General features: G+C 57.3%; 32 protein-coding genes. 29 read left to right on the forward strand and 3 right to left on the reverse strand.

Going from position 1 to position 51,374, the window contains the following annotated elements:
- Together VGM48_RS09135 and VGM48_RS09140 are read left to right on the forward strand one after the other, a co-directional pair.
- Positions 1–252: sigma-70 family RNA polymerase sigma factor (locus tag VGM48_RS09135; RefSeq protein WP_331578249.1), on the forward strand; the 252-nt coding region annotated here is incomplete at its 5' end.
- Positions 236–1,381: a FecR family protein gene (locus VGM48_RS09140; protein WP_331578251.1), complete on the forward strand. Its 1,146-nt coding sequence runs from the start codon at positions 236–238 to the stop codon at positions 1,379–1,381. The genes VGM48_RS09135 and VGM48_RS09140, both read left to right, overlap by 17 nt.
- A gap of 323 nt (positions 1,382–1,704) precedes the next feature.
- On the opposite strand, the gene VGM48_RS09145 is transcribed toward VGM48_RS09140, so the two are convergent.
- Both VGM48_RS09145 and VGM48_RS09150 read right to left on the reverse strand, forming a co-directional pair.
- Positions 1,705–2,376 (reverse strand): zeta toxin family protein, encoded by a 672-nt coding sequence (locus VGM48_RS09145; RefSeq protein WP_331578253.1) that lies wholly within the window; start codon positions 2,374–2,376, stop codon positions 1,705–1,707.
- A 6-nt stretch (positions 2,377–2,382) separates the two neighbouring features.
- Positions 2,383–2,598, reverse strand: a complete 216-nt coding sequence (locus VGM48_RS09150) for a hypothetical protein (RefSeq protein ID WP_331578255.1) — start codon at positions 2,596–2,598, stop codon at positions 2,383–2,385.
- 113 nt (positions 2,599–2,711) lie between these two features.
- Between VGM48_RS09150 and VGM48_RS09155 the strand changes: the two genes are divergently transcribed.
- The 16 genes from VGM48_RS09155 to VGM48_RS09230 all read left to right on the forward strand — a co-directional run bounded on the left by VGM48_RS09155 (position 2,712) and on the right by VGM48_RS09230 (position 31,591).
- Positions 2,712–3,950, forward strand: coding sequence for an MBL fold metallo-hydrolase (locus VGM48_RS09155; RefSeq protein WP_331578257.1), 1,239 nt, complete (start codon positions 2,712–2,714; stop codon positions 3,948–3,950).
- 11 nt (positions 3,951–3,961) lie between these two features.
- Positions 3,962–4,633, forward strand: a complete 672-nt coding sequence (locus VGM48_RS09160; protein WP_331578259.1) for an FAD-binding oxidoreductase — start codon at positions 3,962–3,964, stop codon at positions 4,631–4,633.
- Positions 4,634–4,741: 108 nt separating this feature from the next.
- Positions 4,742–5,176, forward strand: coding sequence for a MaoC family dehydratase (locus tag VGM48_RS09165; protein ID WP_331578261.1), 435 nt, complete (start codon positions 4,742–4,744; stop codon positions 5,174–5,176).
- A gap of 33 nt (positions 5,177–5,209) precedes the next feature.
- Positions 5,210–6,499, forward strand: coding sequence for an ABC transporter substrate-binding protein (locus tag VGM48_RS09170; RefSeq protein WP_331578263.1), 1,290 nt, complete (start codon positions 5,210–5,212; stop codon positions 6,497–6,499).
- Positions 6,496–7,665, forward strand: a complete 1,170-nt coding sequence (locus VGM48_RS09175) for a CaiB/BaiF CoA-transferase family protein (RefSeq protein ID WP_331578265.1) — start codon at positions 6,496–6,498, stop codon at positions 7,663–7,665. Before VGM48_RS09170 ends, VGM48_RS09175 begins: the two co-directional genes overlap by 4 nt.
- A 9-nt stretch (positions 7,666–7,674) precedes the next feature.
- The gene (locus VGM48_RS09180; protein ID WP_331578267.1) at positions 7,675–8,823 is read left to right on the forward strand and encodes a CoA transferase; all 1,149 of its coding nucleotides are present in this window, start codon (positions 7,675–7,677) and stop codon (positions 8,821–8,823) included.
- Positions 8,824–8,879: 56 nt separating this feature from the next.
- The gene (locus tag VGM48_RS09185) at positions 8,880–9,734 is read left to right on the forward strand and encodes an amidohydrolase family protein (RefSeq protein WP_331578269.1); all 855 of its coding nucleotides are present in this window, start codon (positions 8,880–8,882) and stop codon (positions 9,732–9,734) included.
- Positions 9,731–10,753: an L-rhamnose/proton symporter RhaT gene (locus VGM48_RS09190; protein WP_331578271.1), complete on the forward strand. Its 1,023-nt coding sequence runs from the start codon at positions 9,731–9,733 to the stop codon at positions 10,751–10,753. The genes VGM48_RS09185 and VGM48_RS09190 overlap by 4 nt, the downstream gene beginning before the upstream one ends.
- 12 nt (positions 10,754–10,765) lie before the next feature.
- Entirely contained in the window at positions 10,766–11,833 is a 1,068-nt protein-coding gene (locus VGM48_RS09195) for a Gfo/Idh/MocA family oxidoreductase (RefSeq protein WP_331578273.1), read from the forward strand.
- A gap of 18 nt (positions 11,834–11,851) precedes the next feature.
- Positions 11,852–14,884, forward strand: coding sequence for a TonB-dependent receptor (locus tag VGM48_RS09200; RefSeq protein ID WP_331578275.1), 3,033 nt, complete (start codon positions 11,852–11,854; stop codon positions 14,882–14,884).
- A gap of 26 nt (positions 14,885–14,910) precedes the next feature.
- On the forward strand, positions 14,911–16,701 hold the full coding sequence (locus VGM48_RS09205) for a RagB/SusD family nutrient uptake outer membrane protein (protein ID WP_331578277.1): 1,791 nt from the start codon (positions 14,911–14,913) through the stop codon (positions 16,699–16,701).
- Positions 16,701–19,433 carry a hypothetical protein gene (locus VGM48_RS09210; RefSeq protein ID WP_331578279.1) on the forward strand — a complete coding sequence of 911 codons (2,733 nt, stop codon included), beginning with the start codon at positions 16,701–16,703 and terminating at the stop codon, positions 19,431–19,433. Before VGM48_RS09205 ends, VGM48_RS09210 begins: the two co-directional genes overlap by 1 nt.
- The gene (locus tag VGM48_RS09215; protein WP_331578281.1) at positions 19,430–22,276 is read left to right on the forward strand and encodes a glycoside hydrolase family 95 protein; all 2,847 of its coding nucleotides are present in this window, start codon (positions 19,430–19,432) and stop codon (positions 22,274–22,276) included. Before VGM48_RS09210 ends, VGM48_RS09215 begins: the two co-directional genes overlap by 4 nt.
- Positions 22,276–25,404, forward strand: coding sequence for a malectin domain-containing carbohydrate-binding protein (locus VGM48_RS09220; protein ID WP_331578283.1), 3,129 nt, complete (start codon positions 22,276–22,278; stop codon positions 25,402–25,404). The genes VGM48_RS09215 and VGM48_RS09220 overlap by 1 nt, the downstream gene beginning before the upstream one ends.
- A gap of 7 nt (positions 25,405–25,411) precedes the next feature.
- Positions 25,412–29,149, forward strand: coding sequence for a family 78 glycoside hydrolase catalytic domain (locus VGM48_RS09225; protein ID WP_331578285.1), 3,738 nt, complete (start codon positions 25,412–25,414; stop codon positions 29,147–29,149).
- Positions 29,150–29,161: 12 nt separating this feature from the next.
- On the forward strand, positions 29,162–31,591 hold the full coding sequence (locus VGM48_RS09230; protein ID WP_331578287.1) for a glycoside hydrolase family 2 TIM barrel-domain containing protein: 2,430 nt from the start codon (positions 29,162–29,164) through the stop codon (positions 31,589–31,591).
- Positions 31,592–31,610: 19 nt separating this feature from the next.
- Here VGM48_RS09230 and VGM48_RS09235 read toward each other — a convergent pair whose 3' ends face one another.
- Positions 31,611–32,180 carry a DUF1579 domain-containing protein gene (locus tag VGM48_RS09235; protein WP_331578289.1) on the reverse strand — a complete coding sequence of 190 codons (570 nt, stop codon included), beginning with the start codon at positions 32,178–32,180 and terminating at the stop codon, positions 31,611–31,613.
- 153 nt (positions 32,181–32,333) lie between these two features.
- Here VGM48_RS09235 and VGM48_RS09240 point away from each other — a divergent pair, with 153 nt between their 5' ends.
- From VGM48_RS09240 to VGM48_RS09290, 11 genes are all read left to right on the forward strand, one after another.
- Positions 32,334–32,963 carry a DUF3826 domain-containing protein gene (locus VGM48_RS09240; RefSeq protein WP_331578291.1) on the forward strand — a complete coding sequence of 210 codons (630 nt, stop codon included), beginning with the start codon at positions 32,334–32,336 and terminating at the stop codon, positions 32,961–32,963.
- 57 nt (positions 32,964–33,020) lie between these two features.
- Positions 33,021–36,248, forward strand: a complete 3,228-nt coding sequence (locus VGM48_RS09245) for a SusC/RagA family TonB-linked outer membrane protein (RefSeq protein ID WP_331578293.1) — start codon at positions 33,021–33,023, stop codon at positions 36,246–36,248.
- A gap of 18 nt (positions 36,249–36,266) precedes the next feature.
- A complete protein-coding gene (locus VGM48_RS09250; RefSeq protein ID WP_331578295.1) occupies positions 36,267–38,087 on the forward strand; it encodes a RagB/SusD family nutrient uptake outer membrane protein in 1,821 nt (606 codons plus the stop codon).
- A gap of 20 nt (positions 38,088–38,107) precedes the next feature.
- Positions 38,108–39,751: a polysaccharide lyase gene (locus VGM48_RS09255; RefSeq protein ID WP_331578297.1), complete on the forward strand. Its 1,644-nt coding sequence runs from the start codon at positions 38,108–38,110 to the stop codon at positions 39,749–39,751.
- Positions 39,748–42,837: a DUF6298 domain-containing protein gene (locus VGM48_RS09260; protein WP_331578299.1), complete on the forward strand. Its 3,090-nt coding sequence runs from the start codon at positions 39,748–39,750 to the stop codon at positions 42,835–42,837. The genes VGM48_RS09255 and VGM48_RS09260 overlap by 4 nt, the downstream gene beginning before the upstream one ends.
- 3 nt (positions 42,838–42,840) lie before the next feature.
- Positions 42,841–44,163, forward strand: coding sequence for a glycoside hydrolase family 140 protein (locus tag VGM48_RS09265; protein ID WP_331578301.1), 1,323 nt, complete (start codon positions 42,841–42,843; stop codon positions 44,161–44,163).
- The gene (locus tag VGM48_RS09270; protein ID WP_331578303.1) at positions 44,160–45,092 is read left to right on the forward strand and encodes a glycoside hydrolase family 43 protein; all 933 of its coding nucleotides are present in this window, start codon (positions 44,160–44,162) and stop codon (positions 45,090–45,092) included. The genes VGM48_RS09265 and VGM48_RS09270 overlap by 4 nt, the downstream gene beginning before the upstream one ends.
- Positions 45,064–45,804 carry an SGNH/GDSL hydrolase family protein gene (locus VGM48_RS09275; protein WP_331578305.1) on the forward strand — a complete coding sequence of 247 codons (741 nt, stop codon included), beginning with the start codon at positions 45,064–45,066 and terminating at the stop codon, positions 45,802–45,804. The genes VGM48_RS09270 and VGM48_RS09275 overlap by 29 nt, the downstream gene beginning before the upstream one ends.
- Position 45,805: 1 nt before the next feature.
- On the forward strand, positions 45,806–47,620 hold the full coding sequence (locus VGM48_RS09280) for a six-hairpin glycosidase (protein WP_331578307.1): 1,815 nt from the start codon (positions 45,806–45,808) through the stop codon (positions 47,618–47,620).
- Positions 47,617–50,796, forward strand: a complete 3,180-nt coding sequence (locus VGM48_RS09285; RefSeq protein WP_331578309.1) for a beta-L-arabinofuranosidase domain-containing protein — start codon at positions 47,617–47,619, stop codon at positions 50,794–50,796. Before VGM48_RS09280 ends, VGM48_RS09285 begins: the two co-directional genes overlap by 4 nt.
- A partial coding sequence (locus VGM48_RS09290) for a sugar-binding domain-containing protein (RefSeq protein ID WP_331578311.1) occupies positions 50,793–51,374 on the forward strand: 582 nt, incomplete at its 3' end. The genes VGM48_RS09285 and VGM48_RS09290, both read left to right, overlap by 4 nt.

A 51,374-nucleotide genomic window follows, 5' to 3' on the forward strand; every position in this document is an offset into this window, starting at 1 on the left:
GCCGCCGATCGCGCCGAACTGAGCGACTTTCAACGACACCTGCAGCAGTCGCTGGAAAAGCTCCCCGACCAATGCCGCCTCATCTTCCATCTCAGCCGGGTGGAACAACTGCCTTACAAGGAAATCGCGGCCCGGCTCGGCTTATCGGTAAAAACGGTGGAAGTGCAGATCGGCCGCGCCTTGAAACGCCTGCGTATTTCGCTGGCGGATTTCTTAACCCTCTTATTCATCATCCATGGCATCCTCCAATAAAAATTTATCCGACCCCGAATTGACCGCTCAATTCGACGCCCGCATCGCCGCAGAAGCAAAAGCCCTCGCCGCCACCGGCCGGCCCGATGTAGATGACGCCCTCCGGGCGTTCCGCGAAAAACGCCCGGGCCACGTTCTGAATATGCGGCAACGCCGCTGGTGGCCCGCCACCGCCGCCGCCGCGATCATCCTCATCGGTGTCGCAACCTTCATTATCACCCATCCTTCAACGAAAACCGGCCAGGCCAAATGGCTCATAACCGACGCCGGCGCCACCGGCCGAATCCAAACCCTCCCGGACGGCTCGTCTGTGCGGCTCTCTCCCCAAGCCTCGATGTCGTATCCCGCAAAATTCCTCACCGACCGCCAGGTCCGCCTTTCCGGCGATGCCTTTTTCACCGTTGCCCATGATGCCGCCAATCCCTTCCGCGTGCAGGCAAAGGACATAACCATCACCGTTTTAGGCACCTCTTTTAGTATCGTCGCTCGTGCAGGCCAAACAGAAGTGGCCGTGGCCGAAGGTCTCGTCGAGGTCGCCCGCAAACAGCAGCGCATCCGCCTCGCCCGCCGCGAAAAGCTCCTCGTCCCTTCCGACACCGGCGCCTGGCAAAAACTCACCGATACCGTCATCACTCCCGCATCGGTTCAGCCCAAATCTATTCTTCGGCCGGTAGTGCCCAAGCCCTCCCTGTCGGCGCTGCCGCTCAAAAAAAGCATCGACACTCTCAAGGACGACAATACCGTGCGGCTCAATATCATGCGTTCCATCCTCGACGATCTTGTAAAAGAACACTGTGCGCCGGACCTCGAAAGCATCGGCTCGGCCACGCTCGATCAGTCTGGCCTCTTCGTCAATGGGGTCAGACAACCCGAATACCTGCTCGAAAAGTTTAAGGAAAAATATCTCAACGCATCCGGCAACGGCTATTACTACGGCCACGTGCAGATTACCGGCCGCGGCTACTTCTTCGACAAAAACGACCTCGACGCCCCGCCTCAGCGACCCCGCCCCGCAAAGTTCCGCGCCGATTCGATCATAAAACCGCACCCCCGCGCCGCTAAATTCCGTAGCGATTCATTCCCTCCATCCAAACCCGTGGCCCGCGCCGTGATCTCAACCTGGAATTGATCCGGCAACGGCCTCATTTTGCCTCTCAGGAAAGTGATCACCCGCGCAAATTCCACCGTTCCGATTTCGGTCTCACTAAGAATATAGCACTGATCGACCGAGTCGGTCAAAACCAGGAACAAATTGCCTTTTCGCAACCAGTAGCCATTAAAAGCTTCACATTTTAAAGTTATGTCAAAGTAAACATCTTTGTACCTCAAACAATCATCCCGAAACTCCCAAATGGTCACATCGCTGTGTCTCTCGCGCAGGTCGGCTGTCTCGCGGTGGATCCGGCGATATTTTCTGCCAACCACGCAGAATAGACACGAAACTTATCGATCTTAATCGCCCTTATCGGGCTTACTTTTTAGAGCCTGATAAGCCTTTCTTACCGCATCGATGTCAGTCAAATCTTTTGGTGTGATGCCGGATTCTTCCTCCCGTTCGATATGATTTCCCAAATAGGACAGAACCCATTTCGGAAGGCTGTCTGCAAGCATCACGCATTCGCCGCATCTGAATTCCCCAATCTGTGTCATTACTGTACTATTGTCAAAAAGCTGTAGGATATCCGCAAACTCAAAAAAATGATTCAGCAAATTAAGTCCGCAGATGTATCGTTGCTCAACAATATCTGGTCTCACGTAATGTTCACCCAATAAGACCCTTTCCTTGATGCGATCATTTAATATCACTATCTGGTCGGTGGAAATGTACATCAGATGTACCTCGTATCCTATTTCGTGCAGTTTGATCAGGAACTTCCATGTTTCAACATCTGAAAGATTAGTTTCTATCGCAAACGAACTGAGTTTATTGATTTGTTCGTCAATTAGTTGAGACGCTACTCTGTTACTGTACTCCTGTGAATTGGAAGATATTAATTTATCTGCCTTCGCTTCTTTGGCAATTTCATCGGAGTTGATTACAGGAATATTCTTGGGGAGAAGATTGTAGAAGGAGGTCGTTTTTCCGATCCCATTTGGCCCTGCAATAACATAGATAGTAGGCATTTGCTACTATTTATGACGTTCAACGATCCTACCATCGGGCCATTCCTCATATACCTTTCCATCCTTTCCAAAAATGATCGGTCGTCCTTTTGAAAAGGCCTTTTCCTTGGCTCTGCGAAGAATAGACGCCGCGGCCAGTTCGATCTCGTCTTTGGACATTTCGAACACACTCTTTTCCGCACCACCGTACCGGAGAAATATGGATATATCTTGTGCTGGCATCACCACAAATATACAAATTCGGCACGGGCCTTTCAAACCCTTCTATCCTGTCGTCCCCCCTTCGAAATATCATTATTTTACAACCAAAACCCAGCTTCCTTGTTAACCATCGCATGTCCCTCATAAAAGCCCTCGGCAAAGCCCCCGCCGGCCCGCGCCTCCAGCGCATCCTCCACTCCTCGCACTACCGCGACGGCAGTTTCCAAAACCTCGTCCCTACCGACGCCAGCCTCCAGGATACGACCATGTGGAAAATGCTAAAGGAATTCCGCAACAAGCCGGCCGATAATGTACCCCAAAAACCCATTCCCGCGGTTCGCACCGACCTCAGATCCCTTCCTGTCAACCAGGCCACCCTCGTTTGGTTCGGTCACTCCTCCTATCTGCTGAAACTCGGTTCCACCCATATCCTCGTCGACCCCGTGTTCAGCGGCAACGCATCCCCCGTCTCCTTCTTCGCAAAAGCCTACCCCGGTGCCGATCTTTACAAACCGGCGGATATGCCCGATACCCTCGAAGCCATCCTGCTCACACACGACCATTACGACCATCTCGATTATAAGACAGTCCGGCAACTCGACGCCCGCACCAATCATTTCTACACCTCCCTCGGTGTCGGCGCCCATCTCGAATTCTGGGGCATCCCCGCCGGGAAGATCACCGAACTCGACTGGGGAGAAACCGTCGCCATCGATCCCTCCGGCCAGCCGGCCAACCCATTCGGCCAGTCGTCAATGTCCACCGGCCGGCCTTCCAACCCAGTCGGTCAGCCGTCAACCGTCGCCACCCAGGCAACCGCGGAAGGCCTCATCCACCTCACCGCCACCCCGGCCCGTCACTTCTCCGGCCGCACCCTCAAACGCGGCGGCGCCGCCTGGTCTTCCTTCGTCCTAAACTGCCCCGACCCGGGTCCAGCCGCCCCCAACTCCCCCGCAGCAACCTCCGCCGCCAACTCCCCCGCGGCAACGTCAGCCACCAACTCCCCCGCCAAAAACCTAAACCTTTTCCTCGGGGGCGACTCCGGCTACGCCCCCCATTTCAAATCCATCGGCGACCAATTCGGCCCCTTCGACCTCGCCATCCTCGAATGCGGCCAATACGGGGTCCATTGGCCCCAGATCCATATGTTCCCCGAAGAGACCGTCCAGGCCGCCCTCGACCTGAAAGCCCGCATCCTCCTGCCCGTTCACTGGGCTAAGTTCTCCCTGGCCCTCCACCCCTGGAACGAACCCATCCGCCGCGTAAAAGCCGCGGCCCAATCCGCCAACCTCCCCATCACCACCCCACGCATCGGGGAACCCGTCATCATAAACCATGACTACCCCATGGAGCCCTGGTATGATATTTTGTAACTTTGCGCTATATGGAAAACGAATACATCGTCAAACTGCTCGAGACAAGACAAGTCACCCATGACGTAAAACAATTCCACTTCGAAAAGCCAAGAGGCTACTCCTTTGTCCCCGGTCAGGCCACCGACATGACCATCAACAAACCCGGCTGGAAGGACAAGAAGAACCCGTTCACCTTCACCGGCTACAACGACGACCCGTTTCTCCAGTTCACCATCAAAAGATACCCCGACCATCACGGCGTCACCGACCAGCTCCACCAGCTAAAACCCGGCGAGACCGTCATCGTCCACGACGTCTGGGGCGCCATCGAATACCGCGGAACCGGCGTCTTCCTCGCCGGCGGTGCGGGGATCACCCCGTTCCTGGCCATCTTCCGCCAGCTCTACCGAGAAAACAAGGCCCGGGGCAACACCCTCTACTTCTCCAACAAGACAGCCGGCGACGTCATCGAGCACCAGGAACTGCTCGACATCCTCGGCGTCGGCGCAAACTTTATCCTCAGCAACGACAACACCGCAGGATACCTCCATACCCGCATCGACAAAGCCTTTCTGCAAAGCCAGATCACCGACTTCAAACAACCGTTCTACATCTGCGGACCCGACCAGATGGTCAAAGATCTCGCCGACACCCTCCAGCAACTGGGCGCCAGCCCCGAAGCCGTCGTATTTGAAAAATAGGAAAATAGTCCATCAAAAAAGTCAAACCTGACATTGCGCGCGGCTCGCAGTGACACTACCTTCATTTCTCACAATCTTATTCGGCGAAAGCCCCCACGATTGCTTAAAATGAAGAAGTACTACGAAGAGTTCGAGGCCGGCCAAACCCGCAGCACTACAGGCCGCACCATCACCGAAGCGGATATTATCCTCCATGCCGGCCAAACCGGTGATTTCTTCCCCCATCATATGGACGAAGAGTGGTGTAAGACCCAACCGTTCAAACGCCGCATCGCCCACGGCACCCTGATCTTCAGCGTGGCCATCGGCCAGACGGCAAACGAGATCAACGAGGTGTCGATGACCTACGGATATGACCGCCTCCGCTTTATCCGCCCCGTCTTCATCGGCGACACCCTCCGCACCGAAGTGACCATAAAAAGTAAGAACGAACATAAACGACCCGAATACGGCCTCGTCGTCGAACAGGTGCAAACCTTCAACCAGCACCTCGAACTCGTCATGGTCTGCGAACACCTCCTGCTGGTGGAAAAAGCGAAGTAGTGGAAAAAGCAAAATAGCAGAAAAAGTAAAATAGTGGAAATAGAAAAGAACCATACCGAAAAACTCATAAAAGGCATCACCTGGGGGCATAGCCGCGGCTTCACCCCGCTCATGGCCGCCGCCCAACGATTCAGCGAACTCCATCCCGGCACGATCATCACCTGGGATAAACGAACCCTCCAGCACTTCGCCGACTACCCGATAGAACAACTGGCAAAGGTCTATGATCTGCTCATCATCGATCATCCCTGGGTAGGCACCGCCGCCGCGACCGGCGCCGTTCTCCCCCTCGACCAGCATCTTCCCGCCGGGTACCTGCGGGATCAGGCCGAGAACTCCACCGGCTATTCTCATCAAAGCTATCACTATGGCGGTCACCAGTGGGCGCTCGCGATCGATGCCGCCACCCCCGTCGCCAGCTATCGCCCCGACCTCCTGGCAAAGGCGAACGTCCGCCCGCCGGAAACCTGGGAAGAAGTCCTCGCCATCGCCCGCCAGGGCCGCCTCGCAGTACCCGCGATCCCCATTGACCTGCTGATGAACTTCTATATGTTCTGCATCGCCCACGGCTCCCGGCCCTTCCAGTCCGAAGCCCGCGTCATCGACCCCGCCACCGGCGAAGCCGCGCTGCACACCATGCATCAACTCTATAGCAACATCGACAAAAAATTCTTCCACGCCAATCCCATCGCCGTCGCCGAATATATGACCACCACCGACGACTATTGGTATTGCCCCTTCGCCTATGGCTATTCCAACTACTCCCGCGAAGGCTATACTCCCAACCCCATAACCTACACCGACCTCGTCTACTTCAGCCCAACCTCACCCGCAGCAGCCTCACCCGCCGCAAACTCCTCCGCAGCAGACTCCCCCGCAGCAGACTCCCCCGCAGCAGCCTCACCCGCCGCAAACTCCATTCACCCCCGCATCGCCCGCCTCCGCAGCACCCTCGGCGGCACCGGCCTCGCCATCTCCGCCTCCAGCAAAAACCAAAACGAAGCAATCGACTTCGCACAATGGCTCTGCTCCCCCGCAATCCAGTCCACCTTCTACACCGAACACGGCGGCCAGCCCGGCCACCGCGAAGCCTGGCTCAGCGAAAAAACAAACCGGCTCACTGGTAACTATTTCTATACCGCCCTCCCGACTATGGATCGCAGCTATACCCGTCCCCGCTACCATGGCTACCTCTTCTTCCAGGACCACGGCGGCGACCCGATCCGCGACTTCCTCCTCGGCAGAAAAGACGCCCTCAGCGCTCTCAATACCCTCGAAAACCTCTACGCGCAAAGCCTCAATAAACACACCGTCAACACATGAATCAACTTCCACTACACGGGCTCACGGTATTGGAATTCAGCCAATATCTCTCCGGACCCTCGGCAGGTCTTCGCCTCGCCGACCTCGGCGCCCGTGTCATAAAGATCGAACGCCCCGGCACCGGCGACGCCTGCCGCCACCTCTCGATAAAAAATCTCTGGGTCGACGGCGACTCGCTTCTCTTTCATACCATCAACAGGAACAAAGAAAGTTTCACCGCCGATCTCAAATCCGCCGAAGGCCAGAAACATATCAAAAAACTCATCGCCACCGCCGACGTCCTCACTCATAATTTCCGCCCCGGCGTCATGGAATCCGCAGGCCTCGGCTACGAAGCCATTCAAAAGCTCAATCCATGTCTCATCTATGGCGCCATCAGCGGCTATGGCAAAGAAGGCCCCTGGAAGGACCGCCCCGGCCAGGACCTGCTCCTGCAATCGATGAGCGGGCTGGCCTACACCACAGGTAACGAACAGGATAACCCCATGCCCTTTGGCCTCTCTATTGCAGACAGTCTCTGCGGGGCGCAATTGGTGCAGGGGATATTGGCGGCCCTCGTCCGCCGCGGCAAGACCGGCAAGGGCGCCCTCGTCGAGATCAGCATGATGGAGACCTTGCTCGACTTCCAGTTCGAATTCCTGACGACCTATCACAGCAGTGGACAGCTGCCGCGACGCAGCCGGAACAACAACGGCAACCCACTGCTCAGCGCACCCTATGGCATCTATGCCACGGCCGACGGGCATATCGCCATCGCCATGGTCAACATCCCGCAACTGGCGCAGGCCATCGAATCGCAGCAACTCGCAACATATACCCAGGAGCAGGCCTTTAGCCACCGCGATGAGATAAAGGCGATCCTCGCCGGCCACCTCGCCGAAAACCCGACCCGCCACTGGCTCGAAAGGCTTCACGCCGAAGACATGTGGGCCATGGAGGTACTCGATTGGCAAACGCTCACAGCTCACGACGGCTATAAGGTATTGGCGATGGAGCAACCGGTCACAACAACAAAAGGGAAACGGATCATCACCACCCGCTGCCCCATCCGCATCGACGGCGAAATGCTGTTCTCCGAGAAACCCGCACCCACGTTGGGCCAGGACAATATAAAAATCGAATTAGAATTAAGGGGAATGGACAACATCCCTTCCGGCAATTATTAAAGCATCGAAATGGATCTCTTAACGGATATTATCGTCGTCGATTTCAGCCAGTTTCTCAGCGGACCTTCCGCCGGCCTCCGCCTGGCAGACATGGGCGCCCGCGTCATCAAGATCGAACGCCCCGGCACCGGTGACATCTGCCGCCAGCTCTACGTCTCGGACACCCGCATCGAAGGGGAATCCACCATCTTCCATGCGATAAACCGCAACAAACAAAGCTATGCCGCCGATCTCAAAGACCCGAATGACCTCGGAAAAATAAAGTCCCTCATCGAAAGCGCCGACGTCGTCCTGCACAACTTCCGGCCCGGCGTGATGGAACGCATCGGCCTCGACTACAAGACAGTAAAGGCGATAAAACCCGATATCATCTACGGCGAGGTCAGCGGCTATGGCGCCGAAGGTCCCTGGAAAGACCTGCCGGGTCAGGACCTGCTCGTACAGGCGCTCTCGGGGCTCACCTGGCTCAGCAACAACCGCGACGCCCGGCCGACCCCGATGGGGGTGTCCGTGGTGGATATCCTGGCCGGTACCTATCTGGCACAGGGCATCCTCGCCGCCCTCTATCGCCGCGGCGTCACCGGCCAAAGCGCCCTCGTCCAGGTAAGCATGATGGAGGCCATCCTCGACTTCCAGTTCGAAGTGCTCACCTGTCACTACAACGACGGCCGCCAGCTGCCCGTAAGAAGCCAGGTCAGCAACGGCAACGCCTATATCCCCGCACCCTATGGCATCTATAAGACCCGCGAAGGCTATCTGTCCCTGGCCATGGGCGATATCCAGAAGCTGGCCGGACTGCTCGAATGCAACGCCCTCGAACCCTTCGCCGACAGCGCGGAATGGTTCGACCGCCGCGACGAGATAAAAGCCATCCTCGCCCAGCATCTCCTCCTCCGTACCGCCGACGAATGGCTCGCCGTCCTCCAGCCCGCCGATATCTGGTGCGCCAAAGTGATGGACTACCACGATCTCATGCAGCAGGTCGGCTACAAGGTGCTGAACATGGAGCTCAACGTCAAAACGAGCAATGGCCTCTCCATCCGTACCACCCGTTGCCCCATCCGCGTAGACGGAAAAATAGCTTCATCGGATAAAGGCGCACCCCTGCTGGGTGAACACAACGCCCTTATCGATGTGCAATTCGGTTTGGTAAAGTAACTTGGGCCCGGACCGGATGGAATCCGGTCCAGGGTCATTAGCTAAAAGGTGCCATTATGATTGAACGTCTGGTAGATACACATATTCACGTCTGGAATTTCGATCAGGCAGAATATCCCTGGCTGAAAGGGGACACCAGCATCCTCAACCGTACCTATGACCTGGCCGAACTGGAGCCGCAACGCATCAAGGCAGGCGTGACCACCGGCATCCTCGTCCAGGCAGCAAACAATCCGGAAGACACCAACTGGATGCTCGAAACCGCGAAGACCCAAGACTGGATAAAAGGCATCGTCGGCTGGCTGCCGCTAAAAGACCCCCAAGCCACCGCCCGTACCCTCGAACAACAATACCGTCCCGCCGGCCTCCTGAAAGGCGTCCGCCACCTGATCCATGACGAACGCGATCCGCGCTGGCTGCTGCAGGACACCGTGCTGGAAAGCCTCGGACTCCTGGCCGCAATGGACATCCCCTATGATCTCGTCGGCATCCTGCCCGCCCATATCGAAACGGCCCTCCGGGTCGCCGAAAAATGGCCGGCGCTGAGAATGGTCTTTGATCACCTCAACCAACCGCCGATCGGTCGCCTCGACAAGGATTGGCAACACCTGATGATCACCGCGGCCGCACACCCTAATTTCTATGTAAAGATCTCCGGTCTGGGCACGGCCGCCCGAAAGGGCCACGACTGGACGGCCGGCGATCTCGAACCCTGCATCGAATTCGCCCTGCACTACTTCGGCGAAGACCGGTGCTTTTGCGGCGGCGACTGGCCCGTAGCCGATCTCGCCGGCTCCTATGAAAGCACCTGGACCACCTACCGCACCCTGATCGGAAAATACCTCGACCAAAACGGTCAGGCAAAGCTGTATCACACAAACGCGACACGATTTTATAACCTGCCAATATGAATCTTTTTATCGGTCTCACCATGCTCATCTTAGGCGGTCTTTCCGCCGGAAGCAGCTATGTACCACTTAAAGGAGTAAAAGGCTGGGCCTGGGAAAGCGGCTGGGCCGTCCAGGGCATCGTCGCCTGGCTGCTGCTGCCGCTGTTGCTCGCATTACTCGCGACTCCGCATCTCTTCGCGGTGCTCCATGCGACACCCATGGGCACCCTCACCGCCACCTATGCCTTCGGCTTCCTGTGGGGCCTCGGCGGTCTCGCCTGGGGAATGGCCGTACGCTATATCGGTCTCGCCCTCGGCTTCTCCATCGCCACCGGTTTTCTGTCCTCCCTCGGCACCCTGGTCCCGATCATCGCGGAAGGTCAGCTCAATACCACGCTCTCCACGGCCTCCGGGCGCGTCACCATCGCCGGCATCGCCCTCTCCCTCATCGGGATCGTCATCTGCGGCCGCGCCGGCTGGCTCCGCGACAAGGATCAAAAGTCAAACACCGTCTTCAATTTTAAGAAAGGCATCGCTATCGCCCTCGCCGCAGGTATCCTCGGCGCCTGCTTCGCCTTCGGCATCGCCGCCGGCGACCCCATCAAACAGAACGCCATCGCCGCGGGCGCCGCGCCGCAATACGCCTCGTTCCCTATCTTTTTTGTCGAACTCCTCGGAGGTATCACGGTTAACCTCGCGTATTGCATCTTCATGAACCGCCGCAACAGGACCTTCAACGACTACCGCCAGGCCGCCGACATCAAAACCCTAAAAGCCAATTATGCTTTCAGCGCCCTCGTCGGCGCCCTCTGGTATCTGCAGTTCGTCTTCTACGGCATGGCCGGGTTTTACATGGGTCCCTACAGCTTCGCCAACTGGTCCATCCACATGTCTTTTATGGTGGTGGCCAGCAATCTCTGGGGCTATCATTATAAGGAATGGGCCAACACATCCCGCGCACCCATTCGCTGGAATAATATCGGTATCGCAGTCCTGGTCATCTCCGGGATCGTCATGGGCATCGCTCAGGCCGTCGCCTAAAACACAAAAACTATGACCATCGAAACAAATAGTCCCTTGCCTCTTCGCCCCCGGCCGATCGTCCTCATCGGCGCCGGCGGCATCGTCAACGACGCCCACCTGCCCGCCTATAAACTGGCGGGGTTCTGGGTTACCGGCATCTTTGACCTCGACCGCGAAAAGGCATTGCAGACCGCCGGCAAGTTCGACATCCCCCTCGTCTACTACAGCATGGAGGATATGCTCGCCCGCTGCCCCCGCACCGCGGTCTTCGACATCGCCGTCCCGGGCTCCCAGATGCTGGAGGTGTTAAAGCAACTCCCCGACGAAGCCTGCGTACTGATGCAAAAGCCCATGGGCGAAGACCTCGCCATGGCCCGCGGGATCCTGGCCCTCACCCGCGAAAAGCGCATGACCTGCGGCGTAAACTTCCAGCTTCGCTACGCACCCTATATCAATGCCGCCCGGTCCATCATCGACCAGGGACTGATCGGCGCACTCTGCGACATCGAGATAAACGTCAACGTCTATACGCCCTGGCATCTCTGGAAATTCCTCTACGAGCTTCCCCGGGTGGAGATTCTCTATCACAGCATCCATTATATCGATCTGATCCGCAGTTTCTACGGCAACCCCGTTTCCGTCTATGCCAAGACGGTGCAACATCCCGGCATGCCGGAACTGGCCTCCGTCCGCAGCAGCATCATCATGGACTATGGCCCCATGGTCCGCGCCAATATCCTCACCAACCACAGCCATGACTTCGGCCTCCTCCAGCAGCACTCCTATATCAAATTCGAAGGGACAAAAGGCGCCATCAAGATAAAGATGGGCCTGCTGATGAACTACCCCGAAGGTGTACCCGACAGTTTTGAATATTGTATCGTCGGCAACGACCGCTCCCGCGTCTGGAAATCCCTGGACGTGGCCGGCGGCTGGTTTCCCCACGCCTTTATCGGCAGCATGGCCCAGGTGATGCGCGCCGCTGAAGGCACCATCGCCCAACCCGACAACTCCGTCGAAGACGCCATCGACACCATGGCCTGCGTGGAAGCGGCCTACGAGTCCAGCGCCAAAGGCGGCATTCACCCCGATTTCTAAAATAACAACCACTGCCATATGCACCGCAAACAACTAAAACGATTGGTAGGGAGCCTGATCCTCCCACTGCTGCTTACCTTGACAGCCTTCGCCCAGGAGCGGACCATCACGGGTACCATCATCGACCAATCCACCGGCCTTCCGCTGGCCGGAGTGACGGTCATGATCAAAGGCGAGCCCAAAAGCGCCGTCGCCACCGACGTCGCCGGAAAATTCACGATCCGCACCGTCAACCCCAGGGCCCTGCTCCGATTCTCGTATATCGGCTACGAAGCCTCGGAACTCCGGCCGGGTAGCGATCCCGTCCGCATCGCCTTGAAGAAGACAGACAAAAGCCTCGACGAAGTAGTCGTCACGGGTTATGGTGGTCTGGTGAAAAAACGGGATCTCACCGGCGCCATCTCCGTGGTCAAATCGGGGGATATCGTTCGCGCCCCGACAAACGATCCGCTGGAAGCCATCGAAGGAATGGTGCCCGGCGCCGATATCACCAGGGTATCCGGTAAAGCAGGCTCGGGCGATAGTATCCACATCCGCGGCACCCACACCATCAGCGGGAGCACCAGCCCCCTGTACATCATCGACGGTATCCAGGGCGGCAACATCAGTAATTTGAATCCAAACGATATCGAAACGATTGAACTTCTCAAGGACGCGTCCTCCACCGCGATCTACGGCAGCCAGGGTGCCAACGGGGTCATCATCGTCACCACAAAACGCGGTACCAGCGGCAAGGTAAAAGTTGCCTACAATGGGTATGCGGGCACCAACGGTTTCGTCCAGTATCCCCATCCCCGCGAAGGCCAGTCCTATCTCTGGCTGCGCCGTCAGGCATATGCCGCGACCGGCGTCTGGAACAGCACCGCCGACGACGCCAGGATCTTCACCGCCGGCGAGCAGGCAGCGATAGCAAAAAATCAATGGGTGGACTGGCCAAGCCTCATCACTCAGAACGGCCTTCGCCAGGGCCATTCGATCTCCGTCAGCGGCGGCAGCGACAAAAGCAAGGCCTATCTTTCGCTGGGGTATTATGGAGACAACGGCATGCTCAAGTTCAATAACATCAAACAATACAACGCCCTGCTCAACCTTGACCAGGACGTCAACTCCTGGATAAAGGCCGGCTTGCAGGTGGCGTTCGTCTATTCCAATATCAACACCCGGAGCAGCGATCCCTATTCGCTTTCCACCACCGCGACTCCGCTGGGCACGCCCTTCGATTCCGCCGGCCATATCGTCGTCTATCCCATCGCCGGCAACTCCGGCCTAATGAGCCCGCTCTCGGATAACCGCGGTCCCCTCATCGCCACCAACAACAGCCAGTCGACGCAATCGACCGTCAACGCCCACGTCGACCTCACACCGGTCAAAGGACTCAAGCTCACCAGCCGCTTCGGCGCCAATTTCTTCAGCAGCCGCGGCGGACAATATTTCGACTCCTCCTCACTGGAAGAGATCAATAACAAATACACCTACGCCAGCGCCACCAACAACAGCACCCGGTTCTACGAATGGGACAACGTCCTCACCTATAGCCGGCAGGTGGGTGACCATTCGTTTTCGATCACCGGCATCACGGCCTATACCCAGAACGTCAAGGAAACCTACACCGAAGGCGGCACCGGACTGCTCTATCCCTCCCAACTCTTCTATAACCTCAACGGCGCACCCAACAACCGGTTCATCGGTTCCGGGTATATACAGACTAACAATATGTCTTATGCCGGTCGCCTGAACTATAGCTACAAAGGGAAATATCTGCTCGAGGTCTCGGACCGGTACGACGGCGCTTCGATCCTCTCCGCCGGTCACAAGAACTACAACTTCCCCTCGGCCTCCGTCGGCTGGCGCATCAGTGACGAGAAGTTCATGGAGCCGGTAAACGCCGTTTCCAACCTGAAGCTCCGCCTCAGCTATGGCATCGCCGGTAACTCCGGTATCCCTGCCTATGGTACGCAATCCTATCTCCTGGTGCAGAACATGGGCTTCGAGAACACCAACGCTCCCGCCTATATCTTCAATTCCACGATCGGCAATCAAAATCTCGGCTGGGAATTGTCGAAACAGGCCAACCTCGGCGTCGACCTCGGTCTTTTCAAGAACAGGATCGACATGTCTGTGGATGTCTATAATATCAATACGGACAATATTCTGCTCCTGAGGACCCTTCCTTCCAGCCTCGGGGTGGGCTCGACCTTCCAGAATGTCGGCGCCTCGCGCAACCGCGGTGTCGAAGTCCAGGTCAACACCCGCAATATCGACGGTCCCGCCTTCAGATGGCTTTCGTCGATCAATTTTACCACCAATCAGGAGAAGATCACAAAGCTCATCAACGGAACAAGCATCATCGACGGCTCACAACCGGAAACGGCCTCGCTGCTGCTCGGACACCCGATCCATTCCTTCTACAACTATAAAAAGCAGGGCATCTGGCAGCTGGCTGACGCTTCAAAGGCAAGCGGCCTCGCCTTCGGGACCACACCCTTCAAACCGGGAGACATAAAACTCGCCGATCTCAATGGCGATCACAAGATATCCCCCGATAGCGACCGCACCTATATCGGCTCCCAGGTACCGAAATGGACCCTCGGCTTCCAGAATACCTTCATGTATAAAAATTTCGACCTCACGGTGCAAATTGTCATGCGCTGGGGCCAGATGATCAACGACCAGGTGCTGGGCCGCTATAACCCCGCCGGTCAGGGCAACAACGGTCCCCAGTATTTCAATTACTGGACCGCCAACAATCCAACCAACGACTACCCGGCGCCAAAGGCAAACGAAAGCCTCAGCAGCGTGCCCGGTTATACGACCCTCCAGTATGTCGACGGGTCGTATTGGAAACTGAAGACAGCCACCCTCGGTTACAATCTCCCCGCGGGACTGCTGAAAAAGACGGTCATGACCAACCTTCGCGCCTATGTCACCGTTCACGATATTTTCGTACAGGCAAAGAGCCATCTGATCAAAGACTATGATCCCGAACGCGGCGGCGCCGAAGATTCGCCACTGTCCCGCCAGATCGTCTTCGGACTGAACGTCGGTTTCTAACATCACAAACGATCAAAAAAGCCATCATGCAAACGAAAAAACAACAGCTTCTCATAATTACCTTATTCCTCGGTCTCACAGGCCTGCTGTCCTGTAACAAAAAACTCCAGGAATACAACCCGACCAACCCCGCCGCCGGCACCGTCTGGTCGACCCCCGCGGGTTTCAATACCAACGTCAACGGCGCCTATTCTTATATTCCATATCTCTACGGCAACGACGAGAACGGACTCTTTCTCTCGGAACCCGGGACCGATTGCTGGTACAACTACAACAAGGTCTCCTACGATATCGATGTCACCCAGTACCAGAATTTCACCTCGGCCTCCAACCCCGTCAAGGGCGTCTGGACTACCCTCTACAAGGGGATCAACCAATGCAATGCCGGTATCGGCCGGATCAACGGCGCAGGTTTCACCAATCCCGTCGAAAAGAACATCCGGCTGGCAGAGTTGAAATTCCTGCGGGGCTTTTATTATTGGTGGGTGGTGGAAAGTTTCGGCAATGTGATCCTCGACACGGTGGAAACCACCTCGGCCAACCTGACGGCTCAGCGCAGCCCGGTGACCGATTTTTACAATCTCATCATCAGCGATCTCCAGTTCGCCATGAACAATCTCCCCGCCCTCGCCGGCTCGAACCCCAATATCAGCGGCGGAACCTATGAATATGGCCGGGCCACCCAGCCCGCGGCCATGGCGCTCCTGGCCAGAGTCTATCTCTCCCGCGCCTATTACAATACCGGCGACGCGAATGCCTGGTTCCAAAAAGCACACGATATGGCGATGCAGGTGGTCAACAACGCCTCGCAGTATAATATCAGCCTCTATACCAGCTACGCCGATATGTGGAACCCCGCCAACCGCGTGGGCAGCAGCAGCGGCAAGAGCAATAAGGAAGCCATCTTCTGGGCCACCTATTCGCCGAACACGGCCATCGACATCAACGGCAATGGCAACCGCACCAACCTGTGGTTCCTCACAAACTACAGCGGATATACCGGTACGTCCATCCCCGGCCTGCAGATCAGCATCCAGTATGGCAATGACCAGAAGAACCGCCGCTTCATGCCCACCCGCGCCCTGCTCAATTTTTACAACGATACCATCGACTCCCGCTATTCGGGCTCCTTTCAGGAGATCTGGCTTTGCAACAAGGCATATACCTGGACCGCCTCGGACGTGAAAACATTCGGGAAAGACCCCAGTCTCGTCGGCCACGTCATGAAAGTCGGCGATACTGCGATGTACGTCAGCAAACACCCGATCCCCAACAAGTCCCTCCGGCCCTATGCCTGCTTTGGAGTGGACACGACTTATAATCCCAACGGCTCTATTAGCAGCACGGGTGGCGATCGCTATGTCGTACTGACGAAATACCTCGACCCGCTGACAAAGGCAGGAACGACAACCTATCCCGGCTATCTCGATCTGCCCATCCTCCGCCTCGCCGAGCAATACCTCATCGCCGCCGAAGCCGATGTAGAAATGAACAATCCCACCGAGGCCGCGACCCTCGTCAACGTGCTGCGCACCCGCGCCGCGATCAAGACACCCGTGAATCACACGGCCGATATGCAGGTCACCTCCAGTCAGATGACGCTCGACTTCATCCTCGATGAACGGGCCCGTGAACTCTGCGGCGAATACCAGCGCTGGTTCGATCTCAAACGCACCCAGAAGCTGCAAAGCCGCATCGCCGCCTATAACCCGGACATCACCAACTTTAATCCCAACTATTACCTTCGTCCCGTACCTCTTTCCGAACTGCAGGCGCTCACAAACGCCGGCGCATTCGGCCAAAATCCAGGATTCTAATGAGAATAACCATCGTCTTACTTCTGTCCTCCCTGTCCTGCCTTGCCCAGTCAGGGGTCACTCCCCCCGCGTCCCCCCGGGTAGCCTATGGCAAACAACGCTTAGCCGCGGTCGCCGGTGGTGGCCGCAGCTTCGTCGTTAAGATCGACAGCACTGCCGGCCCAAAAGAGTACTTCAACATCGACGTCAAAGGCAACACCGCCCATATCACCGGCGCCGACGCCTCGGGCGCCCTCTATGGCTGCCTCGCCCTGGCCGATGAGGTCAAGGCCCATGGCTGGCCCCGGTCCTTTCACCTCGCCGATTCTCCCCGGATGGTCCTGCGCGGCGCCTGTATCGGCCTGCAGAAGCCGACGCTTCTCCCGGGCCGGGGACCCTACGAGTATCCCTATACGCCGCAGAACTTTCCCTGGTTTTATGACAAAGGGCTCTGGCGGAAGTACCTCGACTCGATGGTCGACAATCGCCTCAATACGCTGTATCTGTGGAATGGTCACCCCTTCGCCTCCCTCGTCCGGCTCCCGGAGTATCCCTATGCCGTCGAGGTGGACGACAGCACTTTCAAAAAGAATGAAGAGGTCTATCGCTGGCTGACCGCCGAAGCCGACAAACGCGGTATTTGGGTGATCCAGTTGTTTTATAATATCATCGTCTCAAAACCCTTCGCGGAGCATAACCACCTCAAGACACAGGATCGCAACCGCCATATCATTCCGCTGATCGCCGACTATACCCGCAAGTCGATCGCCGCCTTTGTCAAAAAATATCCCAACGTAGGCCTCATGTTCACGTTGGGCGAAGCCATGGAAGGGGTAGGGCAGGACGATATCGACTGGCTGACAAAGACGATCATCCCCGGCATCCGCGATGGCCTCCGCGCCGCCGGCCGTACCGACGAACCACCCATCGTCCTTCGCGCCCACGATACCGATGGCCCCGCCGATCTCCGGGCCGCAATGCCGCTCTATAAGAACCTCTACGTCGAAGCCAAATACAACGGAGAAGCCCTTACCACGTATACCCCCCATGGCGCCTGGGCCGATCTCCACCGGCAACTGAGCCAGCTCAGCAAAGGGCTCATCGAGAATGTCCATATCATGGCCAACCTCGAGCCGTTTCGCTATGGCTCCCCCGATTTTATTCAAAAATGCGTGCAGGCCATGCACAAGGTCTATGGCGCCAACAGCCTCCACCTCTATCCGCAGGCCTCCTACTGGGACTGGCCCTATGCCGCCGATAGCGTTACCCCCGCCACCCCCACTGCGGCCCCCGCCACCTCTACCGCCACCGCCGCCTCCCGCGAATCCTCCCGCCGCCTATTAGAAATGGATCGCGACTGGATCTGGTACAAGGCCTGGGCCCGCTATGCCTGGAACAGCGACCGCCCCCGCGACGCGGAAACAAGCTACTGGACTGCCCAACTCAGCGCAAAATATGGTTGCGACAGCCTCCACGCCCGCGCCATCCTCGACGCCTACGAACAGTCCGGCGAGATCTCGCCAAAACTCCTGCGCCGCTTCGGCATCACCGACGGCAATCGTCAAACGATGACGCTCGGCGAATTCATGACCCAGCTGATCGACCCCGAACGCTACGGTCTCTTCACCCTGCTCTATGAATCCGAAGGCCCTCCCGGTGAATCCCTCGCCGAATACGCCGAAAAGGAATGGAAGCATCTTCCCCACACCGGTGAAACCCCCGTCGACGTCATCAACAGCGTCCGCGCAGAAGCCGCCGCCGCCGTAACCGCCATCGACCGTGCCGCCGGTCTCGACCACGCTGCCGGCCCGGGCCCTAAGCATGCCTCCCGCGCCAACCGTACCGCCGGTCCCTCCGACGCGATCACCTCCAACCGCGCCGAATTTGCCCGCCTCCGCAACGATATCTACTGTTACCGCGCCCTCGCGGAATTCTATGCCGCCAAAGCCGAAGCCGCCCTTTTCGTCCTGCGCTACAACTACTCCAACGACCTCGCCGATCTCGACAAAGCGCTTAGCCGTCTCCAAACCAGCGTCGGCGCCTTCCGGATGCTAAAAAATCTCGCCGCCCCCGCCTATCGCTATGCCAACAGCATGCAAACCCAACAACGCAAGATCCCCATCCGCGGCGCCAACGGCAAATTCATCACCTGGCAGGAAATGCTGCCACTATACGAAGAAGAAGCAAATCACTTCAAAACCCATCTCGACTCACTAAAGACCGCCACCGGAAGACCCGCAGCGGCTCCCAAAATGCTCGAACCCGCCATCGTCCAATGCCAAAATCCCACCTATAGTATGGACAGCGGCGCCCGCCCCTTCACCGACACGGCGCTCACGATCAACGCCTTCACCCCCTTGCTAAAAAAACTAAAAGGCCTCCAAACAATCTCGGCCGACGTGAGAAAACAAGGCACAAAAATTGTTTTCACCTGCACCGAACCCGTAGATTTGCTCATCGGTTTCTTCAACAGGAAAAGTTCGGCCTTCACGCCGCCGCCTCAGTTGGAGACCGACGCCAGCGCCAACGACTACGGTCAGGCCGAACCGCGCATCACCAATGCCGTTATCGTCAAAGGAATGCCCCCGGTCAACGTCCATACCTGGTCGTTTCAACCCGGCACCCATACCCTCGAACTGGGGAAAGGCCTCTGCCTGATCCTCGGCTTCGCCAAACAACAACCCGGATCCAAACCCTTCGACGCCGGCATGAACGAACCCGGCAAAAAAAATCTCGATTGGTTATTCGAATGAAACGACACTATATATATTTCTTGCTATTGACCCTCGCCACCACGGCAACCAGCGCCCAGCAAGCCGCAAAGTCTCCGCAAGCCGCAAAGTCTCCGCAAACCACAAAACTCTGGTACCGCCAACCCGCTACGATCTGGACCGAAGCCCTCCCCATCGGCAACGGCGACCTCGGCGCCATGATCTTCGGCGGGGTAGGGGAGGATCACCTCCAACTCAACTTCAGCACCTTCTGGACCGGCCGCCCCCGCTCTTACCAACGCGAAGACGCCCACCTCTACCTCGACACCATCAGAAAACTCCTCTTCGAAAACAAACAAGCCGACGCCGAAGCCCTCGCCCAACAACACTTCATGGGCAAAAAAGATCCCGACGAAGACAAATACCCCCGCCTCAAAGCCGCCTGGCTGAAAAAAGTCCGCACCGACACCAGCCTCGCCGCCGCCGATCCCGCGGCAGTGTCTACCCACTCCTCCGCCGATCCCGCCAACTGGTCCTCCATGACCCTCCCAACACTCAACGGCTGGGAAACCGCCGGCCTCGAAGGCGTCGACGGCGCCATCTGGTTCCAAACCGAATTCGACCTCCCGGAAACATTCTCCGGCAAACCCCTTTATCTCGACCTCGGCCGCATCCGCGATCTCGACTATACCTATATCAACGGCCACCTCATCGGCACCGCCGAAGGCATCAGCACAAAACGACACTACCTCGTCCCCGCAGCCACCCTCAAAAAAGGCCGGAACCGCATCGCCGTCCAGGTCATCAACTTCGACGACAAAGGCGGCTTCACCGGCCTCAAAGGCGACAGACCCCCATTCATCATCTACCCCGAAGGCACACCCATCACCCAGGCCCTCCGCCTTCCGCTCACCTGGCGCTATAAGATCCAGGACCAATCACCACCCCCCCTACCCAAATACGAAGCCGAATACCAACCCTTCGCCGATCTCCTGCTTCAATTCGATGCCCAACACCCCGAAAACTACCGGCGCGAACTCGATCTGACCACCGCCATCGCAAAAACAGAATATACCGCCAACGGCATCCACTATACGCGCGAATACTTTTCCAGCGCCCCCGACAAAGCCCTCGTCATTCACCTCACCGCCGACAAACCCGGCGCCATCGATGTCAAGGCCATCCTCAAAACCCCACAACGCAATTTCACCATCCGGCAGATCGATGAACATACTTCCGAACTCCTTGAACATCCCAATGACGGAGTCCTCAAAGGCGTCGCTCTCTTGCACGTTGAAAAAAACGCCAACGAAGCCACCATCATCCTCACCGCCGCCACCAGCTTCGTCAACTACCACGACATTTCAGCCGACGCCGAAGCGATCGCAAAGGCGCAAATGCAAAAACTCCGGTCCAAAACCTGGACCCAGCTAAAAACAACGCATCTCGCCGAATACCAAAAGCTGTTCAACACCTTCTCCCTCCGCCTCGGCGCAACCGAAAGCCCCGCGGAAAGCCTGCCAACCGACCAGCGCATCATCGAATACACACCCGCAAAAGACCCGGACTTCATTTCCCTCTACGTCCAATACGCCCGCTATCTGCTGCTCGCCTCCTCCCGCCCCGGCGCCGCCATGCCCGCCAACCTCCAGGGCATCTGGAACGACGACCTGACTCCGCCCTGGGGCAGCAAGTATACCACGAACATCAACCTCGAGATGAACTACTGGCTCGCGGAAGAGCTAAACCTCGCACCCTGCGAACAGCCCCTGTTCCGGCTCATAAAAAATCTTTCCGTCGCCGGTCAGGCCACGGCAAAAGCATACTACAACGCTCCAGGCTGGGTGCTCCATCACAATACCGATCTCTGGTGCGGGACCGCCCCGATCAATGCCTCCAACCACGGCATCTGGCCGACCGGCGGCGCCTGGCTCTGCCGGCAGATCTATGAACATTTTCTCTATAGCCAGGACACGGCCTTTCTCCGCGAATATTATCCCGTGATGCGGTCCAGCGCCGACTTCTTCGTCCACGACCTCATCCCCGATCCACGCACCGGCCGGCTCATCACCAGCCCCAGCGCGTCTCCCGAGCACGGCGGACTGGTTGCCGGCCCGACCATGGATCTCGAGATCGTTCACCAACTGTTTGACGATGTCTACGGTGCAGCGCTCATCCTCCACATCGACTCCAGCTTCCGGACCATGCTCCGCAAGAAAACCGAACAGCTCGCCCCGCTCCACATCGGCCGCTTTGGTCAGCTGCAGGAATGGCTGGAAGACAAGGACGACACCGCGGATACGCACCGGCATATCTCCCATCTCTATGCGTTATATCCCGCCGGCAGCATAAAATTTTATGAAACGGACCTGGCCGGCGCAGCCCGCAAATCACTGCTCTACCGCGGCGACGAAGGCACCGGCTGGAGCCTTGCCTGGAAGGTCAACTGCTGGGATCGACTCGAAGATGGGGATCATGCCCTCCGCCTTTTCAACAAACTGCTCTCCAACGCCGTCGGCGCCACGGGCGAACACGGCGGCGTATACCCGAATATGTTCGACGCTCACCCCCCGTTTCAGATCGACGGCAACTTCGGCGGCGCAGCCGGTTTCGCCGGGATGCTGCTGCAAAGCGATACCTGGGGTGTCCTCGAGATCCTGCCCGCCCTGCCGGCGGCCCTCCCCGACGGAGAAGTAAAAGGACTCCGCGCCCGCGGCGGCTACGAAGCGCAGATCAGCTGGAAAGATCACCAGCTGCAATCGCTAACGCTCATTTCCTCCGTCGGCGGAACCTGCCATCTCCGGTATAAGGACCAGACCGTGATCCTCAACGCGCAACCCCATCATACCTATCATTTCGACGCTAACCTGAAATTATTACGCTGATGTCCCTTCGCCTTTTTATATTATTCTGCCTCGCCTCATTGTCCGCCGCCGCCCAGCCACGCGAGGATGTATTGCTCAGAACCGGCTGGCGCACCACCCTCGTCGACAGTAACAACTGGCACACCGTCCAACTCCCCCACAACTGGGATGACTACGGTGGCTACCGGCGCCTCCTCCACGGCAACCTCCATGGCAGCGCCCTCTACACGCGGACCATCGAAATAAAAAAACACCCTGACAAACGCTACTTCCTCTGGTTCGAAGGCGTCGGCTCCTATGCCACCGTCAAGGTCAACAATCAGCTGGTCGGTCATCATGCCGGCGGTCGCACCTCCTTCACCCTCGATATCACCGATGCCATAAGATCCGGCAAGGCGCAAAATACGATCGAAGTCCGCGCCGACCATCCCGCCAATATCCGCGATCTCCCCTGGGTCTGCGGCGGCTGCTCCGACGAACGCGGCTTCTCCGAAGGTTCCCAACCCTTCGGCATCTTCCGCAACGTCCATCTTCTCACCACCAACGAGATCCGCATCGAACCCTTCGGCGTCCATATCTGGAATGACACAACCGTCAACCAACACCAGGCAACGGTCTTTGTCGAAACAGAACTGAAAAATTACGTCAGCCTGCCCGCGAAGCTCGTCGTAACCCAAAGTCTTTATGACGGACTGGGCGTGGTCGTCGCAACGGACCAAAGATCCGTTACCTTCAAAGACACCACGACCATCCATCAGCAACTTCCGGCGATCGGAAATCCCCATCTTTGGTCACCGGCCAATCCCTATCTCTATGCGCTCGTCACCGAGGTCACCCGCAACGGCAAACTCGTCGACAAAACGATCATCGGGTGTGGGATCCGCCGCATCCACTGGACCGATCCGAAAGCCGCCGGTCCCCATCCCTTCACCGTCAACGGCCACCCCGTTTTTCTCAACGGCATCGCCGAATACGAGCACCGCATCGGCAACAGCCACGCATTTACGCGCGAGGAGATAACGGCCCGCGTGCAGCAGATCAGGGCCGCCGGATTCAATGCCTTTCGCGATGCCCACCAACCGCATAATCTATACTATCAGCATTTCTGGGACAGCCTCGGCATGCTCTGGTGGCCGCAGTACTCCGCACATATCTGGTTCGACAACCCGGCATTCAGAGCCAACTTCAAGGCGGATCTCATAGAGTGGGTAAAAGAACGCCGCAACAGTCCCAGCATCATCCTCTGGGGACTTCAAAATGAAAGCAAACTCCCCGAAGACTTTGCAAAGGAATGCGTAGCGCTTATCCGTAAACTCGATCCCACCGCCTCCAGTCAACGGCTCATCGTCACCTGTAACGGCGGCGCGGGCACCGACTGGGATGTCCCGCAGAACTGGACGGGCACCTACGGCGGCGATCCAAAAACCTACGGCAGCGATCTCATCCGCCAGACCCTCGTCGGCGAATACGGCGCCTGGCGAACCGCCGATCTTCATGGCGACACCACCAACAGCGAAGATAGAATGTGCGCCCTCATGGAAGAAAAGATCCGCCTCGCGGACAGCGTAAAATCGCAGGTCGCCGGCCACTTCGCCTGGCTCTATGCCTCCCACGACAACCCCGGCCGCGTTCAGTCCGGCGAAGGCAAACGCGAGATCGACCGCATCGGCCCGGTCAACTACAAAGGTCTTCTCACCGAATGGGAAGAACCTCTCGACCCCTATTATCTGTATAAATCGAATTTCACCAGCGCGGAAACAGACCCCATGGTCTACATCGTCTCCCATACATGGCCCTCTCGCTGGAAGACTCCCGGCATCAAATCCGGCATCATCGTCTATTCCAACTGCGACACGGTCGAACTCTTCAACGGCCCCGTCAGCCTCGGCAAACGCACCCACCACGGCGTCGGCACCCACCTCCGCTGGGATAGCGTCAACATCCGGTACAACACCCTCGCCGCCGTCGCCTACCACAATGGCGAGGCGGTGGCAAACGACGAGATCACCCTCGCCGCGCTCCGCGACCAGTCTGGTGCCGGCGCGTCCGACAAGGCGCCCCGATCGGCCATCATCAGCAAACTCCAGGGGCTGGGCAGGATCATCCGCCGCGCCGTCCCGGACGTCCTGCCATGGTCCAACCGGGAAACCGTAACCGAAGCCGGCGGGTATAACTATCTATACCGTGTCAACTGCGGCGGCGAAACCTATACGGATCATAACAAGAATGTGTGGCTCGCCGACGTCCACTACACCGGCAACCCAAAACTGTCCTGGGGCTCCTCCTCCTGGACCGATGACTACAAGACCCTCCCCCCATTCTTCGCCAGCCAGCGAAGCATCACCGATTCTATAGAGAACACCGTTGATGGACCGCTCTTCCAAACCTTTCGATACGGCCTCCAAAAACTGGCTTATACCTTCCCGGTAGCCCCCGGCGACTACCGGGTCGAACTCTATTTCATCGAACCCTGGCTCGGCACCGGCAGCCCCAAAACAGACTGCACCGGCTGGCGTCAATTCGACGTCGCCATCAACGGCCAAACGGAAATAAACGACCTCGACATCTGGAAAGAAGCCGAAGGCCGCGTAAAAGCCCTGAAAAAAGTGATCACCGTACACGTCACCGGCAATAAACTGGTCGTCAACTTCCCGCATGTCGCCGCCGGCCAGGCCCTCCTCTCCGCCATCGCCATCGCCACAAAAGATAAAAAGCAACAACCCGCACCCCCCTCTGTTGATACGGGCACCTATCACCTCGAACCCGCTTACGACACCCGCCCCGTAAAAAAGTATAAGGTCGAAGCCCCACCCCCTACGGACTCATCCGCGATGCGCGATAGCTCGGCCGCAACGCCGGCCCTCCACGACACCACCCAATGGAATGTTGAAATCGGCGTCAGCGACAAATATGCCCTGACTGTTAAATATAACTGGCAAAGCCCCGACACCACCGCCACCCTCGAAATTCGCCTCGCCGACGGCACCCTCATCAACAAAGAAGAAGTCACCCTCAAAACGACCCTGCCCGATAAATGGAACTACATCAGCACCACCACCGGCACCATGATCAACGCCGGCCGCTACACCGTCACCCTCATCGCCCCCACCCGTGAACACCTGCAGATCGAAGAACTGCAGGTCCAATAACCCAGCCATGAACAGATTCATCCCGATTGCCCTCCTCTTCCTCGCATCCGTGTCCGGCGCCAAAGCCCAGGAGATCAAGATCCAGAATCTCCGAACCGAATACCGCACCAATCCGCTCGGCATCGGCACCCTAACGCCAAGACTCAGCTGGGAACTCCAATCCTCGCATCACGGCGTGACCCAGTCCGCTTATCGGCTCGTCCTCTACAAAGACACGATCGCCAACCTATTCTGGGATTCCCAAAAACAACCCGGCACGACCAGCATCGGCATCATCTATAACGGCCCCGCCCTCACCCCCGGCCACACCTACTACTGGCGCGTTAGGGCATACGACGCAAAACGCAACGACAGCTCCAAACTCAGCGCCATCAACTCCTTCCAGGTGGGCCTGATAAATGTGGCCGACTGGCAGGGCGCACAATGGATCGCCATGGATTCCACGCTCCCCATCTTCAAAAAAGAGATCACCGTCACAAAACCCCTGCTCCGCGCCACCGCCTTCATCAGCGGACTCGGCCATTTCGAACTCCGGGTCAACGACGAAAAAACCGGCGATCACTTCCTCGATCCCGGCTGGGTAGACTACAGGAAGAAGGCTCTCTATGTCGCCCTCGATCTGACACCCCAGTTAAAACAAGGCGCCAACAAACTCGATGTTCTTCTCGGCAACGGCTTCTATACCGTCCCCCGCAAACGATATCGCAAACTGATCACCAACTACGGCATCCCCAAATGCATCGCCCGGATCGTCCTGGAATATCGGGACGGCAGCACGGAGAACATCCTCACGGATCAAAGCTGGCAGTGCGCTCCCGGCCCCATCACGTTTTCCAGCATCTACGGCGGTGAAGACTATGACGCCCGCCGCGAGAACCCCACGAACTATCAGCCCGCAATCCTCGTAAAAGGCCCGCCACTCCTCGAAGCCCAATCCGCCGAACCGCTAAAAGTTTTTGAACACTTCACACCCAAAAGCATTACCAAACGGATCGTCCCGGGCGCCCCCTTACGGGCCGGGCTCTCTGTCGCACAAGGTGGTCCTGCCGATCCCTGGCGCAGCTCCTGGATATACGATCTCGGGCAGAACAGCTCCGGCATCGCCACCCTCACCGTCACCGGCAAAAGCGGCGCCACCATCCGGATAACCCCCTCCGAACTCCTGGCCGGCGATAGCGCCAACCAAAAAGCCACCGGCAAACCTTACTATTGGGAATATACGCTGAAAGGCGGCCAGCCCGAATCCTGGCAACCCCGCTTCACCTACTACGGCTTCCGCTATCTCCAACTCGACGGCGCCGTCCCCGCGGGCGAACCAAATCCCGATAACCTCCCCGTCGTCAGCCGGCTCGAAGGTCTCCATACCCGCAACGCAATGGAACGCACCGGCAAATTCAACACCAGCGACTTGCTCTTCCGGCGCATCGACACGCTGATCGATTGGGCCATCCAAAACAATCTCGCCAGCGTATTCACCGACTGCCCCCACCGCGAAAAACTCGGCTGGCTCGAAGAAGCCCATCTCATGGGCAACTCCATGCGCTATGGCTATGATATCGCTTCGCTGTATCGAAAGGTCATCCGCGATATGATCGACGCCCAGACCGACAGCGGCCTCATCCCCGAGATCGCCCCCGAGTATGTCGTCTTCGGCAAACCCTTCCGCGACTCGCCAGAGTGGGGGAGCAGCGCCATCATCCTTCCCTGGTATTGCTGGCAATGGTATGGCGACAAAGCCGCCCTCAAAGAAGCCTGGCCGATGATGCAACGCTATATCGCCTATCTGGAAAACAAAACCGAAGATCATCTCCTGTTTCAAGGTCTCGGCGATTGGTACGACCTCGGCCCCAAGCATCCCGGCCTGTCCCAAAACACTCCACAAGGCATCACCGCCAGCGCGATCTACTATTACGATCTCACCCTCATGGCGCAGACCGCCACCCTCCTCGGCCAACCCGAAAAAAGCAAGGCCTACAGCCAACAGGCCGAAACCCTCAAAAAAGCCTTCAACGAAAAGTTCCTCGATAAGCAAACGGGTAACATCGGCAGCGGCAGCCAGGCCGCCAACGCCATGGCCCTCTATACCGGCATCGTCCCCCAACAATCTCAGGCCGCCGTCTTCGCCAACATCGTAAAAGATCTTCAGCAACGCAACAACGGCCTCACCGCCGGCGACATCGGCTTCCGCTATCTCCTGAAGGTCCTCGACGAAAAACATCGCCCCGACCTGATCTTCGCGATGAACAGCCGCACCGACGTCCCCGGCTACGGCTACCAGCTGGCAAAAGGCGCCACCGCCCTCACCGAATCCTGGCAGGCCTTACCCTCCGTCTCCAACGACCATCTCATGTTGGGCCACCTCCTCGAATGGTTCTACGAAGGCCTCGCCGGCATCCACGCCCTCGACAGCGAAAACCACAGCACCATAAAACCCGAGCCCGTCGGCGATATCCAATGGGCCGGCGCCGATTACCACAGCCCTTATGGCCTCATTTCCTCCCACTGGAAAAAAGCCAAAAACACCTTCGACCTCGACGTCACCATCCCCGGTAACACCACCGCCACCGTCTGGCTCCCCGCATCGAAAGAAGCCGTCATCACCCAGGGCTGGACAAGGATTGCCGGCCAGCGGGACCTCCGGCTCATAAAGCGCGACACCAGCTGGGCGGTATTCGAACTGGGCTCCGGCAGCTATAACTTCCGCGCGACCACCGGCAACACCGTCAGCGAAAAAACGATGGACGCCATCTACCAAAAGATAAAAACGCCCTATAAATATGGCCTGGTAATGGTGCCCACCGACAAAAGCAAAAAGCTCGACTGCCCCACCGTCTTCCGCAAAGGAGACAGCTGGTTTATGAGCTATATCATCTACGACGGCCGCGGCTACGAGACCTGGCTGGCCAAAAGCCCCGACCTCCTCCACTGGACCACCACCGGCCGGATTATGTCCTTCTCGGACAGCACCGCCGCCACCCGGCCCTGGGACGAAAACCAAAAGGCCGGCTACATCTCCCTCCAGGACCCCACCTGGGGCGGCAGCTACAAGCTCCAGCAGTACGCCGGCAAATACTGGATGCCCTACTTCGGCGGTACCTCGACCGGCTATGAAGCCGGCACCCTCTCGATCTCCATGGCCTTCACAGACAAAAACCCGGCGACGCCCCACGAATGGCAACGACTCGGCCATCCCATCCTATCCCCAAAAGACACAAATGTTGCGTGGTGGGACAATCATACGATGTACAAAAGCTGGGCGCTCTGGGACAAACAAAAACACACCGGGCACCCCTTTCTCCTTTACTATAACGCCAACGGCGACAGCCTGGACCGGAAAAGAGGCAGCGAACGCATCGGCATGGCCGTCTCCGATGACATGATCCACTGGACCCGTTATGGCTCAAATCCCATTCTCGATCATCTCACCGGCATCACCGGCGATCCGTATATCCAAAAAATAGGCGATATTTACGTCCTGTTCTATTTCGGGGCCTTCTGGAAAGGGACACACGCCGCGTTCAACCGCTTCGCCTGTTCCTATGACTTGGTACACTGGACGGATTGGACCGGTCCCCCGCTGATTGAACCGTCTGAACCCTACGATGAAGTATTTGCTCACAAGTCTTTTGTCATTAACTATAAAGGCATCATATACCATTACTATTGTGCTGTTGACAAAAAAGGCAATCGCGGCATCGCTGTAGCTACCTCCACCGATAAGGGAAAAAGCCCAAAAACCTTTTAGTAGAAAACGAGTATGCGTATATTTCTTGTTGCTGGCATTTGTTTATTGCTTTCACCTGCCACGACACCCCAGACCCCCGAGACCCTGCACAATATCCATCCACGCCAGAACTTCGACGCCGGCTGGAAGTTTCACCTCGGTGACGTCCCTGCCGCCAGCACCATCACCTTCAACGACAAACCCTGGCGCACCCTCGACCTCCCCCATGACTGGAGCATCGAAGGCGAATTCAGCCAGAACAACAACACCGGGCAGCAGGAAGGCGGCCTCCCCGCCGGCATCGGCTGGTATCGCAAGACCTTTAAACTCCCCGTCACCCGGCCGGGGGCCAGCAAAACCTACATCGACTTCGATGGCGTCTATCGCAACAGCGAGGTCTGGATCAACGGCCACCTCCTGGGCAAACGTCCCAACGGCTATATCTCCTTCCGCTATGACCTGACCCCCTGGCTGAAAAAAGGCGCCGACAACGTCCTCGCCGTTCGCGTCGACAACTCCGCCCAGCCCAACTCCCGCTGGTATACCGGCTCGGGCATCTACCGCCATGTCTGGCTCGAGACCCAGCCCGCGGCTCCGATCACCATCGACCACTGGGGAACCCTCGTGTCTACGGGCGCCATGACCGAAACACAAAGCCGCCTGCAGATAGCGACCACCCTCCGCTCGATCCAACCGGGCCAAACAGCGACCCTCCAGCAGGTGGTCTACGACGCCAATAACAACAAGGTCGGCGCCGTGACCCTCCCTTATACGGCAAAAGATACGCTCGCCACCGTCCATCAGGATCTCTGGATACCCAGGGCCCAGGCCTGGTCCCCCGACCGGCCCTATCTCTACACCCTCGAGACCAGCCTGCTCATCGGGAACAAACCGGTCGATCGCCAAACGGCTCGCATCGGTATCCGCCAGTTTCAATTCAATGGGTGGCAGGGATTTCTGCTCAACGGCCGTCATCTCAAGATAAAAGGCGTCTGCCTCCACAACGACCTCGGCGCTCTCGGCACCGCCGTCAATACCAGCGCCATGCGCCGGCAACTGCTCATCCTGAAAGACATGGGCTGCAACGCCATCCGAACTTCCCACAATCCCCCCGCCCCCGAATTCCTCGATCTTTGCGATGAACTGGGCTTCCTCGTCATGGACGAGGCCTTCGATATGTGGCAGAAGAAAAAGAACAAATACGACTATAGCCTCGACTTCGCCGCCTGGCATCGCCGCGACCTCACAGACCAGGTCCGCCGCGACCGCAACCACCCCTCCGTTTTTATCTGGAGCATCGGCAACGAAATAAGGGAACAATTCGATGCTTCCGGCATCACCCTCACAAAAGAACTGACCGCCATCGTAAAAGAGAACGATCCCACCCGCCCCGTCACCTCCGCGATGACCGAACCCGACACCCTGGAGAACAATATCTGGCAAGCCGGCGTCCTCGACGTCATGGGACTCAACTACAACCAAAAGGTCTACGACTCCGCACAGCGGAAATACGGCGGTCACCCTTTTCTCGCCACCGAGACCACCTCGGCCGAGGAAACCCGCGGCCACTACGACATGCCCTCCGACAGCATCCGCCGCTGGCCCACCTCCGCAAAGATCCCCGCCGTCGGCGTCAACCACGACTATACCGTCTCGGCTTATGATAATGTCTCGGCCTATTGGGGGTCTACCCACGAAGAGACCTGGCGCATCGTAAAACGCAATCCCTTTGTTTCCGGGATGTTTGTGTGGGCAGGCTTTGACTATCTCGGGGAACCCACGCCCTATCGCTGGCCGGCCCGCAGCAGCTATTTCGGCATCGTCGATCTCGCCGGCTTTCCCAAGGACAGTTATTATATGTATCAGTCCGAATGGGGTTCCAAACCCGTCCTCCATCTCTTCCCCCATTGGAACTGGAAACCCGGTCAGCTCGTCGACGTCTGGTGCTACTATAGCCAGGCCACCGAAGTGGAACTGTTCCTCAACGACCGCAGTCTCGGCGTAAAACGAAAGGAAGGGGATGAGTTACACGTTCAATGGCATGTGCCCTTCGAACCGGGCGTCCTCAAGGCCGTCTCCCGCATCCATGGCAAAACCGTGCTCGAAGCCGAAGTCCGCACCGCCGGCGCTCCGGCCCGTGTCCAGTTCATGGCCGACCGCCAGACGATCCATGCCGATGGCTCCGACCTGTCCTTTGTAGGCATCCGCATCGTCGATGCACAAGGCAACCTGGTTCCGAACGCCGATACCCAATTGACAGTCAACGTCACGGGCGAAGGCTCCCTCGCCGGGCTGGACAACGGCTACCAGGCCGACCTCGAATCCTTCCGGGGCACCCGTCATAAAGCCTTCAACGGGCTCTGCCTGGCGATCGTCCAGTCCAAAAAGAAAGCCGGCCGGATCACGCTCCACGTCAGTGGCGCGGGTCTCCAGCCGGCTACCCTCGAAATAGAAAGTAACTAAGTGTGTGTAACAGACTTAGCTACTTTCTGGCATACTTGATCTCCATTGATTTAACTTCCTTGCCCTCCATCGGATAGTACATCTCCAACACCTGGTGGTCATCATCCACAAACTTCCACACCTCGCGGAAGGGCGTATCCTTTCCGGTCATGGGGTCGGCCATCGAGCCGGTATAGGTAATGCTCTTGCTGGCGTCATCCCATGTCCCGGCCATGGTCATGATCCCCGTACCCATATTGTCGACCCAGGAATTTACGAACTGCTTCTTGACATTGTCATAGCCCGTGTACCCGACTCCCTCGAAGGGCATCCCCATCATATTGCCCTTGTTGGTCGATTTCAGAAAGCGGCCGCCCAGGACCATCTCATTGACGGCCTCGGCCGTAGAGGTGGTCGGTGGCTGCCCGGGCTGCATCCACATAGTGACGGTCGCCGTCCAGGTCCCGGCCGATTTGGCCAGCATCTGATGCGACTCACCCGGAGCCCCGGCGGCCATCATGGCCTTCATATCATCACTGTTATTCTGGGAAAAAGATGCGAATGGAAGCGTGACGGCAAGCGCCACAGCAGCAACGGTTAGCTTGTACATAACGAAGGTTTTGGTGTACTCCAAGCTACGACTTTTTAACGACTCCTCCCCCAAAAAATAGTAAGATATGACATCAAGTCGATCAAAACTTACATTGTTTCCCCTTCCCACCGCCTGTACCTTTAAATTCCAACAGTTAAACGGTAAAGACATATGAAGGTTAGCTTGCTTGCACTGGGTATATCCCTTTTACAATTCGCCTTTTCGCCCTCCTACGCCGGCAAAACAGTTGCACAAACCTCAAACGAAGACACCGCCTATTTACGAGTGATCACCGAACGTGCCGGAAAGATCGTAACCGCTCTCAACCTGCCCGACTCCGCCGCCTTCCTCCGCGTCAGGACCATCGTCGCAGGCCAGTACCGCGCCCTCAACGCCGTTTACACCGACAGGGACACCCGGCTGAAAGAATTGAAAGACCAAACCGATAAAACGATCGTCGACTCCGTTAAGAAGATCATCCAGCAGGACGTAGACACAAGGGTCGCAAAGTTACACACGGCCTACCTCGAAAAACTCGCAACCGAACTCGATCAGCAGAAGATCGATAAGGTGAAAGATGGAATGACCTATAGCGTAGTGGAAGTCACCTATCGCGCCTATCAGCAAATGCTGCCCAATCTGACAGACCCGCAAAAGGCCTACATCCTCGCCGCGTTGATCGAAGCCCGCGAACACGCGATGGATGCGGAGTCCTCGGAAAAGAAACACGCCTGGTTCGGAAAGTACAAGGGTAGGATCAATAACTATCTTTCTGCACAGGGCATAAGCATGAAAAAGTAGTATTCTCTATTATCAATTATAATGATTGCTCATTTTTCTCCTAAAACTAAATGCCATATGACATTGCAACGAATGGCGAGATACTCCCTCGCTCTGCTGCTCTTGTTTCTGCATCACTCTATGCTCTATGCTCAAAAAAAGTCCGTCTCGGGAAATGTCTATAATAAGGACACAAAGGAGCCGATGATGGGCGTTACCGTCAACGTCAAAGGGACGTCGACATCGGTCATCACCGACAACAATGGCTTCTTCGCCATTACACCTCCCGCAAGAATGAAAGTGGTGTATCTCACCTTCTCTTATATCGGATTCGGCAGCATGAGCGTAAAGGTCGATTCCACCACGCCCCTGACGGTAAATATGTCCGCCACCAACAAATCCATGGACGACGTCATCGTCGTGGGTTACGGTACCCAGAAAAGATCGAACGTCCTGGGTGCCGTTTCCGTCGTCTCGGGAAAAGAACTGGAAGATCTCCCCGCGGTGAACATGTCCACTTCCCTGATCAATACGATACCGGGAGTCGGTGTCAGTCAAACCTCGGGTAAACCCGGCGCCACGACCAACCTGACCATCCGCGGTGCAACGACCTTCGCCACCGGCGGTTCGACAAGCCCCTTATATGTCATTGACGGTCTCGTACCGATCATCGCTTCTTCCGGATCGACCGACCCAACCGGGAAAACGGCCTTCGACCTGCTCGATCCCTCCGAAGTGGAAAGTATCACCTTCCTGAAAGACGCTTCCGCAACCATCTATGGCGCCCGGGGCGCGAACGGTGTCGTACTCGTCACCACCAAAAGAGGCCGTCCCGGAAAACCCCGCGTCAGCTATTCCGGTTCCTACATCCACGAAGACGCCTCAAAAGTGCCGAAGATGATCGACGGCTATGATCAGGCCCTGCTCCTGAACAACTGGGTGCAGAATTACGATCCCTATAAAGTCGTCCCCAGCGAGATATACACCCAGCAGGAACTGGATTCGATTCGCTTCAGAACACACAACCAGCGGAACATGTGGTTCAACAAAAGCTGGAAACCCGGCTATGCCCAACGGCACAACCTGAGTGTCAGCGGCGGTTCGGACAAGATCACGCTCTTCGCCGGCGCCAATTATTATAACGAGATCGGCAACCTCCCGAACGACACGCACCAAAAATATGGCATCGAACTGGGCGCTAACGCCAAAGTGACCGATGACCTCACCCTTGACGTGGTCCTGGGTTACAATACAGGGTACAACAATCAGCCGGTTCCAAAAGGGATCTCGGTGACCGATCAATCCGATCAGGAGAATGGTTATGTCGGCACCATGCTCACCACTCCCAGCTTTATCCCTGAAACGTCAGGCGGTCGACCCCTCTATTACGCGGCGACCAAATACAATCCACTTGCCTTTCAACAGTCCGGATCCTATACAAAGGATAATTCCGAGACCTTCAACGTCAATTTTTCGGCAAACTATAAGATCCCGTTTGTAAAAGGATTGTCCATCCATGGACAGTACGGCCGGAATACCTACAACGACTTCAGCAAACAGTGGTTTGTTCCCTATAACGCATATAACTTCAAATCTCCCGGGGTACACACCAATAAGACTGCAGGCGGTATCAACACCCCTACCAGCACCCAGAACGTAATGTATTTCGATACGGTATCCTCGGTTACAAAGGTCACCAACAGCGATCAACTGGCCGAGGTCTACAACAATTCAAAGAACTGGCAGGCAACGGAAGGCATCGAATTTGCCCGGATCTTCGGCAAGCATAACCTCGATATCGCCCTTTACGCGGAACAATCCCAGACGGAAGGACAATTTCTCAAGACCTATCGCCAGCAACAGGTGATCCCGGGTGTCGACCAGTACTTTGCCTACTCCGCGAACAGCGCCAACTGGGATGCCGAAGGATATCAGACCTCCACCGGCCGGGCCAGTTACCTCGGTCGCCTGTCCTATACCTTTAATGAAAAGTACATGCTCCAGGCGGCCTTCCGCGATGACGCCTCGCCGCAATTCCCGACGGAACACCAATGGGGCTTCTTCCCCTCCGTGTCCGTGGGCTGGCTGGCTTCGAATGAAGACTGGTGGCAAAAATTTGCCCCGGGCATCAATGACTTCAAGGTCCGCCTCAACGTAGGCCTCACCGGTAACGACGCAACCTCTTCCTTCTCCTGGGCCCAGCAGTACACCGCCTCAAATCCCATCGGTTACCTGTTCGGCACCACGGGACAATATGCGGCCAACGGCCTCCAGACCACTACGACGCCCAATCCGGACATCACCTGGGAACGGGCGCTTATGAAAGACCTCGGCTTCGACGGGACCTTCGCCAACCGCAAGTTCCATTTCTCAGTCGATCTCTGGTACAAACATCAGTACGATATGCTCGATATCCCCACCTCCTCGGTTCCCAATACCTACGGAGGGAGCATCGCCAACTTCAACTACGGCATCCTCAACTCCTGGGGCGATGAGTTCCAGGTAGGGTATAACGGCCGGATCAATAAAGACTGGTCGGTCTTTGCAACGGTCAACTTCGGCTTCTCCATCAACGGCAACAACAAGGTCATCAGGACTTACTATAGCTCCGGTACGGATACGGGTTATAAATATCCGATCGGTAAACCCACCGACCTCGGCATCAGCGGGTACAAATCCTCGGGGATCGTTCGCTCGCAGGACGCCGTCAACGCCTGGTATGCAAAACATCCGGGTTGGACGATCAATGGCGATTCGCTCCGTCCCGGCGATCTCAACTTCGTCGACGTGAATGGCGACGGCATCATCGACGCCAACGACCAGACCCAGATCGCAAAACACTCCAATGCGGCCGCCAATATCGGCTACATCCTCGGCGCCCAATGGAAGAGTTTGCGGGTCTCGACAAACATCGCGATGAGTCTTGGCGGTAAGGAGGTCTTGCCAAAAGTGGATATCACTCCACCCACAAAGGACGCCGCCGGATTGGATATGTGGAAGCATTCCTATACGGCCTGGAAGACCGATGCGCTCCTGCCGGCCATCTACGCGCCGCTGGCCAATCAGTCATCCACCTTCTGGCTGCGCAGCAGCACCTATGTGTACGTCAATAATCTCCAGATCTCCTGGTCGCTGCCAAAAAGCTTCATCGGTAAATACAAGATCCCCGATGCGCGGCTTTACCTGACGGGAATGAACCTCTGGACGATCGTTAGCCCAACCCCCTATCGGGATCCCCGTTCGGGCGAGATAACAGACTACCCGATCCTGCGCACATGGACCTTCGGATTGAACGTAAACTTATAGCATTTAAAAAGCACGAAAATGAAAAAGACGATTGCCTATATATTCATTGTGTTGATGGCCCTTGCGGGCAACTCCTGCACCAAACACATTCTCGAGAAGGTAAATTTCAACGGCCTCCCGAGCGCCGAGGTCTGGTCCGATACAGTCCAGGCGAATCTCTACCTGAACAACCTGTATCAGATAGTCATGCCTGTTTGGCCGGCAAACGCAAATGCCAATACCTTTCCTTCGGCGTTCCATAACACCAGCGACGAAAGCAACGGAGGCACCACGGCGATCCTGCAGGGAAAACTCACCAGCGAATCGGTCACCGATTTCTTTGCTTCGGGTTCGGCCGGCGCCTATCCCTACATGCGCCGGATCAACATCCTCTTCGCCAATATCGACAAGTATGGATTGCAACCCGCCCAAACCGTGAAGATCAAAGCCCAGGCGCACTTCCTTCGCGCCTATGTCTACTTCGATCTGCTGAAGTACTACGGCGGCATTCCCTATATCACCCAGCCCTTCGACTGGGCCACGGATTCCCTCAACCTTCCCCGCAACCCTACCTCGGCATGTATCGATAGCATCGCGTCCGAACTGGATCAATGCTCCATCCTCCCGGCCTCCTGGCCGGCAACGGATTTCGGCCGGATCACCCGCGGCGCGGCACTGGCCTTCAAGGCGAGAGTTCTGCTTACCTGGGCAAGCCCCCAATTCAACCCCCAAAACGATCAGACACGTTGGCAACGCGCCTATACAGCCGCTCAGCACGCCTATGATACCTGCACGATGGATGGCTATGCGCTTTATTCGAATTTCTCCCGCATCGCCCTCGACGCCGGCAATGCCGCCGACCACGAGCCGATTATTTTCCGCCCCTACAACGGAGTCAATGCCAATTTCCAGTTTGAAGGGTATGACAACGTAACCCGTCCCTTCTCCCAGTCGGCAGGCAGCGGCGGCACAACCAACAACCCCACCTGGAACCTGGTACAGGCCTTCCCGATGAAGGATGGTTTCGCCGTCACGAAAGATTCCGGCGATATCCATAAAATTAAATACGACTCCGTCTATTACTGGAAGAACCGCGATCCCCGGTTCTATGCCACAATTGTTTACAATGGCGCGATCTACGGCCTGAGTAACACCCCGGGGCGCAAACAATGGATGTATACCGGCATCACCGTGGATAAAAGCCACCTCACGGCCACAGGGTTCTATGACCGCAAGAGCATCGACACGACCCAGTCTGCAACAAACTCGCAGTTCGGCAAAACGTTCTGGGTAGAACTGCGCTATGCCGAGGTCCTGTTGAACCTGGCCGAGTGTGCAAATATGACCGGGAACCAGGGACAGGCATATATGCTGATGGAAACCCTCCGGAAAAGAGCAGGCATCTCCGCCAACAGCGACGGCCTCTATGGTTTACAGGCCGCCATGAGCCAGGACCAGATGGAAACCGCCATCCTCAATGAGCGTCAGGTGGAATTCGCCTTCGAAGGAAAGCGTTACGACGATCTTCGCCGGACCCGTACCTTCGACAAATTGAATGGCAGCTATCGCCAGCAAATGGTGGTGGCTTTCAAGTCCTCGTATAAGCTCAGCGATATGGAAAAATTGAATTCTGTAACCGGCGTCGCACCGGTCGATACCATCGACGTGAACGGTCCGGATTACATCAAGTATTTTACCCATACGATAATTCCCATCACCAATGAGAGCGTGATCAACTTCCTGCCGACCTACTATGCCTATGCCATCCCGTCCAGCAATATCAGCAAGCAGCCGGCAATGCAACAGACCATCGGCTGGGTGTTCGCGGGCGGCATGGGAACCTTCGATCCGACCAAATAATTCGCACTAAAGAATAAAACATGAAGAACAAACTCTTTCAGATTGTGACTTTTGCCGCTGTTTCGCTTGGCATCTCCCGGCCGGCGGCTGCTCAGTACCCGACGATTCCTGACGACGTAAAAGCACAATCGGAAGCTCTGATGAAAGAATCCTACCGCCGGAGTGACTCCGCCTGGAAGGTGGCCTGGCCCATCGTCGATAACGACGCAAAACACGGGAAGCCCTATGTCCCCTGGGCCGCCCGGCCAACCGACCTTCCCCAGTCACCCATCCTCGCCTTCCCCGGTGCACAGGGTGGGGGAGCGCATACCTTCGGCGGTCATGGCGGCCGGGTCCTGGTCGTCACCAGCCTCGAAGACAGCGGCCCCGGCACCCTTCGCTGGGCAGTGGAACAAGGCGGAGCCCGGATCGTGGTTTTCAATGTCGCAGGGATCATCCATCTGCATAGCCCGATCATCCTCCGGGCGCCCTATATCACCATCGAAGGGCAATCGGCCCCCGGCGACGGCATCTGCGTAGCCGGCGAATCCTTCTGGGTCAATACCCACGACGTGGTCATTCGCTATATGCGCTTTCGCCGTGGTGAGACCAACGTAGGTCGCCGCGACGACGCCCTCGGCGGGAATCCCGTAGGCAACGTCATCGTGGACCATACATCCACTTCCTGGGGCCTCGACGAGAACTTTTCCATGTATCGCCATATGTTCGACCCGGGCGACGGCTCCAAGGAGGAAAAACTCGGAACCGTGAACATCACCATCCAGAACTGTATCTCCGCCGAATCCCTCGACACCTGGAATCATGCCTTCGGCACGACGATGGGCGGTGAGAACTGCATGCTCGTCCGCAACCTCTGGGCCGATAACACGGGCCGCAATCCCTCGGTTGGCTGGAACGGCGTGTTCAACTTCGTCAACAACGTCGTCTTCAACTGGCATCATCGCAGCATGGACGGCGGCGATTACACCAGCCTCTATAACATCATCAACAATTATTTCAAACCCGGTCCCGTCACCCCCAAAAATGAGAACGTGGGCCATCGCATCCTGAAACCCGAAACAGGGCGCAGCAAGCTGAAAGAACTCCACTTCGGCCGCGCCTATGTCAACGGGAACATCATGGACGGTTATCCCGAGATCACCAAAGACAACTGGAACGGTGGCGTTCAGGTGCAGGAAGAAAAAGATGCCGGCGTCTACAAAGACTATATGAAGGTCGACAAGCCCTTCCCCATGCCCGCAGTGACGATCATGCCCACCGAAAAGGCCTACCAGTTCGTCCTCGCCAACGTGGGCGCTACCCTGCCGCACCGCGACGCCGTCGACACCCGCGTAGTGGAACAGGTTCGGACGGGAAAAATAGCCTACAAAGAGGTGAACACGGATACGCTTCCTCAGTTTCATGTTCGTAAATTGCCCAAAGATTCCTATAAGCTCGGGATCGTCACAGAGGTGTTTGAAGTAGGCGGCTACCCCAACTACCAGGGCAAGCCCTACAAGGATTCCGACAACGACGGACTGCCCGACGCATACGAGACCAGCCACGGCCTCAACCCAAAAGATCCGAATGACTCCGCAAAACCCGCAAAAGACGGAAGCGGATACAGCAACATCGAGGTCTGGCTCAATACTCTGGCGCAAAAAGGCGAAAAGCCCATAAAATGATGCGATCACTAGCAATTGTATTCGCAGCGACGTTGCTGCCCTTTTGGTCCGTAGCACAGAAAAAGCAGAAGCCACCCGAGCCGCCATCTCCCGTGGCCGCTAAAGGAGGACATCTCATCTATACTCCTGATGAGAAAGGGGATCGTATCCCGGACTTCTCCTACAGCGGCTACAAAGGTGGCGATACTTCGATACCCGACGTACCCATTCGCGTCACCGTGCCACAAAAGGACGGTGACGCGACGTTTCGGGTCCAGGCCGCGCTCGACTATGTAGCCGGCCTCCCCGCCGGCAAGAATGGCATCCGCGGCGCCGTACTCCTCGAAAAAGGCGTCTTTGAAATAAGCGGCACCCTCTTCCTCCGCCACAGCGGCGTCATTCTCCGCGGAAGCGGCATGGACGACCGGGGCACCCTCCTTCGCGCCACAGGCCACGATCGACGCACCCTCATCCGCATCGTCGGCGATAACGACCGGCACACGGAAAAAGAGATCACCATCGCCGACACCTATGTTCCCGTCAACTCCCGCCACTTCCGGCTTGCCGGTTCCAACCCCTTTCATCCGGGCGATCATCTTCTCATCCACCGCCCTTCGACGGAAGCCTGGATAAAAAAACTCGGCATGGAAACCTTCGGCGGCGGCATCTCCGCCCTCGGCTGGAAACCCGGACAACGCGATGTCTATTGGGATCGGACCATTACCGCCATCGACGGCGACGGCGTCACCATCGACGCCCCCATTACCACGGCGCTGGATACAGCCTATGGCGGCGGGCGGGTAGCCGCCTATCAATGGCCGGGCCGGATCGAACAGGTAGGCGTAGAAAATCTCCGCTGCGTTTCCGACTATGACCGCCAAAATCCAAAAGACGAAGCCCATAGCTGGATGGCCATCACCATCGAAAACACCCGTGACGCCTGGGTGCGCCAGGTCATCGTCCAGCATTTCGCCGGTTCCGCCGTATATGTTCTTCGCACCGCAAGCCGCATTACCGTTCAGGATTGTAAATATCTGGCGCCCATCTCCGAGATCGGCGGCCAACGCCGCAACGCCTTCCTCACCGAAGGCGGACAGACGCTCTTCCAGCGGCTATACTCCGAACGGGCCTTCCACGATTTCGCCGTAGGCTTCTGCGCCCCCGGCCCCAACGCATTCGTCCAATGTCAATCTTATTATCCCTATAGCCTCAGCGGCGCGATCGACAGCTGGGCCTCCGGCATCCTCTTCGATGTCGTCAACATCGACGCCCAAACGCTAAGCTATGCCAACCGCGAACAGGATGGGCAAGGCGCTGGCTGGTGCGCCGCCAACAGTATGTTTTGGAACTGTACCGCAGCCCGGATCAACTGCTACCGCCCACCCGGCGCAGAAAACTGGTCCTATGGCTCCTGGGCCCAATTCGGCGGTGACGGCTACTGGTCCGAATCCAACTCGACCATCCAGCCCCGCAGCTTTTTCTACGCCCAGCTGGCCGAGCGCCTCGGCGCCGAAGCCGCCAAACGCGGGGATATCCTTCCGGTCGAGAACGAAGCATCCAGCAGCCCAACCGTCGCACAGGCAAAGGCTCTCACGGAATGGTCGGTAAAACCCCGAATCCAACTGACAGCCTGGATCGACGAGGCCGCTCAGCGTGACCCCATCCCCGTCGAAGCAGGCAATGCTCCTTCGATCGATAAGCTCAACCCTAAGGCCCCCCCCGCCGCCACGAAGGCCGCACCTTTACAGACCGTAAATGGCTGGCTCGTCCGCGGCAACACCGTCCAGACCGGCCGCCGCTACGAAGAACCCTGGTGGATGGGTACCGTGCGCCCCTACGGCGTTGCAGAAGCCAAACCCGCCATCACCCGCTGGGTGCCCGGTCGCACGGGAACGGGACTGACAGACGACCTCGACGCCCTCACCGACACCATGCGCAACAAACATGTCGTCGCACTGGATCATAACTATGGTCTCTGGTACGATCGCCGCCGCGACGACCACGAACGCATCCGCCGGGCCGACGGCGACGTATGGCCGCCCTTTTACGAACTGCCCTTTAAACGCAGCGGCAAGGATACTGCCTGGGACGGTCTCAGCAAATACGACCTGACAAAATACAACCCCTGGTATTGGGACCGCCTCAAACATTTCGCGGACCTCGCCGACGCAAAAGGAATGGTGCTCCTCCATCAAAATTATTTTCAACACAACATCATCGAAGCCGGCGCCCACAACGCCGACTTCCCCTGGCGGCCGGCGAACAACATCAACAACACCGGCTTCCCGGAACCCACCCCCTACGCCGGCGACAAACGCGTCTTCCTCGCCGAGCAGTTCTACGACACCGCCAACCCCGCCCGGCACGACCTTCATCGCGCCTTTATCCGGCAATGCCTCGATAATTTCGCGGACAACACCGGGGTCATCCAGCTGATCAGCGCCGAATACACAGGCCCGCTTCACTTCACCCAATTCTGGCTCGACGTGATCCGCCAGTGGGAAGCAGAAAAAGGAAGAAGAGAACTCATCGCCCTCAGCACGACAAAAGACGTACAGGACGCGATCCTCGCCGATCCCGCCCGCGCCGCCACCGTCGACATCATCGATATCCGCTACTGGTACAACCAGGAGGACGGGAAGACCTATGCCCCCCTGGGCGGCCAAAGCCTGGCGCCCCGCCAACACGAACGCCTGCTGAAACCCAAACGGCCTTCCTTCGAACAGGTCTACCGCGCGGTAAAAGAGTACAGGACAAAATATCCCGCAAAAGCGGTCATCTACTCCGCCGAAGGAGAGAACTTCGGCTGGGCCGTCTTCATGGCCGGCGGATCACTCGCAAATATTCCGGTCATCAGCGACGCCCGCTTCCTCTCAGCCGCCGAGGCTATGCAACCCGCGGAAAAACCCTACCTGCTGCAAGGCGCAAACGGCTATATCCTTTACGCTACCGGCAACACCCCCATCGACCTGGCCCCCGGCGCCTACCGCGTACACCGGATCCACCCCACCGGCCAAACCGAACCAAAAACCACGAAAATAAAAGGCGGTCGAACCACCACCCTCGAATCACAAGGAACAACCATCTTTTGGCTGGAGAAACAATAGACTATGCGCACCGGTCTTTGCATATTATCCTTACTCGTTCTCACCACCGCCCAGCCGGATCCATCCCGCCTGCGCGTTTCCCCGGACAAACATTTCTTCCAAACGGAAAAAGGCGAACCCTTTTTCTGGCTGGGCGATACGGGTTGGCTCCTGCTCACAAGACTAACCCGCGAACAAACCGGCAAATACCTCGAAGACCGGCATAAAAAAGGCTTCAACGTCATCCAGGTCATGCTGGTCCATGGACTCACAGACACCGATGTATATGGCGACTCCGCCCTCCGCAACAAAAACCTGGCTACCCCGGGAGAGGCCTATTGGCAACATCTCGACTATGTCGTTAATAAAGCCGCCGAAAAAGGCATCTATCTCGCCCTCGTCCCCGTCTGGGGCGGGGTGGTAAAAGCCGCGAAGACGACGCCGGCTCAGGCAAAAGCCTACGCAACCTTCCTTGCACACCGCTACAGGGACAAGCCGAATATCATCTGGATGAATGGCGGCGACATCAAAGGCTCCGACTACGAAGCCGTCTGGAACACCATCGGAACGACATTAAGATCCGAGGACCCCAACCACCTGATCACCTTCCATCCCCGCGGCCGCGCCTCCTCGTCCTTCTGGTTCGAACAACAGCCCTGGCTGGATTTCAACAGCGTGCAATCCGGTCACCGCAGCTACCAGCAGGACACCTCGCGCGACGACCCCCGCTACGGGGAAGACAACTGGCGGTATATCGAGGCGGACTACAAACGCACACCCATCCGACCCGTCCTCGACGCCGAACCGTCCTACGAACAGATCCCCCATGGTCTGCACGATACCACCCAGCCCCGCTGGACCGCTGATGACGTACGGCGCTATGCCTACTGGTCCGTATTCGCCGGCGCCTGCGGGTTCACCTATGGCGACAATTCCGTCATGCAAATGCTGCGGCCAACGGACAAAGGCAGCGCCTACGGCGCAAGAACCCCCTGGTTTCAAGCCATCAACGACCCCGGCGCCGGCCAGATGATCCATCTGAAAAAGCTGATGCTCTCCCGCCCCTACTTCAGCCGCATCCCCGACCAATCCCTCATCGCCGATCAGGGTACACGGTATGACTATATCCTCGCCACCCGCGGCAAGGACTATGCGTTTATCTACACCTATACCGGCCGTAGCTTCCGGATCAACCCCTTCGCCAAACAGCAAAAAGGTTCCTGGTATAATCCCCGCACCGGCGAAACGATCGCCATCGGTACCGTAACTTCCCCGACGTTCGATCCCCCCGGGGAACCACACCCCGGCAATGACTGGGTTCTCATTCTTGATACAACAGAAAAATGAAGAAGACGTCGCTGATCATAACAACCCTGGTCCTTCTGGCCTCCTGCAGACCGGCAAAAGACGTCTATCTTTTCACGTCCTTCCGCGAACCCGCCGTCGACGGCCTGTATTTTCTCACCAGCAATGACGGCTATCACTGGACCGATCTCGGCGGCTCCTGGCTAAAGCCGGCGATCGGCGAGAAAAAGCTGATGCGCGACCCTTCCATGGCCCAGGGCCCCGATGGCACCTGGCGCCTCGTCTGGACAAGCGGGTGGAACGGTGACAAAGGCTTCGGCTACGCCTCCTCAAAAGATCTCATCCACTGGAGCGAACAACAGTATGTCCCCGTCATGGAGCACGAACCGGAGGCCTTCAACGTCTGGGCCCCGGAGATCTTTTACCAGAAGGACAGCGCCCGGTTCATCATCGTCTGGGCGACGACCATCCCCTTCCGTTTTCCGAAGGGCCAGGAAGATGAGAAGAATAACCATCGCCTCTATTGCACCACCACAAAGGATTTCAAAACCTTCACCCCGAGCCGCCTCTATTTCGACCCCGGCTATAGCGTCATCGATGCCACCGTCGTCCAGCGCGGACCAAAAGATTTCGTACTCGTTTTCAAAGACAATACGCGCCTGCAGCGGAATATAAAGGTCGCATTCGGCGCGAGCGCCGCGGGTCCCTGGCACGACGACTCAAAGGCGTTCACCCCGGAATTCACCGAAGGCCCCACCGTCGCGAAAATAAAGCACGACTATCTCGTCTATTTCGATAGCTACCGCGCAAAACGGTACGGTGCGGTAAAAACCACCGATTTCAAGACCTTTACAGACGTCTCCAACGAGGTCTCCGTCCCCGTCGGACATAAACATGGCACCATCGTCATGACGGATAAACGCACCATAAAAAGATTAAAACATGAGCACAAACCGCAGGACCTTCATTAAAACGGCCTCCCTGGGAAGCCTTCTCGCCGTAAACCTGCCCGGGATCACCGTCGCGTCATCAAAACGGATCTCCCTCTCCAACGACGACGTCATCCTCTTCCAGGGCGACAGCATCACCGACGCTCACCGGAAGAAAGATGACAACAACCCAAACAGCCCCGCCGCCCTCGGCGCAGGCTATCCCGTCCTCGCCGCCGCCGATCTGCTCTCCCGCTATCCCGGAAAAAACCTGAAGGTCTACAACAAAGGCGTCAGCGGAAATAAGGTCTACCAATTAGCCGATCGCTGGCAGTCGGATTGTCTCGATCTCAAACCGACGGTACTCAGCATCCTCGTCGGGGTGAACGATTTCTGGCACACCCTCGTCAACGGCTATACCGGTACCATAAAAACCTATCGCGACGACTATAAGACGCTCCTCGACCGCACAAAACAAAAGCTGCCCGAAGTAAAGCTCATCATCGGCGAACCTTATGCAGTCATCGGCGTAAAAGCCGTCGACGACAAATGGTATCCCGTATTCAACGAATACCGTCAGGCCGCCCGCGAAATAGCCGAATCCTTTGGCGCCGCCTTCATTCCCTACCAGGAGGTCTATGACAAGGCACAAAAATCGGCTCCCGGTTCCTACTGGACCGCAGACGGCGTCCACCCGACCCTCGCCGGCGCCCGCCTGATGGCGGAAGCCTGGTTGCAAACCGTAAAAGGATAACATGAAACGCGCGATCATCCATCTCATTCTCCTGATAACATTCGCCAATGCGCAAGCGCAGGATAGCGCTGCCGCCGAACTCGTCCACTATACGGGTCATACCCTCTCGAACCCTGACTACCACCACGGGCAGCTGGCCCCAGCCGTCGGCGTCCACAGCATACAGGTACTCCGCGCCAACCGGGAACACCCCGAACTCGCAGAAGGCTCCGGCTACACCTACAACCATGCGCCCATGCTCGCATACTGGAATAATAAATTCTATCTCGAATATCTCAGCGACAGGGTAGGGGAGAGCGTCCCTCCCGGCCAAACCCTTTTGACCACATCGCCCAACGGCTACACCTGGTCAAAACCCGTCGTCATCTTTCCTCCCTACAAGATCCCCGACGGTACGACAAAAGAAGGCCACCCCGGCGTGGCAAAAGATCTTTACGCCGTCATGCACCAACGCATGGGTTTCTATGTATCAAAACACAACCGCCTTCTCGTACTGGGTTTCTATGGCATCTGCCTCGACCCCCACGATGATCCTAACGACGGCAAAGGCATCGGCCGCGTCGTCCGCGAGGTAAAACCCGACGGCAGCTACGGCCCCATCTATTTCATCCACTATAACCCCGCCTGGAATGAAAAGAACACCACCTTTCCTTTCTATACCACCAGCAAGGACAAAGGGTTCATCGCCGATTGCAACGAACTCATGGCCACCCCGCTCATGATGATGCAATGGGTGGAAGAGACCGACCGCCATGACCCCCTCATCCCCCTGCAGAAAGACTATAAGGCCTTCAACTTCTACCATCTTCCAAACGGGCACGCCATCGGCCTCTGGAAAAACGGCCTCACGGCAACCAGCAAGGACCAGGGGCGCACCTGGACCCGCGTCATCCGCGCTCCCCATATCGTGACCGCCAATGCCAAGATCTGGGGGCAACGCACCTCCGACGGCAACTACGTCACCATCTACAACCCCTCCGAATTCCGCTGGCCCCTCGCCATCTCCACCAGCAAGGATGGCCTCGACTATACCAATCTCTTACTCGTCAACGGCGAGATCTCCACCGCCCGCTATGGCGGTAACTACAAAAGCTACGGCCCTCAATATACCCGGGGCATCGAAGAAGGCAACGGCATCCCCCCCGACGGCAACATCTGGATCACCTATAGTATGAACAAGGAAGACATCTGGGTCAGCACCATCCCCGTCCCCGTCACCGACAAGGTCACCGCCGACGTGGATGACAAAGGAAAAGAATTCACCCGCTGGAACACCTTCAGCCCCATCTGGGCGCCTGTCACGATCACCGGCAAAGGCCTCGAACTGAAAGACGCCGATCCCTACGATTACGCGATGGCCGAACGCGTCTTCCCCGTCGCGAAAAAGATGGTTGCGCAATTCGCGATCACCCCGGCCCAGGCCGACCACGGCCAACTCCAGATCGAATTCCAGGATGAACACAACGCCACCGCCGTTCGCCTCAGCTTCGAACCCGACGGCACGTTCATCACAAAAGCCGGCGCCCGGATAAAGAAAATGCTCAGCTATAAGGCCGGCGCCACCTATACCCTAAAGGTCAGCCTCAATACCGACACCCGGATGTACACCGTAAACGTAGACGGAAAAGATGTCGTCACCCAACTCTTCTTCGCCCCCGTCGAAAGCCTTGGCCACATCGTCTTCCGCACCGGCGAAACCCGCCACTTCCCGACACCGGACAGTCCCGCGGAAGCCGATTCCGATCAGCCCCATGCCGGCGACAAAGTCCCCGAAGCCTCATTCACCCTCCAATATCTGAAGACCACAAAACAATGATGACGCGTCTCACCATATTAGCTGTCTTCCTCACGCTCTCCGCCGCCGCGCAAAAAGAGTCCGCCCTATCTCCCACCGCCGTCACCCACCTCGGCGGCTTCGCCGGCAACCGCATCGAAAAGAACAAAGACAATTATCTCAAAACCTTCGACATCGCCAAATATGTCGGCCTCATGGAGACGCGCGACTTCACCGGCTGGGACTGGCGCCAGGGCGAACAACCCGGCAAATGGCTCGAAGCCGCGATCCTCTCCGGCGAACCATCCGCTCACACGATCTACCAACGCATCCTCAAGACCCAGGCCCCCGACGGCTATATCGGCATCACCAGCCAGAAAGTACGCACCCCCGAAAAACCCCTGGGCGGCATGGACGCCTATGAACTATATTTTACCCAACACGCTCTATTGACGGCCTACGAAGTATGGAAAGACCCAAAAGCCCTCACCGCCGCCAAACACCTCGGCGACTACTTCGTCCGATATATCGGCCCCGGCAAAGCGGAATTCTGGCCCTCCCCAACCCATGCCCCCGAGAACAAAGGCAAGACGCTAAAAGGCACCATGCACTCCGCCATCGCCGGCCATAGCATTCACTACTCCTGGGAAGGCACCCTCCTCATCGACCCGATGATGCGGCTCTACCAGCTCTCCGGCGACAAACGCTACTACAACTGGTGCAAATGGGTCGTCGGCAGCATCGACAAATGGAGCGGCTGGGACGCCTATTCCAATCTCGACAAGGTCGCCGCCGGCACCCTGCCCATCGACAAGATCCAACCTTACGTTCATGCGCATACCTTTCAGATGAATTTCCTCGGCCTGCTGCGGATGTACCGTGTCAGCGGCGACAGTTCCTATCTGAAAAAGGTCGAAGGCGCCTGGAACGATATCGCCTCCCGCCAGCGCTATATCACCGGCGGCGTCAGCGTCGGCGAACACTACGAGCGCGACTATGTCAAACCCCTCACCGGCGAGATGATGGAAACCTGCGCCACCATGTCCTGGATGCAGCTTTCACAGGCCTTGCTCGATATCACCGGGGATCCCAGGTACGCCGACGCGATCGAACGCATCCAGTGGAACAATGTCTTCGCCGAACAAACCATCGACGGCGACGCCAATCATTACTTTACCCCGCCAAACGGCTATACCCCAAAAGGCTATTACCGCGAACCCGACTGCTGCATGAGCAGCGGCGATCGTCTCCTCTCCATGCTCCCCGGCTTCATCTACGCCACCGGACCCAACAACAATATCTACATAAACCAATTCGTCCCCTCTACCACCACCATCGGCAAAACCACGATCACCCAGCAAACCGGTTTCCCCGAAACCGGCGCGATCACCGTCCTCGTCAACCCGGCCGCACCCACAAAAACGACCATCGACATCCGTATCCCGGCCTGGTGTACAAACCCGGTCCTGACGGTCAACGACCAACCCGTCGAGGCAAAGCCCGGCTCCTATGCCCGCATCACCCGCACCTGGCGCAAGGGCGACAAACTCACGCTCACCCTCCCCATGTCCCTCCAATGGATACGGCACGATCACTACCAACGAACAGCCGACCGCAAACCGTATAAGACAAGCCCCGATGACGACGCTCCCTATGCACTCGTCCGCGGCCCCCTCGTCTATGCCGTCGACGATATCTGGTACAAAGGCGATACCGCCGATTTCCATAAAGGCTGGATGGATAGCATCCGCTATCTGCTCACCGACGCCGCACAATTAAAACGGCTACCGGCCCCCGACAGCAACATCCTCGGGCCCGCCTATGAACTGACGCTGATAAAAGCCGACGGCGAAAAAGCGACCCTTCCCGTCTATCCCTTTGCCAATATCGGCAAATGGTACCGCGATCCCGCACACAAACCCGACAGCAACGCCGCCGCCTGGACCTATGCCATCTGGCTGAAAGGCGAACCCGCCAGTTCCGGCGCCCTCAAAATGCCGCATGTTTTCGAGAATAACATGGTCCTGCAACGCAACGCCCCCGTACCCATTTGGGGCGATGCAAAACCCAACACCGCCGTAACCGTCCACTTCAATACCCAAACAAAAACGACTACCGCCGACAACAACGGCCACTGGCGGCTCCGCCTCGATCCGCTCGAAGCCGACGCCCATCCTTCCATCCTTTCCATCACCAGCGAGAAGGACGCCCTCCGCTATCGCAACGTGCTCGTCGGCGAAGTCTGGCTCTGCAGCGGACAATCCAATATGGAATACCCCATGCGCAGGCTCAAACAGATCGATTCGGCCGATAACCCCAACATCCGCATCTTTCTGGTCCGCCACGACTACTACAAACAAAGCAGCCGTCATGCCTGGGATGCCGCCACCGGCGCCCCGTTAAGGGACTTTTCCGCCCCCGCCTACTTCTTCGCAAAGGAACTCTACGCGAACCTCCACGTCCCGATCGGCGTGATCTCCAATGCCATCCCCGGAAGCCGCATCGAACCCTGGCTGCCCGATACCGGAAAATTCTACACCACGATCGTCAAACCCCTCGCCCCCTACGCGATAAAGGGTTTCTGTTGGTACCAGGGCGAATCCAACTGCTTCGTCAGCGACACCCTCGCATATCCGAAAAAGATGACCAGCCTGATCGATAGCTGGCGAAGCCTCTGGGCCGAACCCAACGCGCCTTTCTACCTGGTTCAGATCACCCCCTACGAATATTCGAAGACCACCCATTCCGTCTACACCGAACCGGCCTTCTGGGAAGCCCAGCAAAAAGCGCTGCAACTTCCGCACACCGGCATCGTCGTGACCACCGATCTCGTGGATAGCGTGTCGCAGCTTCACCCGCGGGACAAACAACCCGTCGGCCACCGGCTGGCCCTCCTCGCACTGGGGACCGCCGCCTCGCCCGAATTCCAATCCATGACCGTCAAAGGCCGGACCATCCGGCTCAAATTCGTCAACACCGGTACAGGCCTCGTCAGTCACGACGGCCAACCCATTAACTGGTTCGAAACTGCGGACAAAAGCGGTAAATTTACTCCCGCAACGGCAACCATCACCGGCCCCGACACGATCACCCTAACGGCCAGGGCTAAGCCCACAGCCGTCCGATTCGGCTGGAACGAAGCCGCCCAACCCAATTTATTCAACAAAGAAGGCCTGCCCGCCATGCCGTTCCGGGCTTCAACCAACGAAACGAAATGAACCGGATACTCACCATAGCACTCATCGCCATCGCCCCCTTGCTCACCCATGCACAGGAGACCCAAAAACTCTGGCTCTCCGGCACCGGCAACGATCATACAGTGGATTGGAAATTCTTCTGCACCGAAGGCAGGAATTCCGGCAAATGGACCACCATCCCCGTGCCCTCCAACTGGGAACTGCAGGGCTTTGGCACGTACAATTACGGTCTCGACAAGGACTCCCTCCGCGGACACGAGAAAGGTCTTTATAAATATAATTTTACCATCCCCTCCACTTGGAAAGGCCATGTTGTTAATATCGTCTTCGATGGCAGCATGACCGATACGGAAGTAAAGATCAATGGCAAATCGGCAGGCGCCACCCACCAGGGCTCGTTCTATCGATTCCGGTACAATATCTCCAGTCTCCTCCGCTATGGCGCGTCCAACCTCCTCGAGGTGACCGTGGCAAAAGAATCGACAAACAAGTCGGTCAACATGGCCGAACGCCACGCCGATTTCTGGATCTTCGGCGGCATCTTCCGCCCCGTCTATCTCGAAGCCATGCCCACCCAGCATATCACCGGCCAGGCCATC

The organism is Puia sp. (genome assembly GCF_036500295.1).
Taxonomy (GTDB): Bacteria; Bacteroidota; Bacteroidia; order Chitinophagales; family Chitinophagaceae; genus Puia.

Excerpts from the sequence above, each read along its gene's own strand:
- VGM48_RS09140 (WP_331578251.1), top strand. The coding sequence starts at position 236 with ATGGCATCCTCCAATAAAAATTTATCCGACCCCGAATTGACCGCTCAA.
- VGM48_RS09145 (WP_331578253.1), bottom strand. The coding sequence starts at position 2,376 with ATGCCTACTATCTATGTTATTGCAGGGCCAAATGGGATCGGAAAAACG.
- VGM48_RS09150 (WP_331578255.1), bottom strand. The coding sequence starts at position 2,598 with ATGCCAGCACAAGATATATCCATATTTCTCCGGTACGGTGGTGCGGAA.
- VGM48_RS09155 (WP_331578257.1), top strand. The coding sequence starts at position 2,712 with ATGTCCCTCATAAAAGCCCTCGGCAAAGCCCCCGCCGGCCCGCGCCTC.
- VGM48_RS09160 (WP_331578259.1), top strand. The coding sequence starts at position 3,962 with ATGGAAAACGAATACATCGTCAAACTGCTCGAGACAAGACAAGTCACC.
- VGM48_RS09165 (WP_331578261.1), top strand. The coding sequence starts at position 4,742 with ATGAAGAAGTACTACGAAGAGTTCGAGGCCGGCCAAACCCGCAGCACT.
- VGM48_RS09175 (WP_331578265.1), top strand. The coding sequence starts at position 6,496 with ATGAATCAACTTCCACTACACGGGCTCACGGTATTGGAATTCAGCCAA.
- VGM48_RS09180 (WP_331578267.1), top strand. The coding sequence starts at position 7,675 with ATGGATCTCTTAACGGATATTATCGTCGTCGATTTCAGCCAGTTTCTC.
- VGM48_RS09185 (WP_331578269.1), top strand. The coding sequence starts at position 8,880 with ATGATTGAACGTCTGGTAGATACACATATTCACGTCTGGAATTTCGAT.
- VGM48_RS09190 (WP_331578271.1), top strand. The coding sequence starts at position 9,731 with ATGAATCTTTTTATCGGTCTCACCATGCTCATCTTAGGCGGTCTTTCC.
- VGM48_RS09195 (WP_331578273.1), top strand. The coding sequence starts at position 10,766 with ATGACCATCGAAACAAATAGTCCCTTGCCTCTTCGCCCCCGGCCGATC.
- VGM48_RS09200 (WP_331578275.1), top strand. The coding sequence starts at position 11,852 with ATGCACCGCAAACAACTAAAACGATTGGTAGGGAGCCTGATCCTCCCA.
- VGM48_RS09205 (WP_331578277.1), top strand. The coding sequence starts at position 14,911 with ATGCAAACGAAAAAACAACAGCTTCTCATAATTACCTTATTCCTCGGT.
- VGM48_RS09210 (WP_331578279.1), top strand. The coding sequence starts at position 16,701 with ATGAGAATAACCATCGTCTTACTTCTGTCCTCCCTGTCCTGCCTTGCC.
- VGM48_RS09215 (WP_331578281.1), top strand. The coding sequence starts at position 19,430 with ATGAAACGACACTATATATATTTCTTGCTATTGACCCTCGCCACCACG.
- VGM48_RS09220 (WP_331578283.1), top strand. The coding sequence starts at position 22,276 with ATGTCCCTTCGCCTTTTTATATTATTCTGCCTCGCCTCATTGTCCGCC.
- VGM48_RS09225 (WP_331578285.1), top strand. The coding sequence starts at position 25,412 with ATGAACAGATTCATCCCGATTGCCCTCCTCTTCCTCGCATCCGTGTCC.
- VGM48_RS09230 (WP_331578287.1), top strand. The coding sequence starts at position 29,162 with ATGCGTATATTTCTTGTTGCTGGCATTTGTTTATTGCTTTCACCTGCC.
- VGM48_RS09235 (WP_331578289.1), bottom strand. The coding sequence starts at position 32,180 with ATGTACAAGCTAACCGTTGCTGCTGTGGCGCTTGCCGTCACGCTTCCA.
- VGM48_RS09240 (WP_331578291.1), top strand. The coding sequence starts at position 32,334 with ATGAAGGTTAGCTTGCTTGCACTGGGTATATCCCTTTTACAATTCGCC.
- VGM48_RS09245 (WP_331578293.1), top strand. The coding sequence starts at position 33,021 with ATGACATTGCAACGAATGGCGAGATACTCCCTCGCTCTGCTGCTCTTG.
- VGM48_RS09250 (WP_331578295.1), top strand. The coding sequence starts at position 36,267 with ATGAAAAAGACGATTGCCTATATATTCATTGTGTTGATGGCCCTTGCG.
- VGM48_RS09255 (WP_331578297.1), top strand. The coding sequence starts at position 38,108 with ATGAAGAACAAACTCTTTCAGATTGTGACTTTTGCCGCTGTTTCGCTT.
- VGM48_RS09260 (WP_331578299.1), top strand. The coding sequence starts at position 39,748 with ATGATGCGATCACTAGCAATTGTATTCGCAGCGACGTTGCTGCCCTTT.
- VGM48_RS09265 (WP_331578301.1), top strand. The coding sequence starts at position 42,841 with ATGCGCACCGGTCTTTGCATATTATCCTTACTCGTTCTCACCACCGCC.
- VGM48_RS09270 (WP_331578303.1), top strand. The coding sequence starts at position 44,160 with ATGAAGAAGACGTCGCTGATCATAACAACCCTGGTCCTTCTGGCCTCC.
- VGM48_RS09275 (WP_331578305.1), top strand. The coding sequence starts at position 45,064 with ATGAGCACAAACCGCAGGACCTTCATTAAAACGGCCTCCCTGGGAAGC.
- VGM48_RS09280 (WP_331578307.1), top strand. The coding sequence starts at position 45,806 with ATGAAACGCGCGATCATCCATCTCATTCTCCTGATAACATTCGCCAAT.
- VGM48_RS09285 (WP_331578309.1), top strand. The coding sequence starts at position 47,617 with ATGATGACGCGTCTCACCATATTAGCTGTCTTCCTCACGCTCTCCGCC.